This is a genomic window from Arthrobacter sp. MAHUQ-56, from assembly GCF_019710585.1.
Classification (GTDB): domain Bacteria; phylum Actinomycetota; class Actinomycetes; order Actinomycetales; family Micrococcaceae; genus Arthrobacter.
On record NZ_JAIFZQ010000002.1, the window covers coordinates 1 to 55,136 of the forward strand.

The 55,136-nt window shown below is 67.0% G+C and carries 55 protein-coding genes (1 of these 55 running past the window's edge); 24 read left to right on the plus strand and 31 right to left on the minus strand.

From position 1 onward, the window contains the following. Together K4G53_RS00060 and nboR are read left to right on the plus strand one after the other, a co-directional pair. Positions 1 to 1,823: pyruvate dehydrogenase (acetyl-transferring), homodimeric type (locus K4G53_RS00060; RefSeq protein WP_221383454.1), on the plus strand; the 1,823-nt coding region annotated here is incomplete at its 5' end. A 21-nt stretch (positions 1,824 to 1,844) separates the two neighbouring features. Beyond that, on the plus strand, positions 1,845 to 2,486 hold the full coding sequence (nboR, locus tag K4G53_RS00065) for a nicotine blue oxidoreductase (protein ID WP_221383455.1): 642 nt from the start codon (positions 1,845 to 1,847) through the stop codon (positions 2,484 to 2,486). 33 nt (positions 2,487 to 2,519) lie between these two features. Here nboR and K4G53_RS21495 read toward each other — a convergent pair whose 3' ends face one another. The 10 genes from K4G53_RS21495 to K4G53_RS00110 all read right to left on the minus strand — a co-directional run bounded on the left by K4G53_RS21495 (position 2,520) and on the right by K4G53_RS00110 (position 13,669). Continuing rightward, on the minus strand, positions 2,520 to 3,446 hold the full coding sequence (locus K4G53_RS21495; protein ID WP_374226127.1) for a DUF222 domain-containing protein: 927 nt from the start codon (positions 3,444 to 3,446) through the stop codon (positions 2,520 to 2,522). After that, on the minus strand, positions 3,364 to 4,014 hold the full coding sequence (locus K4G53_RS21500) for a hypothetical protein (RefSeq protein ID WP_374226128.1): 651 nt from the start codon (positions 4,012 to 4,014) through the stop codon (positions 3,364 to 3,366). The genes K4G53_RS21495 and K4G53_RS21500 overlap by 83 nt, the downstream gene beginning before the upstream one ends. 50 nt (positions 4,015 to 4,064) lie before the next feature. Then, the gene (locus K4G53_RS00075) at positions 4,065 to 4,715 is read right to left on the minus strand and encodes a uracil-DNA glycosylase (RefSeq protein WP_221383456.1); all 651 of its coding nucleotides are present in this window, start codon (positions 4,713 to 4,715) and stop codon (positions 4,065 to 4,067) included. Then, entirely contained in the window at positions 4,712 to 5,452 is a 741-nt protein-coding gene (locus K4G53_RS00080) for a HEAT repeat domain-containing protein (protein WP_221383457.1), read from the minus strand. Before K4G53_RS00080 ends, K4G53_RS00075 begins: the two co-directional genes overlap by 4 nt. A gap of 41 nt (positions 5,453 to 5,493) precedes the next feature. Further along, positions 5,494 to 6,474 (minus strand): aldo/keto reductase, encoded by a 981-nt coding sequence (locus K4G53_RS00085; RefSeq protein WP_221383458.1) that lies wholly within the window; start codon positions 6,472 to 6,474, stop codon positions 5,494 to 5,496. Positions 6,475 to 6,579: 105 nt separating this feature from the next. Continuing rightward, the gene (locus tag K4G53_RS00090; RefSeq protein ID WP_221383459.1) at positions 6,580 to 9,408 is read right to left on the minus strand and encodes a molybdopterin-dependent oxidoreductase; all 2,829 of its coding nucleotides are present in this window, start codon (positions 9,406 to 9,408) and stop codon (positions 6,580 to 6,582) included. 2 nt (positions 9,409 to 9,410) lie between these two features. Then, a complete protein-coding gene (locus K4G53_RS00095) occupies positions 9,411 to 10,346 on the minus strand; it encodes a xanthine dehydrogenase family protein subunit M (RefSeq protein WP_221383460.1) in 936 nt (311 codons plus the stop codon). After that, positions 10,337 to 11,563, minus strand: a complete 1,227-nt coding sequence (locus K4G53_RS00100; protein ID WP_221383461.1) for an XdhC family protein — start codon at positions 11,561 to 11,563, stop codon at positions 10,337 to 10,339. The genes K4G53_RS00095 and K4G53_RS00100 overlap by 10 nt, the downstream gene beginning before the upstream one ends. A 76-nt stretch (positions 11,564 to 11,639) precedes the next feature. After that, positions 11,640 to 13,160, minus strand: coding sequence for an NCS2 family permease (locus tag K4G53_RS00105; RefSeq protein ID WP_221383462.1), 1,521 nt, complete (start codon positions 13,158 to 13,160; stop codon positions 11,640 to 11,642). A 14-nt stretch (positions 13,161 to 13,174) separates the two neighbouring features. Next, positions 13,175 to 13,669, minus strand: coding sequence for a nucleoside deaminase (locus tag K4G53_RS00110; protein ID WP_221383463.1), 495 nt, complete (start codon positions 13,667 to 13,669; stop codon positions 13,175 to 13,177). Between the two features lie 412 nt (positions 13,670 to 14,081). Between K4G53_RS00110 and K4G53_RS00115 the strand changes: the two genes are divergently transcribed. Both K4G53_RS00115 and ligD read left to right on the plus strand, forming a co-directional pair. Then, entirely contained in the window at positions 14,082 to 15,461 is a 1,380-nt protein-coding gene (locus K4G53_RS00115) for an 8-oxoguanine deaminase (protein WP_221383464.1), read from the plus strand. A 31-nt stretch (positions 15,462 to 15,492) separates the two neighbouring features. Continuing rightward, positions 15,493 to 16,734 carry a non-homologous end-joining DNA ligase gene (gene ligD, locus K4G53_RS00120; RefSeq protein ID WP_221383465.1) on the plus strand — a complete coding sequence of 414 codons (1,242 nt, stop codon included), beginning with the start codon at positions 15,493 to 15,495 and terminating at the stop codon, positions 16,732 to 16,734. A 14-nt stretch (positions 16,735 to 16,748) separates the two neighbouring features. On the opposite strand, the gene K4G53_RS00125 is transcribed toward ligD, so the two are convergent. Then, positions 16,749 to 16,964, minus strand: a complete 216-nt coding sequence (locus K4G53_RS00125; RefSeq protein ID WP_374226129.1) for a hypothetical protein — start codon at positions 16,962 to 16,964, stop codon at positions 16,749 to 16,751. Positions 16,965 to 17,286: 322 nt separating this feature from the next. On the opposite strand from K4G53_RS00125, the gene pucL reads away from it, so the two are divergent. Both pucL and K4G53_RS00135 read left to right on the plus strand, forming a co-directional pair. Continuing rightward, entirely contained in the window at positions 17,287 to 18,201 is a 915-nt protein-coding gene (gene pucL / locus K4G53_RS00130; protein WP_221383466.1) for a factor-independent urate hydroxylase, read from the plus strand. Positions 18,202 to 18,335: 134 nt separating this feature from the next. Continuing rightward, positions 18,336 to 19,841 carry a nucleobase:cation symporter-2 family protein gene (locus K4G53_RS00135; protein WP_221383467.1) on the plus strand — a complete coding sequence of 502 codons (1,506 nt, stop codon included), beginning with the start codon at positions 18,336 to 18,338 and terminating at the stop codon, positions 19,839 to 19,841. 92 nt (positions 19,842 to 19,933) lie between these two features. Here the strand turns inward: K4G53_RS00135 and K4G53_RS00140 are convergent, their stop codons facing one another. Further along, positions 19,934 to 20,689, minus strand: a complete 756-nt coding sequence (locus K4G53_RS00140) for an IclR family transcriptional regulator (protein WP_221383468.1) — start codon at positions 20,687 to 20,689, stop codon at positions 19,934 to 19,936. A 220-nt stretch (positions 20,690 to 20,909) separates the two neighbouring features. On the opposite strand from K4G53_RS00140, the gene K4G53_RS00145 reads away from it, so the two are divergent. From K4G53_RS00145 to K4G53_RS00160, 4 genes are read left to right on the plus strand one after another with little or no spacing between them, the layout of a single operon-like run. Further along, positions 20,910 to 22,361, plus strand: a complete 1,452-nt coding sequence (locus K4G53_RS00145; protein ID WP_221383469.1) for an NAD-dependent malic enzyme — start codon at positions 20,910 to 20,912, stop codon at positions 22,359 to 22,361. Positions 22,362 to 22,396: 35 nt separating this feature from the next. Further along, entirely contained in the window at positions 22,397 to 23,995 is a 1,599-nt protein-coding gene (gene aceB / locus K4G53_RS00150; protein ID WP_221383470.1) for a malate synthase A, read from the plus strand. A 1-nt stretch (position 23,996) separates the two neighbouring features. After that, positions 23,997 to 25,271, plus strand: a complete 1,275-nt coding sequence (locus K4G53_RS00155) for an aldolase (RefSeq protein WP_221383471.1) — start codon at positions 23,997 to 23,999, stop codon at positions 25,269 to 25,271. A 15-nt stretch (positions 25,272 to 25,286) separates the two neighbouring features. Beyond that, entirely contained in the window at positions 25,287 to 26,099 is an 813-nt protein-coding gene (locus K4G53_RS00160; RefSeq protein ID WP_221383472.1) for a bifunctional allantoicase/(S)-ureidoglycine aminohydrolase, read from the plus strand. Positions 26,100 to 26,179: 80 nt separating this feature from the next. Here the strand turns inward: K4G53_RS00160 and K4G53_RS00165 are convergent, their stop codons facing one another. Continuing rightward, a complete protein-coding gene (locus K4G53_RS00165; RefSeq protein WP_221383473.1) occupies positions 26,180 to 27,361 on the minus strand; it encodes a zinc-dependent alcohol dehydrogenase in 1,182 nt (393 codons plus the stop codon). Between the two features lie 158 nt (positions 27,362 to 27,519). Between K4G53_RS00165 and K4G53_RS00170 the strand changes: the two genes are divergently transcribed. Further along, positions 27,520 to 27,768, plus strand: coding sequence for a hypothetical protein (locus K4G53_RS00170; RefSeq protein ID WP_221383474.1), 249 nt, complete (start codon positions 27,520 to 27,522; stop codon positions 27,766 to 27,768). Between the two features lie 31 nt (positions 27,769 to 27,799). On the opposite strand, the gene K4G53_RS00175 is transcribed toward K4G53_RS00170, so the two are convergent. The 3 genes from K4G53_RS00175 to K4G53_RS00185 all read right to left on the minus strand — a co-directional run bounded on the left by K4G53_RS00175 (position 27,800) and on the right by K4G53_RS00185 (position 30,744). Beyond that, complete coding sequence (locus K4G53_RS00175) at positions 27,800 to 28,510, minus strand: HAD family hydrolase (RefSeq protein WP_221383475.1); 711 nt, start codon at positions 28,508 to 28,510, stop codon at positions 27,800 to 27,802. Then, complete coding sequence (locus K4G53_RS00180) at positions 28,510 to 28,821, minus strand: hypothetical protein (protein ID WP_221383476.1); 312 nt, start codon at positions 28,819 to 28,821, stop codon at positions 28,510 to 28,512. Before K4G53_RS00180 ends, K4G53_RS00175 begins: the two co-directional genes overlap by 1 nt. Positions 28,822 to 28,935: 114 nt before the next feature. Next, positions 28,936 to 30,744: a glycoside hydrolase family 15 protein gene (locus K4G53_RS00185; RefSeq protein ID WP_221383477.1), complete on the minus strand. Its 1,809-nt coding sequence runs from the start codon at positions 30,742 to 30,744 to the stop codon at positions 28,936 to 28,938. 63 nt (positions 30,745 to 30,807) lie between these two features. Between K4G53_RS00185 and K4G53_RS00190 the strand changes: the two genes are divergently transcribed. Both K4G53_RS00190 and K4G53_RS00195 read left to right on the plus strand, forming a co-directional pair. Then, entirely contained in the window at positions 30,808 to 31,539 is a 732-nt protein-coding gene (locus K4G53_RS00190) for a DUF72 domain-containing protein (RefSeq protein WP_221383478.1), read from the plus strand. Beyond that, positions 31,539 to 32,639, plus strand: a complete 1,101-nt coding sequence (locus tag K4G53_RS00195; RefSeq protein ID WP_374226130.1) for an App1 family protein — start codon at positions 31,539 to 31,541, stop codon at positions 32,637 to 32,639. Before K4G53_RS00190 ends, K4G53_RS00195 begins: the two co-directional genes overlap by 1 nt. 38 nt (positions 32,640 to 32,677) lie before the next feature. Here K4G53_RS00195 and K4G53_RS00200 read toward each other — a convergent pair whose 3' ends face one another. The 4 genes from K4G53_RS00200 to K4G53_RS00215 form a co-directional block, all read right to left on the minus strand. Continuing rightward, positions 32,678 to 34,222 carry a glycoside hydrolase family 1 protein gene (locus K4G53_RS00200; protein WP_221383479.1) on the minus strand — a complete coding sequence of 515 codons (1,545 nt, stop codon included), beginning with the start codon at positions 34,220 to 34,222 and terminating at the stop codon, positions 32,678 to 32,680. Between the two features lie 97 nt (positions 34,223 to 34,319). Next, a complete protein-coding gene (locus K4G53_RS00205; RefSeq protein WP_221383480.1) occupies positions 34,320 to 34,697 on the minus strand; it encodes a hypothetical protein in 378 nt (125 codons plus the stop codon). A gap of 23 nt (positions 34,698 to 34,720) precedes the next feature. Beyond that, on the minus strand, positions 34,721 to 35,074 hold the full coding sequence (locus K4G53_RS00210; RefSeq protein WP_221383481.1) for a J domain-containing protein: 354 nt from the start codon (positions 35,072 to 35,074) through the stop codon (positions 34,721 to 34,723). 73 nt (positions 35,075 to 35,147) lie between these two features. After that, entirely contained in the window at positions 35,148 to 35,573 is a 426-nt protein-coding gene (locus K4G53_RS00215) for an Hsp20/alpha crystallin family protein (protein ID WP_221383731.1), read from the minus strand. Between the two features lie 142 nt (positions 35,574 to 35,715). Here K4G53_RS00215 and K4G53_RS00220 point away from each other — a divergent pair, with 142 nt between their 5' ends. Continuing rightward, positions 35,716 to 36,033 carry a MerR family transcriptional regulator gene (locus K4G53_RS00220; protein ID WP_221383482.1) on the plus strand — a complete coding sequence of 106 codons (318 nt, stop codon included), beginning with the start codon at positions 35,716 to 35,718 and terminating at the stop codon, positions 36,031 to 36,033. A gap of 20 nt (positions 36,034 to 36,053) precedes the next feature. Here K4G53_RS00220 and K4G53_RS00225 read toward each other — a convergent pair whose 3' ends face one another. From K4G53_RS00225 to K4G53_RS00240, 4 genes are all read right to left on the minus strand, one after another. Next, on the minus strand, positions 36,054 to 36,851 hold the full coding sequence (locus K4G53_RS00225) for a phosphatase PAP2 family protein (RefSeq protein ID WP_221383483.1): 798 nt from the start codon (positions 36,849 to 36,851) through the stop codon (positions 36,054 to 36,056). Positions 36,852 to 36,951: 100 nt separating this feature from the next. Beyond that, on the minus strand, positions 36,952 to 38,757 hold the full coding sequence (locus tag K4G53_RS00230) for a S8 family serine peptidase (protein WP_221383484.1): 1,806 nt from the start codon (positions 38,755 to 38,757) through the stop codon (positions 36,952 to 36,954). Positions 38,758 to 38,919: 162 nt separating this feature from the next. Continuing rightward, a complete protein-coding gene (locus tag K4G53_RS00235; RefSeq protein ID WP_221383485.1) occupies positions 38,920 to 39,792 on the minus strand; it encodes an NAD(P)-dependent oxidoreductase in 873 nt (290 codons plus the stop codon). A 49-nt stretch (positions 39,793 to 39,841) separates the two neighbouring features. Continuing rightward, positions 39,842 to 40,435 (minus strand): adenylate kinase, encoded by a 594-nt coding sequence (locus K4G53_RS00240; protein WP_221383486.1) that lies wholly within the window; start codon positions 40,433 to 40,435, stop codon positions 39,842 to 39,844. A 290-nt stretch (positions 40,436 to 40,725) separates the two neighbouring features. Here K4G53_RS00240 and K4G53_RS00245 point away from each other — a divergent pair, with 290 nt between their 5' ends. After that, positions 40,726 to 41,469, plus strand: a complete 744-nt coding sequence (locus K4G53_RS00245; RefSeq protein WP_221383487.1) for a GAF and ANTAR domain-containing protein — start codon at positions 40,726 to 40,728, stop codon at positions 41,467 to 41,469. A 70-nt stretch (positions 41,470 to 41,539) separates the two neighbouring features. Beyond that, positions 41,540 to 41,947 carry a response regulator transcription factor gene (locus K4G53_RS00250; protein WP_221383488.1) on the plus strand — a complete coding sequence of 136 codons (408 nt, stop codon included), beginning with the start codon at positions 41,540 to 41,542 and terminating at the stop codon, positions 41,945 to 41,947. A gap of 121 nt (positions 41,948 to 42,068) precedes the next feature. Here K4G53_RS00250 and K4G53_RS00255 read toward each other — a convergent pair whose 3' ends face one another. Continuing rightward, positions 42,069 to 42,905: an alpha/beta fold hydrolase gene (locus tag K4G53_RS00255; protein ID WP_221383489.1), complete on the minus strand. Its 837-nt coding sequence runs from the start codon at positions 42,903 to 42,905 to the stop codon at positions 42,069 to 42,071. Positions 42,906 to 43,049: 144 nt separating this feature from the next. Between K4G53_RS00255 and K4G53_RS00260 the strand changes: the two genes are divergently transcribed. Together K4G53_RS00260 and K4G53_RS00265 are read left to right on the plus strand one after the other, a co-directional pair. After that, entirely contained in the window at positions 43,050 to 43,427 is a 378-nt protein-coding gene (locus K4G53_RS00260) for a metalloregulator ArsR/SmtB family transcription factor (RefSeq protein ID WP_221383490.1), read from the plus strand. Next, positions 43,424 to 44,482 (plus strand): cation diffusion facilitator family transporter, encoded by a 1,059-nt coding sequence (locus K4G53_RS00265; protein WP_221383491.1) that lies wholly within the window; start codon positions 43,424 to 43,426, stop codon positions 44,480 to 44,482. Before K4G53_RS00260 ends, K4G53_RS00265 begins: the two co-directional genes overlap by 4 nt. A 7-nt stretch (positions 44,483 to 44,489) precedes the next feature. Here the strand turns inward: K4G53_RS00265 and K4G53_RS00270 are convergent, their stop codons facing one another. From K4G53_RS00270 to K4G53_RS00280, 3 genes are all read right to left on the minus strand, one after another. Beyond that, positions 44,490 to 45,653: an acyl-CoA desaturase gene (locus K4G53_RS00270; RefSeq protein ID WP_221383492.1), complete on the minus strand. Its 1,164-nt coding sequence runs from the start codon at positions 45,651 to 45,653 to the stop codon at positions 44,490 to 44,492. Between the two features lie 13 nt (positions 45,654 to 45,666). Then, positions 45,667 to 46,764 carry a ferredoxin reductase gene (locus tag K4G53_RS00275; protein WP_221383493.1) on the minus strand — a complete coding sequence of 366 codons (1,098 nt, stop codon included), beginning with the start codon at positions 46,762 to 46,764 and terminating at the stop codon, positions 45,667 to 45,669. A 162-nt stretch (positions 46,765 to 46,926) separates the two neighbouring features. After that, on the minus strand, positions 46,927 to 47,976 hold the full coding sequence (locus K4G53_RS00280; RefSeq protein WP_221383494.1) for an LLM class flavin-dependent oxidoreductase: 1,050 nt from the start codon (positions 47,974 to 47,976) through the stop codon (positions 46,927 to 46,929). A 136-nt stretch (positions 47,977 to 48,112) separates the two neighbouring features. On the opposite strand from K4G53_RS00280, the gene K4G53_RS00285 reads away from it, so the two are divergent. Beyond that, the gene (locus K4G53_RS00285; RefSeq protein WP_221383495.1) at positions 48,113 to 48,517 is read left to right on the plus strand and encodes a DUF202 domain-containing protein; all 405 of its coding nucleotides are present in this window, start codon (positions 48,113 to 48,115) and stop codon (positions 48,515 to 48,517) included. 6 nt (positions 48,518 to 48,523) lie between these two features. After that, positions 48,524 to 48,856 carry a DUF202 domain-containing protein gene (locus K4G53_RS00290; RefSeq protein ID WP_221383496.1) on the plus strand — a complete coding sequence of 111 codons (333 nt, stop codon included), beginning with the start codon at positions 48,524 to 48,526 and terminating at the stop codon, positions 48,854 to 48,856. A 6-nt stretch (positions 48,857 to 48,862) separates the two neighbouring features. On the opposite strand, the gene K4G53_RS00295 is transcribed toward K4G53_RS00290, so the two are convergent. Then, positions 48,863 to 49,261 (minus strand): hypothetical protein, encoded by a 399-nt coding sequence (locus K4G53_RS00295; RefSeq protein WP_221383497.1) that lies wholly within the window; start codon positions 49,259 to 49,261, stop codon positions 48,863 to 48,865. An 85-nt stretch (positions 49,262 to 49,346) separates the two neighbouring features. Here K4G53_RS00295 and K4G53_RS00300 point away from each other — a divergent pair, with 85 nt between their 5' ends. The 3 genes from K4G53_RS00300 (at position 49,347) to K4G53_RS00310 (ending at position 52,108) form a co-directional block, all read left to right on the plus strand. Then, positions 49,347 to 49,583, plus strand: coding sequence for a DUF2630 family protein (locus tag K4G53_RS00300; RefSeq protein WP_221383498.1), 237 nt, complete (start codon positions 49,347 to 49,349; stop codon positions 49,581 to 49,583). A gap of 81 nt (positions 49,584 to 49,664) precedes the next feature. After that, a complete protein-coding gene (locus K4G53_RS00305; RefSeq protein WP_221383499.1) occupies positions 49,665 to 50,459 on the plus strand; it encodes a carbon-nitrogen hydrolase family protein in 795 nt (264 codons plus the stop codon). Between the two features lie 320 nt (positions 50,460 to 50,779). Then, positions 50,780 to 52,108, plus strand: coding sequence for an ammonium transporter (locus K4G53_RS00310; RefSeq protein ID WP_221383500.1), 1,329 nt, complete (start codon positions 50,780 to 50,782; stop codon positions 52,106 to 52,108). A gap of 24 nt (positions 52,109 to 52,132) precedes the next feature. Here K4G53_RS00310 and K4G53_RS00315 read toward each other — a convergent pair whose 3' ends face one another. Then, positions 52,133 to 52,759, minus strand: a complete 627-nt coding sequence (locus tag K4G53_RS00315) for a PadR family transcriptional regulator (RefSeq protein ID WP_221383501.1) — start codon at positions 52,757 to 52,759, stop codon at positions 52,133 to 52,135. A 177-nt stretch (positions 52,760 to 52,936) separates the two neighbouring features. Here K4G53_RS00315 and K4G53_RS00320 point away from each other — a divergent pair, with 177 nt between their 5' ends. Then, positions 52,937 to 55,114 carry a transglycosylase domain-containing protein gene (locus K4G53_RS00320; RefSeq protein ID WP_221383502.1) on the plus strand — a complete coding sequence of 726 codons (2,178 nt, stop codon included), beginning with the start codon at positions 52,937 to 52,939 and terminating at the stop codon, positions 55,112 to 55,114. Between the two features lie 6 nt (positions 55,115 to 55,120). Here the strand turns inward: K4G53_RS00320 and K4G53_RS00325 are convergent, their stop codons facing one another. Further along, positions 55,121 to 55,136: the 3' portion of a DUF1992 domain-containing protein gene (locus tag K4G53_RS00325; RefSeq protein ID WP_221383503.1), read on the minus strand. It continues 578 nt past the right edge of the window; the window shows 16 of its 594 coding nt (coding positions 579–594); its start codon lies beyond the right edge, outside the window; its stop codon occupies positions 55,121 to 55,123.

Genomic DNA, 55,136 nt, shown 5'->3' on the forward strand with positions numbered 1-55,136 from the left:
TCACCCGCGACACCGACGGCTCGCTCGTGAAAATCATGAACGAAACCCCCGACGGGGACTACCAGACCTACAAGGCCGAATCCGGCGGGTTCGTCCGCGAACACTTCTTCGGCAAGACCCCGCAGACCAAGGACCTCGTCGTGGACCTGACCGATGACCAGATCTGGAACCTCAAGCGCGGCGGCCACGACTACCGCAAGGTCTACGCCGCCTACAAGGCAGCCACCGAATTCAAAGGCAAGCCCACCGTCATCCTCGCCAAAACCGTCAAAGGCTACGGCCTCGGACCAAGGTTTGAAGGCAGGAATGCCACGCACCAGATGAAGAAACTGACGGTCGAGGACCTCAAGGACTTTAGGGATTACCTCCGCATTCCCATTTCGGATGAACAGCTCGACGCCGATCCCTACCGCCCGCCCTACTATCACCCGGGTGCCGAGGCACCCGAGATCGCCTACCTCATGGAGCGCCGGCGGGCGCTGGGCGGTTCCGTTCCGGAACGCCGTTCCAGCCATCAGGCTGTAGAACTGCCGGACGCGAAGTCCTATGAGGTGGCCAGGCGGGGCTCCGGAAAGCAGCAGGCCGCCACGACGATGTCCTTCGTGCGCCTGCTCAAAGATCTGCTCCGCGACAAGAAGTTCGGGAGCCGGATTGTGCCGATCGTGCCGGATGAATCACGCACGTTCGGTATGGATGCGTTCTTCCCGACGGCGAAGATCTACAACCCCACGGGCCAGAACTACCTGTCCGTGGACCGCGACCTCGTCCTGGCCTACAAGGAATCCCCCGCCGGCCAACTGATCCACCCCGGCATCAACGAAGCCGGCGCCGTCGCAGCGTTCACCGCCGCAGGCACCGCCTACGCCACCCACGGCGTGCCCCTGGTCCCGGTCTACGTCTTCTACTCCATGTTCGGCTTCCAGCGGACCGGCGACGCCTTCTGGGCCGCCGCCGACCAGATGACCCGCGGCTTCATCATCGGCGCCACCGCAGGACGGACCACCCTCACCGGCGAAGGCCTCCAACACGCCGACGGACACTCACCCCTGCTGGCCTCCACCAACCCGGCCGTCATCACCTACGACCCCGCCTACGGCTACGAAATCGGACACATCGTCCGCTCCGGCCTCGAACGCATGTACGGAGATGAGTCCGAAGGACACAACGGCGACAAGAACGTCATGTACTACCTCACTGTGTACAACGAACCCATCGTCCAGCCCGCAGAACCCGAGAACCTCGACATCGAAGGCGTCATCAAGGGCATCTACCTGCTCAACCCAGCGAAGGCCGCAGGACTGAATGAAAGCAGCCCCCGCACCCAGATCCTCGCCTCCGGTGTCTCCGTGCCCTGGGCCCTCGACGCCCAACGGATCCTCGCCGACGACTGGAACGTCTCCGCAGACGTCTGGTCCGTCACCTCCTGGAACGAACTGCGCCGCGACGGCCTCGCCGCCGAAGAGGAAGCCTTCCTCAACCCCGGCCAGCCCGCCCGCGTCCCCTTCGTCACCCAGCAACTCGAAGGCGCCACCGGCCCCGTCGTCGCCGTCTCCGACTACATGAAAGCCGTTCCCGACCAAATCCGGCAATTCGTCCCCAACGAATACGCCACCCTCGGCGCCGACGGCTTCGGCTTCTCCGACACCCGCGCAGCAGCCCGCCGCTTCTTCAAAAACGACACCCACTCCATCGTCGTCAAAGCGCTGCAAATGCTCGCGGCGAGGGGCGAAGTCGAGGAGGGCGCGCCCTCGTACGCCATGGACCGCTACAAGCTCCTGGACGTCAACGCCGGCACCACGGGCGGGGCAGGCGGAGACGCCTAAGTCACCGGATAGGGTGCAGCTATGGGTGACAGCAACGGGACCGGCTCGGCAGGGACCAGGACCACCGGGGTGGTCCTGGCTGCCGGCGCCGGAACCCGGCTGGGCCTCGGCCCCAAAGCACTGCTGCCTTTCCACGGCCGGCCGCTGGTGGAGGCCATCGCCCGCGCAGTGCTTGACGGCGGTTGCCGGGAAGTGGTGGTGGTTCTTGGCGCAGGAGCGTCGGACGTTGATGCGGCTGCCAACCTGGACCGCTTCCGCGTGGTGACCAATGCAGGCTGGGAGTCGGGGATGGGAAGTTCCTTCCTGCTCGGCAACCAGGCCGCTGATCCTGCAGACCACGTCCTGATCGCCCTCGTGGACCAGCCCGGCCTCACCGCGGAAACCGTGGCGCGGCTGCTGGCCCGGCACCGCCCGGGACGCATCACTGCCGCCGCGTACCGCCACAGTGATTCCGGCGACGGTGGCGGGGCGGCACTCCGCCGCGGACACCCACTGCTCATCGACGCCTCCCTGCGCGAAGCCGTGTCTGCAACGGTAACGGGCGATGCCGGGGCTCGCGGCTTCCTGCGCAGCCATCCAGACCTGGTGGATGAGGTGGACTGCACCGACCAGTCCAGTGGTGAGGATGTGGATACGCCGGACCAGCTGCGCCTTCTCCACTAGCACCTGCAGGTCGTCACCAGCATCTGAAGCCGGTCAGGCGGGGGCGCGCAGGAACCGCGCGAGGGCCTCTTCCCAAGGCGACCCGCCGTGGTGAACGATGTCGATGCCGCCGGCTGGCAGTCCCCCGGGCCATCGTGGTAGTTCCCAGTCCTGGTGTTCGCTTGTGTAGTGCCGGCCGGCGGGTGAGGTCCAGCCGGGTGGTTCGTTTTCGGTGGCCGGGGTGGGTGCCCAGCCGGTAATGTGCCGGAGCCGGTGGTGCTTGCGGCAGGGCTGTCCCAGGTTCGAGATCCCGGTAGTGCCGCCGTTGGCCCAGGCAAGGAGATGGTCGGCGTCGTTGTCCAGGGAGTTGTTACTGCAGCCGGGGAAAGGGCATTTGCCGTCCCGCATCCTCAACCAGGCCCGCATCGCGCCCGTGACCCTGTAACTCGTCCGCCCGATCTCCAGCGGCGCCCCGTCCCGCGGATCCACCAACACCCGATAAAACGACCCCGCCCCGTTCGCCACCAGGTCCCGGGCCATCGACGCCGGAATGGGCCCATACCCGTCCAACAAAGCCGGCTCGTCCGTCGAGCCCATCAGCGAGAACACCGGCACCGTGACCAGCACCTGCGCCCGGATCCGCGACGACAGGCCAGCATCTCCACTGCCGTCCGCGCCGGCAACGCCGGCGGGGCAGCTGTTGCCAAGGACCGCCTCAGCGAAGGTGTCAGCGCGCAGCTGGGACATGCTGCGGGATTCATCCGGGCCCTGCATGGCACGCGAGATAGCGGTGAGCCGGTTCCACCCCGCCAACGCCTGAGCAGCCGGCAGGCACGCCGACAACCACGCCATCCCGTCCTGGTCCGGCCGGAACTCCACCCGCCGGTCCGCCACAGACTTAGTGTGGCGTTTTTCGATGCTCTCGGCATGGTGGCGTTCCCGCCAGGTGCGGGCCTTGGCCCTGAACCGGTGCGCGGGCATCTTCCCGGCCGGGCAGCCCCGTGCCGGGTCCGGGGCTGGGCATCTTCCCGGCCGGGCAGCCCCGTGCCGGGTCCGGGGCGCCCGGGTCCAGGAAGTGCCCTTCCAGTGCGGCGGCACCGGCGGCATCAAGGCTGGCCGTCTCGTCGACCATCGCCAGGGCATGCTGCCACGACAGGTCCCCGGCTTCCAGTGCCGACAGCGTCCGGGGCAGCGTGGTGGCAAGGGCGTGGGACGCGGCCAGGAACGACGACGCCGCCCGCGGCCCCAGGGACAGCACACACCCGATCTCGGCCGCGACAGCCATCTCCTGCGCCTGCACCGAAGCATCCGGCCCGGCAACAGCGTGGGCACTGTCCGCGTACGTCACAGCGGCCTTCGCCTTCAACGCCGCGAAACCAGCCTCGGCCTCCCGGGCCCCGGCAAGAACATCCAGGCAACCATCCGCCAAACCGGCCATCGGATCAGCCGCCGAAAACGGCTCGGGACCCCATCCCTCGACCTCAGCATTGAGCACAGCAAGGGCAGCACGGATATCCGCATATGCCTTGGCCACCGCTGCTTTCCCCATAAACACATCATGGCAAAGGGGTACGACATTCCCTCTGTGAAGGCTTCAGGTCAAGCCTGCATCCCGCTGTCCAGCAGTTCCTGCAGCCCCTGCTTGAAGCCTTCGCGGCCGCCGTGGGCCGGGTGCCGGATCTTTGGAACATCCAGGCCGACGCGCTTCAGGCTGTGCTGCGCTACGTTGCCCACCGCCACAAGGGTCTCTATGCCGAACAACTCCGAGAGTTCCTGCCAGAACGGTGTCCCCAGCTTCGTCTCGGAAGGCCTGGGTGTCCGGTTGGTCTGTGGCAGCCCGGGCCGGTGCGAATGCCAGGGGAATGCGCTCCACAGCAACGGAAGGAAGTCGAGCTCAGCCAGGACCTGCCACAGCACAGTTGCCGTGGGTTCGGCTGGAACCCCTGCAGCTTCGGGCGGCAACACGTACCCCTTGCCGGGGCCGAACAACCCAAAGCTGTTGGCGGGGCCTCCAAGGATGGTCCGGTTAGTGAAGGGAACCCCCGTGATCCGCATGCCCCGAAATCCAGGGGCCTCCCCCACCAGCAGCACTTTTGGCCGCCGGTCCAGCATCTCCTGCAGGTAGAGTTCCAGGTTTCGCCGGCGCAACCCATTCGCCGGAACCGCATGGTCGAAGAAATTAGTGGAATCCGGCCCCGTTTCCACGGCGGCGAGCCGGTCCACGAAGGCGCTGACAGCAGGGTCCCTCACGCGCCGGACTGTTCCAGGATGGCAGTCAAACGTTCCGCCGTCGTCGGATCGGCCTTCGCCAGGCGCGCTTTTCGAAGGTTCTCGCGCACGATCCAGCGCACGTCCCGGTCCTGGCTCCGTGCCCACTTTTCGAGGTATGCGAAGCCCGCGGGCGGCGCAGCGGCGACGGCAACGCTCCAGCAGTACCCAAGCCCCTGGCGCAGCACGCGGAAGTGCTCAGACCGCCGGGCTGCAGGATCCGTTGCTTCCACCGCAGCGGTAATCCTGTCGAGGGCCTGGACTGCCCTGGCGGCATCCTCCGGAGCGCGGAGCAGCCGGGGCTCACAGATGCCGGCCGCAATGGCCCGTTGCACCAGCGGCCCGCCGTCCTCCCATTGTTCCGTCAACGCCCACAACGCCGCCATGTCCGCATCCCCGAGTTGCTGCAGGGCCATCGCTGCCCCCTCGCGCACCCGCCAGCGGCCGTCTTCGGCCAGCGTCCGCAGGGTTGCGGCTGCACCAGAATCGCCCTCCACAAGCAGGCGGCCGAGACCAACGGCGCCACACATGGCAAGGTACTCGTCAGGACTTCCAGCGCACAGCCGGATCAGGGCGGGGTCCGCCACATCGGAAAACGCCTGCGCCAGTTCGATGTTCCCGCGGGGTCCGGGAAGCCCGGATTCAGCGTTGAGGTAGGCCGTCCATTGTCCGGGCGGCAGCGATTCCAGCACCGCCCGGTAATCCGACCGTTTACTCACCGGAACCTCCTCGCGTGAAAGCTGCGGACCCCCGGCGAACGCTACCAGCGCGGGTGGATGGTTTCGCGGAAGTAGTGGTCGTAGATCCACCTAACGCCGTCGTCGAATTCCTTGCCGATGCTGACCGTGGCCGCGGCGGCGTTGGCCCGTGCCTGCTCCACGTTGCGGGCGCCCGGGATAACGGTGGTGACGCCGTCCTGTGCTGCAATCCAGGCAATGGCTGCCTGCGCCGTTGTGGCGCCCGAAGGCACCAGTTGCTCGAACTCCGCCACGGCCTTCAGGCCCAGCTCGTAATCCACGCCGGAGAAGGTCTCGCCGACGTCGAAGGCCTCGCCCTGGCGGTTGTAGTTGCGGTGGTCGTTCTCCGCGAAGGTGGTGTCCTTGGAGTACTTGCCGGACAGCAGGCCGGACGCGAGCGGCACCCGGGCGATGATGCCCACCCCGGCGGCCTTGGCAGCTGGAAGGACCTCGTCCAGCGGCTTGAGCCGGAAGGCGTTCAGGATGATCTGGACCGATGCGGTGCCCTCGTGTCGGATCGCCTCCAGCGCCTCGTCAGTCCGCTCCACGCTGACGCCATAGTTCCGGATCGCGCCTTCAGCCACGAGGGTGTCCAGGGCGTCGTACACCTCGTTGCTGCTGTACACCGGGGTGGGCGGGCAGTGCAGCTGGACGAGGTCAAGGGTGTCCGTGCCCAGGTTCTTGCGTGAGCGGTCCACCCACTGGCGGAAGTTGGCCAAGGTGTAGTTTTCCGGCTTCTGGTCCACGCGGCGGCCCATCTTGGTGGCCACCGTGACGCCGAGGCCAGGGTTGTCCGCTAGGAACTTTCCGATGGCCTGCTGACTCTTGCCGTCGCCGTAGACATCGGCGGTGTCGAAGAGGGTGACGCCGGCCTCCACGGATGCCGCGAGGATGGCCTGCGCCTGTGCCGGGTCCACGTTGCCCCAGTCCGCGCCGAGCTGCCAGGTCCCCAGCCCCACAATGGAGACGCTACGTCCGGTCTTACCTAAAATCCGGTGTTCCATCCCCTGACTATATGCAACGATGCAACGCGGGGTCAGATCCGGCCCGCAGGACGCACCCAATCCGACCCCGCCTTGCCCCGGGAAATATTGCTCCGGACAAGCGTCCTAGGAAAGAACGTGCTCAAGCTTGGGCACCAACCCCGCTTCCTTAAGCCCCACATAGATCCGGTCCCGCGCGATGGGCAGGGACGCGAACCGAACCCCGGTGGCGTTCCGGATGGCGTTGGCGAGCGCCGGCGCCACGGGGTTGAACGGACTCTCACTCATCGACTTGGCGCCCAGCGGCCCCATCTTGTCGTTCGTGTCCGCGAAGTAGACCTCGCTGCGCGGCACGTCCGCGAACGTAGGAATGTGGTACTGGCGCAGGATGTCCGTGGTGACCTTCCCGGCGTCGTCCACCACCACTTCCTCGTACAGCGCGGCACCGATGGCCTGGGCGATGCCGCCCTCAATCTGGCCCCGGCACTGGCGCGGGTTGACCACCACGCCGGCGTCCGCCGCCTGCACGCTCTGCAGGATCTTCAGTTCGCCGGTGCCGCGGTTCACCGCCACCCGGAAGCCGTGGACGTTGAACGCCACGGAGCGCGGCGTGCCGCCCCATCGCCCTTCGGCGGCGAGTTCGACGCCGGCTTCCGCGGCTTGCTGCGCGAGTTCCGCCAGTGACACGGGCGTCCCGTCGATCACCACGGCGTCGCCGTCCAGCACGCAGGCGGAGGCCTGGGTCTGCCGGATGCCGGCGGCGAAGGCCCGGATCCGGACGGCAAGCTCCTCCGCTGCCGCCAGCGTGGCCTTTCCGGCCACCACCGTCCCGGCCGACCCGAACGCGCCGGTATCGTGCTCCACCAGGTCCGTGTCCGACTGCCGCACCACAACTTTCGACGCCTCCGTGGACAATGCGGTGGCAGCGAGCTGGGCATGCACGGTGGTGGTGCCGTTGCCGAACTCGGCGGTCCCGACGTCGGCCTGGTACGTTCCGTCCGGCAGGAGCCGGACGTGGGAATGGGCAAAGTGCCCCCGCGGCGGCACGGTGTCGATCATGGACAGTGCGGCACCGTCGCCCACCATCCAGTCCGGGCCGAGGTCGTCGAGGCCTGCGTCCCGGTACCTTTCCTTGCCTCGGTCCAGGGCGTCCCGCACCAGGTCAAGGCACTGGTCCAGGCCGTAGCTGCCGTAGTGGACGTCCTCCTCCGGGTCGGGCTGGGTGGACAGCATCCGGTCCCCCTCGCGGACCATGTTCCGCCGGCGGAACTCCAGCGGATCCATGCCGATCCCGGCCGCCAGCTCATCCATGGCGGACTCGATCGCGAAGATCATCTGGCTGAGCCCGTAGCCGCGGAATGCCCCGGCGGGCACCGTGTTGGTGTACACCGAATGTGCGTCCACCTTCTTGTTGGCGCAGTTGTAGACCGCCAGCGATTCGCCGCAGCCGTGGAACATCACGCCGGGGCCGTGGTTGCCGTAGGCGCCGGTGTTGGTGACCACGTCCAGTTCCAGGGCCGTCAGCGTCCCGTCCTTGGCGGCTCCTGCCTTCAGCTTGATGGTGAACGGGTGCCGGGTGGTGGTGGCAGTGAACTGCTCGGTCCGGGTGAGTTCCAGCTGGACCGGCCGCTTCAGCTTCAAGGCCGCGAGCGCCACAAGGTCCTCGGTCAGGACTTCCTGCTTCCCGCCGAATCCGCCACCCACGCGCCCGGCCACCAAATGCACCTGGTCCTCGTCCAGGCCATACAGCCGGCACAGCGTGCGGCGCACCAGGAATGGCACCTGGCTGGAGGTCCGGACCTGGAGGCGCCCCTCGGCGTCCACCGAGGCGATGGCAGCGTGGGTTTCCAGGGCGACATGCTGGACGCGCTGGGTGCGGTAAGTCTGTTCGTGGATGAAGTCCGCCGCAGCGAACCCCTCGGCCACGCTCCCCAGTTCGGAATGAAGCTCGGCCACCACGTTCCGGTCCGGCCGGGAGATGCGCGAACCTGTGGCGTCCTTGTCCCCGTGGACCAGCGGCGCACCGGGCAGCAGTGCGTCCTGCGGCGAGAAGACGGCGGGAAGTTCCTGGTATTCCACCCGGAGTGCCCGTACACCGGCTTCCGCCGCGGCCACGGTTTCGGCCACGACGGCGGCCACCCGCTGGCCGCGGAACCGCACTATGTCATCCAGCACGCGGGTATCGTCCGGGTCATCGGTGAAGAGTTCATGCTGGGCCGTGGAGAACAGCTGTTCCGGGGCGTCCCGGGAGGTGAAGACAGCCACCACACCCGGGATTTTCAGGGCCGCCTCGGTATCAATGGACAGCACCCGGGCGTGGGCGTGCGGCGAGCGCAGGATCTTCAGGTGCAGCAGGCCCTGGAGCTGGTCCGCGGGAACGTCCAGCGTGTACCGGGCAGCACCGGTGACCACCGCCCGGCTGGCCGGGGCCGGGACGTCGTCGCCCAGCTGTCCCGGTTCGGGATCCGGCTGCCCGGGCCCGGCAATGCCGGAACCCTGCCCGGCCGGATCCGGGTGGCCGGCGTCCCCGCACACCGCATCGGCGATGGCCCGGTAGCCGGTGCACCGGCAGAGGTTGCCCTTGAGGTTCCGGGGCAGGTTCTCCTTCTGTTCGTCGTCGAAGGTTGCCGCCGTCATCACCATGCCCGCGGTGCAGAACCCGCACTGGAAACCCTGGCGCTGCATGAACTGTTCCTGGACAGGGTGCAACTCCGTGCCGCCCGCAGCAGACGCCAGCCCCTCGATGGTGGTGACGGCATGCCCCTCGGCCCGGACAGCCGGGTAGATGCAGCTGTGGACGGGCGTCCCGTCCACGTGCACGGTGCAGGCACCGCAGTCACCGCCGTCGCAGCCCTTCTTCACGCCGGTGTTGCCCTGCTCGCGCAGGAAGGTGCGCAGGCACTGCCCGGGGCGGGGCTCGGCGTCGGAAACCGTTCCGTTGATCTCGATGGCCATGCTCAGGCCCCTTCCTGCTGTGCGCTAATTTGCCGGGCATCGGTGCCGCGGTGCGCCGGCGGCCAGAAATCGCCGGAAACCCGCAGCCCGGTCTCCCCTGCGGGAGCGGTGAGTTCTGCGCGGATTTCCTCGGCCAGCCGGTAGGTCATGTCGCGACGCCAGGCCGGCAGCCCGTGGATGTCGTCGTGGTAAAGGTCGGTGGGGATCGCGGCGCCGATGGACTCGGCGAGCCGGTCGGCATCGGGCAGGCCGTCGAACCGGAGCTGCACGGGCCGCTTGGTGGCCGCGGTGACGGTCAGGACAAGGGAGGTGCCGCCGTCGAGCCGTCCAATCAGCAGCACCCCGGACCGGCCCAGGTTGCTCAGTGACAAGCGCCGGAACGCCACCCGGGAGGACAGGGCCGACGCCGGGAGGTGGATGCTGCGGAGCAGCTCGCCGGGTGCCAGGCAGTTCTGCGCGTCGCCGGTGACGAATTCGGCCACCGGAACGGTGCGGCTGGTGCCTCCGGGGGCGAGGATGGTGGCGGTGCCGTCCAGTCCGGCGCAGAGCGAAATCATGGGACCGGCCGGCAGCGACGTGCAGACGTTCCCGCCCACCGTGGACATGTTCCACACCTTGAACGAAGCCACGAAGGAATCGCAGCACGGACGGACCAGGTCCAGCGCAGGCCAGGTGCGGCCGGACACCTCGGGCGAACCGGGCAGGCTGTACAGCTGGGCGATGGTGCAGGTTGCGGCAAGTTCGATCCCGTCATCGGTGACGGTGACCGGCTCCCAGCCGGCTTCGCCCAGGTCAAGGAGCCGTTTGAGGGGCTCCGGACCGAAGGCGTAGCTGCCGTAGGAGAACAGGACCGTGCCGCCGGCCAGCCAGGCGTCGCCGTCGCGCCATTGTGCGGGGTCGGTGGTGCGGACCACCGCCTCGATGGTGTTCATGTCCATGCGATCTCCTGCTTGATGAAGTCTGTGGGCGCCGGCGGCGCGGTTTGGTGGATAGGGCCGGAGGTGTCCCGGAGCGGCGTGCAGCCTGCGGACCGGGAGCGGGCGGCGATAAGTTCGGCGGTGATGGACACCGCCACTTCGGCCGGGGTAACGGCATTGATGTCCAGGCCTATGGGTGAATGCAGCTGGGCGATCCGCTCTGGCCGGACCCCCGCGCTGAGGAGCCCCTCCATGCGCTGGAGGTGGCTGCGGCGCGATCCCATGGCGCCGATATACGCCAGGTCGAGCGCCAGTGCTGCTTCCAGGAGCGGGAGGTCGAACTTGGGATCGTGGGTAAGGACGGCCGCCACGGTGCGGCTGTCCAGGCGGCCCGCGGCAGCTTCCGCCGCGAGGTAGCGGTGCGGCCACTGGGTGACCACAGCGTCGGCGGCAGCGAACCGTGGCTGGTGGGCGAAGGCAGGCCGGGCATCCACGAGGGTCACGTGGTAGCCCAGCAGCTTGGCAGCCGGGACCAGGGCGGCGCCGAAATCGTTGGCACCGAAGACCAGCATCCGTGGCGGTGCAAGGCGGGACTCCACGAGGATCAGTGGTTCTCCGGCCTCGGGCCGGCCGGCCTGGCCCAGCCGGCCGGGGAGGCAGTTGCCGTCCCCGGTCGGCCGAACCAAGCCCGCTCCGCCGCTGCGTACCAGGGACTCCACCTGCAGCGCGGGCTCCCCGTGCAGCACTGGTGCGAGCCCGGGGAATGTTCCCACGCGGGCAGCGGCGGGGTTGGAAAGCACGACGGCGCCGCCTCCTTGCCCGTCCAGCAGCCGTACCAGCGCCACGGGTTGGCCCGGTCCACGTCCGGCGAGTTGCAGCAGGGCGGCCCGCAGGGGGTGCACTGCCCCGCCGGGACACTTGCCGGGCACCGGCTGGACATGAATGTCCAGTGCGCCGCCGCATGTGAGCCCGGCAGCGAAGGCGTCCGCCGAACTGAAGCCGAAGGTTGCCAGCCGGGAGCCGCCGTCGTCCATTGCTTCTTCCGCCAGCGCAACCACCGCGCCCTCCACGCAGCCGCCCGAAAGGCTGCCCAGCACAGCCCCCGAGCCGCTGACCAGCATGGACGTGCCCACCGGGCGGGGCACCGAACCGGAAGCAGAGACGATGGTGGCCACGGCAAACCGCTGCCCCAGCAGCCCGTGCAGCCAGCTCTCAGGCAGGGGGATCAGGTCAAGCATGGCGGCGCTCCTTCATCCGCGCGGCGGTGGTGTCCATTGTCGGTCCTTCCAGGTGGTTGGGGAAGCAGGCGGGCGCTTACCCGCCGAGCAGGGCGTTGATGGGTCCGCGGGCGAAGTACACCAGGAACCCGGCGCTCACCACCCACATCAGCGGATGGATCTTCTTCGCCTTGCCTGACGCCGCGCCGATCACGGCCCAGCTCACGAAGCCCACGCCGATGCCGTTGGCGATCGAGTAGCTCAGAGGCATGGTCACGATGGTTAGGAATGCCGGGAGGGCCACGGTGAACTTGGTGAACTTAATCTCCCGGATCTGGGCCATCATCATCGCGCCCACCACCACCAGCGCGGCGGCTGCGACCTCCAGGGGCACCACGCTGGTGAGCGGGGTGAGGAACATCGAACCCAGGAACAGCAGGCCGGTGACCACCGAGGCCAGGCCGGTGCGCGCGCCTTCCCCGATGCCGGCAGCGGAATCGATGTACACGGTGTTGGAGGAGCCTGAGGTTGCCCCGCCTGCCACGGCGCCGAAGCCTTCCACGATGAAGGCGGACTTCAGCCGCGGGAACGTGCCGTCCTTGTGCGCAACGCCGGCGCTCTTGGCCAGGCCGGTCATGGTACCCATGGCGTCGAAGAAGTTGGTGAACACCAGCGTGAAGACCAGCATGGTGGCAGCGAGTCCGCCGATCCGGGCGAACGAGCCGAAGAGATCGAACTGGCCCACCAGGCCCAGGTCCGGGGCGGATACCAGTTGGCCGGAGAGCACCGGGGTGTTCAGGTGCCAGCCGCCGGGGTTGGTGGCGCTGGCCGGGCCAATCTTCATGATGGCTTCCACGATGGCGGCCAGCACGGTGGTGCCGACGATGCCGATGAGCAGGCCGCCCTGGACCTTGCGGGCCACGAGGATGCCCATGCTGAGGAGCCCGACGACGAAGACGAGGGTGGGCACGGAGGTGATGGAGCCGCCGTCGCCCAGCTGGACGGGAGGCCCGCCCGCGGTGGGCCGGACGAAGCCGGAGTCCACGAACCCGATGAAGGCGATGAACAGGCCGATGCCGACCGTGATGGCGGCCTTCAGTTCCTTGGGAACGGCGCGGAAGATCGCGGTGCGGGCGCCGGTGACGCCGAACAGCACGATCAGGATGCCGTTGATCACCACCAGGCCCATGGCCTCCGGCCAGGTGACCTCGTGGATCACCGAGACGGCCAGGAAGGAGTTGATGCCGAGCCCGGCGGCCAGCCCGAACGGCAGGTTGGCGATGAGGCCGAACAGGATGGTCATGACGCCGGCGGTAAGGCCGGTGACGGCGCCCACCTGTGCTGCGGAGAGCCAACCCCCGGCGACGTCGGTGGGAGCGTTGTCCGCGCTGAAGCCGCCCAGGATCAGGGGGTTCAGGATGACGATGTACGCCATGGTGAAGAAGGTGACCAGGCCGCCGCGGAATTCGCGGGCCAGGGTTGAGCCCCGCCGGGTGATGTGGAAGAAGCGGTCAAGGAAGGAGTTCGACGCCGGCAGCTTGGGAGTGCGCGGGGCCTGCCGGGTGGCGGGGGTACTTGGAGCCGAATGCTCCTCGTGGGAATGGTCCAGGATGGTCATCTTTGCCGCCGGGCCTAGTAGTCGATCCTGGATTCGAGCGTGTTCCAGGTGTTGAACGGCTCCAGCGGCGCGGGGGCCTGGGGATCGCCCAGTTCCAGCTTGGAGACCGGCATCAGGGAGTCCCTGTCCTGGTTTTCGAAGTATTCGTAGAAGACGGCGTCGTCGAAGCCGACCGAGGCGGCGTCGTGACGGTCCGCCGCGTAGACCACCCGGTCCACGCGGGCCCAGAGTGCGGAGGCCAGGCACATGGGGCATGGCTCGCAGCTCGTGTAGAGGGTTGCGCCGCTGAGGTCGAACGTGCCCAGTTCGCGGCAGGCGGTGCGGATGGCGGTGACTTCTGCGTGGGCGGTGGGATCGTTGTCCGCGGTGACGCGGTTGACGCCGTCGAAGGTTGTGCCGTCCGCGGTGACGATCATGGCGCCGAAGGGCCCGCCGCTGTTGAGGACGTTGGCCGTTGCCAGCCGGATGGATCTGGCCAAAAACTGTTCGGCCGTGACGGTGGTACTCATGATGCGACTTCCTTTTGCCGGGAAGCCTGTTGCCGTGCAGGACCAGTAGAACCAGGTGCGAACGGTTACCAGGCTTCAGCATGTGCTGTGAAGGTTAAGTTGCGCCTGGTAGATAGCTTCCCGGGTTCGGGTGCCCGCCTTTGGCAGAATTGAGATTAGCACCGCTTTGTGGGCCACGCCATAGTTTTCTGGAAATTTTATTTCGCCATGTGAAATCAATGTTTCGGGTCCTTCACCGCCCTCCCCCGGGCCGCTGGTCACATTCCGCCGGCGTTGACCCGCCGCCCACGGGCTGGCTACTGTCATCGGACCCGCGGCCCGCGGTTCTTCGGGCACGGCGGCGACCTGGATCAGCAGACAGGGCCTCACTGAGCTGGATTAACTGCCCCTTTGCTCAGAACAGGACATCCACATGCACCAGCCCATCCCCGCATCCCGGCTCTGGATCCGGAACCCCCTGGCCGCGTTCACCGCCAACTCCCTTGACGCGTCCGGCGGGGTGGTGGTCAGCGGCGGCGCGATCACTGAAGTCCTCGCAGCCGGGCAGCGGCCGTCCGCACCCTGCGAGGAGACGTTCGACGCCGGCAGCCACGTGCTGCTGCCGGGCCTGATCAACACCCACCACCACTTCTACCAGACCCTCACCCGTGCCTGGGGACCTGTGGCCAACGCCCCGCTGTTCCCCTGGCTGCAGAACCTGTACCCGGTATGGGCACGGCTCACGCCAAAGGACCTCGAACTCGCCACCACCGTTGCACTGGCCGAACTGCTGCTTTCGGGCTGCACCACAGCCGCCGACCACCACTACCTCTTTCCGGCGGGCCTTGAGGATGCGATCGACATCGAAGTGGCAGCGGTGCGCCGGCTGGGCATGCGGGCAACGCTCACCCGCGGGTCCATGACGCTGGGAACGGACGACGGCGGCCTGCCGCCGCAGTCCACGGTGCAGGACCCGGAGGTGGTGCTGGCGGACAGCGAACGGTTGGTCGGCCAGTACCACGAGCGCGGTGACGACGCCGCGATCCAGATCGCCCTGGCGCCGTGCTCGCCATTCTCGGTGACGAAGGAGATCATGGCCGAGAGTGCCGCCCTCGCCGAGCGGCTCGACGTCCGGCTGCATACTCACCTGGCCGAGACGCTGGACGAGGAGGACTTCTGCCGGGAGATGTTCGGGCTGCGGACCGTGGACTATTTGGACAGTGTCGGCTGGCTGACGGACCGCACCTGGCTGGGGCACGGCATCCACTTCAGCGACGCCGAGATCAGCCAACTCGGGGCGGCGGGGACCGCCGTCGCACACTGCCCAACCTCCAACATGCGCCTCGCGTCGGGCACTGCCCGCGTCCTGGAACTGGAGGACGCGGGAGTCCCGGTGGGGCTGGGGGTGGACGGCTCGGCGTCGAACGATGCCTCCAACATGATCCTCGAAGCGCGGCAGGCGCTCTACCTCCAGCGGCTGCGCTACGGCGCGGACGTTCCGGTGGAGCGGGCGCTCGCGTGGGCAACCCGCGGGTCCGCCGCGGTGCTGGGCCGGCCGGGACTGGGACAGCTGGCGCCGGGCATGCAGGCGGACCTGGCCCTGTTCAAGCTCGACGACCTGCGGTTCTCCGGCAGCCACGACCCCATTGCGGCGCTGCTTCTGTGCGCGGCCGACCGGGCAGACCGGGTAATGGTGGGCGGACGCTGGCGGGTGGTGGACGGCCGGATACCGGGACTCGACGTCGCAGGCCTGATCGCGGAGCATTCGGCGGCGGCACGGCGCCTGGTCAACGAAGGCCTGGTCAACGGCTGACAGGCATCCACCCCGCTGCTAGCGTGGCGCCATGACTCCATCAAAGACGCCGGCCGAGATCCTGGACATCGATGGTGAGGAAGTCCGGATCTCGAGCCCGGACAAAGTGGTGTTCCCCGAACCAGGGCTGACCAAGCTGGACCTGGTGCGCTACTATCTTGCCGTCGCGGACGGTGCGCTGCGCGGGGCCGGCGGCAGGCCCATGGTGCTCAAGCGGTTCCCGAAGGGTATCGACGCCGAGCCGTTCTTCCAGAAGCGCGTCCCGGAGAACCATCCGCCGTTCATCGACACCACCACCCTGCACTACGCCTCCGGAACATCGGCCGAGGAAGCTGTCATCCGGGACGCCGCGGGCCTTGCCTGGGTGGTGAACCTGGGGTGCCTGGACCTCAATCCGCACCCGGTCCGCGCCGAGGACCTGGAACATCCGGACGAACTCCGCGTGGACCTGGATCCGATGCCGGGCGTGGACTGGTCGCAGATCGTGGACGTCGCGTACGTGGCGCAGGAGGTGCTCCATGATGTGGGGCTGGTGGGCTGGCCCAAGACCAGCGGGTCGCGCGGGCTCCACATCCTGGTGCGCATCGCACCCCGGTGGTCCTACCGCGACGTGCGGCTCGCCGCGGAAGCGCTCGCGCGGGAGGTGGAGAACCGCGCCCCCGGCCTCGCCACGGCGCGGTGGTGGAAGGAGGAGCGCGGCGAGAGCGTATTCGTGGACTTCAACCAGAACGCCAAGGACCGGACCGTGGCTTCCGCCTACTCGATCCGGCCGCTGCCTGACGCCCGGGTCTCAACGCCGCTGGCCTGGGGCGAAGTACGCACCATCCGGCCGGAACAGTTCACCGTTCCTACCGTGCTCAAGCGGTTCGCGGAGTCGGGCGATGCCCACGCGGGCATTGATGGCGCCGTGGGTTCGCTGGACGGGCTGCTGGCGCTGGCCAAGGAACTGGGCCCGGCGGAAAAAGCGCCGCGCGCCGGAAACGGATCCGGCCGCAGGCAGTCGGTGATGCCACTGATTGAAGTGGCGCGCACCCGGACCAAGCCGGAAGCCCTCGCGGCCCTGGAGGAGTGGAAGTCCCGGCACGCCGCCGTCACCCCATCCCTGAGTCCCGCCGACGTCATGGTGGACGGGATGCGCGGGTCCAGTTCGCTCTGGTACCGGGTGCGGGTCAACCTGCAGCACGTTCCGGAGACTGAGCGCCCGGCCCAGGAGGAGCTGATTGCGGACTACGACCCGTGGGCCGGCAAGGAATGGGCCGCCGCCGGGGACTGACTGGAGGGCTGGCGTCAGCGGCGGCCGAAGCCGGGAAGCGCGTGCATCCAGCGTGAGAAGCGGCTGGGTTCATGGACCCGGTCCTCCGGTACGTAGAAATCCGGATCCGTGCCGCCGCCGAGGGGGAGATAGAACTCCTGGGCTGAAGGTGCGGCGGGTGGCTGCGGTGCGACGGGTGTCCTGTCCTGCTGGTACATCTGATCCTCCTCGTTGTCTAAGCGCTGTTTCATATTGTGGAAACTAAATTTTGCTATACGAAAAGCGTACGGGCGAGATGGCGACACCGTCAATAGGTACCGCCAACGCCGGGCAGCAGGGCAGTCACAAAATGAATTTTGGACTTGTGATGTACACCACCGGCTTCCAGGGGTACGCTTTTAGGCAACTCGTGGCGCAGGTCACGTAACCTGGGAGCAGCAGGCAGGGTCGTAATGAGCTGGCATCAATGGATGCCGGCTCTTTTTTGTTGGGTCGGCTCCACCGGAAACGCGCTTGAAATGCGCGCTTAATTTCAGTGATGGAACCTTGGTTCCACTTACCGGAGATTGGGAAATGACCATGAGCAGCAAGATCATCCTCGGCGAAAACCAGTACGGCAAGGCCGAAGTCCGCGTCGTCAAGATCACCAGGGACACGAACCGCCACGAGATCGAGGACCTGAACGTCACCTCGCAACTGCGGGGCGACTTCGCCGCGGCCCACCTGGAGGGCGACAACGCCCACGTGGTGGCCACGGACACCCAGAAAAACACCATCTACGCCTTCGCCCGCGACGGCATCGGCTCGCCGGAAGCATTCCTGCTGCGGCTCGGCGAGCACTTCACCTCCAGCTTCGACTGGGTCACCGGCGGCCGCTGGGAGGCCGAGTCCTACGCCTGGAACCGCATCCAGGCCCACGGCAGCGAACACGACCACTCGTTCGTCCGGAACGGCCAGGAAGTCCGCACCGCCGTCCTGGTCCGCGACGGCGCCACCAGCCACCTGGTCTCCGGCCTGAAGGACCTGACCGTCCTGAAGTCCACCCAGTCCGGCTTCGTCGGCTACCCCAGGGACCGCTACACCACACTCCCCGAGACCACCGACCGCATCCTTGCCACGGACGTTTCAGCGCGCTGGCGCTTCAAGACCGGCACCGACTTCAGCACCCTGGACTTCAACAAGAGCTACGACGACGTCAAGGGACTCCTGCTCGAAGGCTTCACCGAGAAGTACTCGCACGCCCTGCAGCAGACCCTGTTCGACATGGGCACCAAGGTCCTTGAGGCCCACAGCGAGATCGATGAGATCAAGTTCTCCATGCCGAACAAGCACCACTTCCTGGTGGACCTCTCCCCGTTCGGCCTGGACAACCCGAACGAGGTCTTCTTCGCGGCAGACCGCCCGTACGGCCTGATCGAGGCCACTGTCCAGCGCGAAGACGCTACGGCGGCCCCGGCCGCCTGGTCGGGTATCGCCGGCTTCTGCTAAAGCACGACACCAGGTTTCGACGGGCCCAACCACCACTGGCGGCTGGGCCCGTCGGGGTCACCCCACAGCTTCACCTGTTAGCCAGACAACGTTAGCCAGACGATGACGTCTGCCATGAACCCAGAAAGTCTGCCATGAACATCAGAAGGAAACCGGCCACCGCGGCCGCCGCAAAAGGCACCCAGCCAGCCCGCCCGGAGGACCAGCGGCTCCCGATTGGAAGCACGTTCGCCTACGGCTTCCAGCACGTCCTCACCATGTACGGCGGCATCATCGCCCCGCCCCTGATCATCGGCGCCGCCGCGGGAATGAACTCCCAGGACATCGGCCTCCTCATCGCGGCGTGCCTTTTCGTCGGCGGCCTCGCAACCATCCTGCAAACCGTCGGCGTCCCCTTCTTCGGATCGCAATTGCCGCTGGTCCAGGGCGTCTCCTTCGCCGGTGTTTCCACGATGGTGGCCATCGTCCACGGCGGCGGCGGGATCCAGGCCGTCTTCGGATCGGTTATCGCAGCGTCCCTGATCGGCCTGCTGATCACCCCCCTGTTCTCGAAAATCATCAGGTTCTTCCCGCCGGTAGTGACCGGAACGGTGATCACCACCATCGGCCTGACGCTGATGCCGGTCGCCGCCAACTGGGCCATGGGCGGCAACAGCAAGGCGCCCAACTACGGCAGCGTGGCCAACATCGGTTTGGCCGCGGCCACCATGGGCATCGTCCTGCTCCTGAGCAAGGTGGGCAGCGCCGCCATCTCGCGGCTGTCCATCCTGCTCGCCATGGTCCTCGGCACGCTCATCGCAGTCGTCTTCGGCATGGCCGACTTTTCCAAGGTGGGCCAGGGCGAAATCGTCGCCTTCCCCACCCCCTTCGCCTTCGGGCCGCCCACGTTTGAAGTCGCGGCCATCATCTCCATGCTGATCGTCATCCTGGTGACCCTCACCGAAACGTCCGCGGACATCATCGCCGTGGGCGAGATCGTGGGCACCAAGGTGGACTCCAAGCGGATCGGCAACGGCCTGCGTGCTGACATGCTCTCCAGTGCCGTCTCCCCGCTCTTCAATTCCTTCACCCAGAGCGCCTTCGCACAGAACGTCGGCCTGGTGGCCATTACGGGCGTCAAGAGCCGGTTCGTAGTCAGTGCCGGCGGCGTGATCCTGGTGGTCCTGGGCCTGCTGCCCGTCCTGGGCCGGGTGGTCGCGGCGGTGCCGACGCCCGTCCTGGGCGGTGCCGGCGTCGTGCTCTTCGGCACTGTCGCGGCCAGCGGCATCCGGACGCTGTCCAAGGTGGACTACAAGAACAACATGAACCTGATCGTGGTGGCAGCCTCCATCGGCTTCGGGATGATCCCCATCGCCGCCCCGGCGTTCTACGACCAGTTCCCCTCCTGGTTCGGCACCATCTTCCACTCGGGCATCAGCTCCGCCGCCGTCATGGCCATCCTGCTGAACCTGCTGTTCAACCACCTCCGCGCCGGCAATTCGGACAACCAGTCGGTGTTCGTCGCGGGCACCGAGCGGCTGGTCCGCGCCGAGGACCTCCGCTGCCTGGCAGAGGGCGACCGTTTTGAAAACGGTAAGCTCATCGACTGCGACGGCAAGGAAGTGCCCATCCAGTCAGCCGAGAAGGCGTCAGAGCACTGACACTTCCGCAATGGGCGCATGACGGCGGCCCCTCCCGAAAGGAAGGGGCCGCCGTCGCGCGTGGTTATGGCAGTCCGGGCCGCCCGGGTGCCTTAGGTGCGGTTCAGCTCGCGCGAGATGGCTTCGGCAGCTTCCCGAAGGATCGGAACGGCCTTGTCGGCAAAGTCCTCATCCACCCGCGAGACGGGGCCGGAGACCGAAATCGCCGTCGGCGTGGGGGCGTTGGGCACAGCCATGGCGAAGCAGCGGACGCCCAGCTCCTGCTCCTCCTCGTCGATGGAGTAGCCCCGCTCCCGGATGAGCTTCAGGTCGGCGAGGAGCTCTTCGACGTCGCCAATGCTCTTGGGCGTGGGGGTGGGCATACCCGCGCGGGCAACGATGCCGCGGACCGTGTCGTCGTCGAGCTGGGCGAGGATGGCCTTGCCGACGCCGGTGGCGTGGGTATGGGCGCGCCGGCCCACCTCGGTGAACATGCGCATCGAGTGCAGCGAAGGCACCTGGGCCACGTAGATCACCATGTCCGAGTCCAGCACGGCCATGTTGGAGGTCTCCCCCAGCCGGTCCACCAGGGTCTTCAGCTGCGGGCGGGCCAGTGCGCCGAGCTGCTTGTTGGCGCCTTCCCCCAGCCGGATGAGCCGCGGCCCCAGGGCGTAGCGCCGGTTGGGCAGCTGCCGGATGTAGCCCAGCGACACCAGGGTGCGCAGCAGGCGGTGGATGGTGGGCAGCGGGAGGTCCGTGGACGAGGAGAGCTCGCTGAGCGTGACGTCGCCGCCGGCATCGGTGATGAGCTCCAGCAGCTCGAAGACGCGTTCCACCGACTGAACCCCGCCAGAGGCTTTTTCTGCCATTCCGTTGTCTCCTATGGCTCGGAATCCGACAACTCTTATCCGCATCGTGAAAAGAGTTGCTTAGAACACCCAACATACAGCACGGCGCGCGCCGCGGCGACGGATGGCCGCCGGTCACATTCGAAGGGCTTGTATTTCCATAAAGTAGATAATAATATCCATAATACGAAAAGATTCGGATACGGCAGAAGCCGGTCAAGGCCCAACAGGAGGACATTCAATGGCGAACCCCAGCCCCGGAAATTCGATCACCCTGCGCGTGGAAGCACCGTCAAGCTTCACCGCCACCAGCGAGCTTGCCGCAGCCGTGGGAGCAGCAGGCGCTGCCATCACCGCGCTGGACGTCACAGAGTCCCACCACGAAACCCTCGTCGTGGACGTCACCTGCAACACCACTGACGACGCCCACGCTGAGCGCGTCAAGGACGCCCTTAACGCCCTCGACGGCGTCACGGTCCAGCACGTCTCGGACCGCACCTTCCTGATGCACCTGGGCGGAAAGCTCGAAGTCGTCCCCAAGGTGCCGCTCCGCAACCGGGACGATCTGTCCCGCGCCTACACCCCCGGCGTCGCGCGCGTCTGCCTGGCCATTGCCGAGGATCCCGCAGCCGCCCGCAACCTGACCGTCAAGCGCAACACCGTCGCTGTGGTCACCGACGGTTCCGCAGTGCTGGGCCTGGGCAACATCGGCCCCGCCGCCGCCCTGCCGGTCATGGAGGGCAAAGCCGCCCTCTTCAAGCAGTTCGCCAACGTGGACGCATGGCCCGTCTGCCTGGACACCCAGGACACCGAGGAAATCATCCGCACCGTCAAGCTGCTTGCACCCGTCTTCGGGGGCGTGAACCTAGAGGACATCGCCGCTCCGCGCTGCTTCGAGATCGAGGCCCGCCTGCGCGAGGAACTGGACATTCCGGTCTTCCACGACGACCAGCACGGCACCGCCATCGTGACCCTGGCCGCCCTGGTCAACGCCCTGCGCGTGGTGGGCAAGAAGATCGCCGACGTCAAGATCGTGGTGTCCGGGGTCGGCGCCGCCGGTTCCGCCATTATCCAGCTGCTCAAGGCCCAGGGCGCCCGGCACATCGTGGCCGCGGGCCGCTCCGGCGCCATCCACAAGGGCGAAACCTACAGTGATTCCCACCGCACCTGGATCGCTGACAACACCAACGAGGAAGGCTTCTCCGGCAGCCTGCACGAGGCCCTGGTGGGCGCCGACGTCTTCATCGGCGTCTCCGCACCGAACATCCTCGGGGAAGAGCACGTTGCCTCCATGGCCAAGGACGCCATTGTGTTCGCCATGGCCAACCCCACCCCCGAGGTGGACCCGGCAGTTGCCTCCCGGCACGCCGCCGTCGTGGCCACCGGCCGCAGCGACTTCCCCAACCAGATCAACAACGTCCTGGCCTTCCCCGGGCTCTTCCGCGGACTCCTGGACGCCGGGGCAAGCGACATCACGCCGGACATGCTGGTGGCCGCCGCAGAGGCGATCGCCAACCGGGTGAATGATAATGAGCTCAATGCGAGCTACATCATCCCGAGCATTTTCGACCCGCACGTGACCGCGGACGTCGCGGCTGCCGTCGCGGCTGCGGCCCACGCCTCAAACGTTGCAACGGCTGCCGAACCGGCCGACTCTGCCAAGGAATCAGTGCCGGCACTCGCCTCCGCCTGACCCGCCCGACTTCCAGCCAAAGGAAAGGACCAGAAATGGCCATCACCGTCACAGATCCCCGGCCCATCGCCCGCGCGGAGGAGATCCTCACCCCGAAGGCACTGGCCTTCCTGGAGGAACTCCACACCCGCTTCGCAGGCACCCGCAACGAGCTCCTGGCGGCCCGCTCCGCCAAGCGGCAGCGCGTGGCAGAGACCGGCAAGCTGGACTTCCTGCCGGAGACCAAGGACGTGCGCGACGGCGACTGGAAAGTTGCGCCCGCCCCGGCAGCCTTGCAGGACCGCCGGGTGGAGATGACCGGGCCTGCGTCACCGGCAAAGATGGCCATCAATGCCCTGAACTCCGGCGCCAAGGTGTGGCTGGCGGACCTCGAGGACGCCAGCACACCCACCTGGGCCAATGTCATCGACGCCATCCTGAACCTGCGGGATGCCGCCCAGGGCACCCTCAGCTACACCTCGGATGAGGGCAAGGAGTACCGCCTGCGCACCGACGCGCCGCTCGCCGTCGTGGTGGCCCGCCCCCGCGGCTGGCACATGCAGGAAAAGCACCTCCTCGTCAACGGCGAGCCCGCCGTTGGTGCGCTGGTGGACTTTGGCCTGCACTTCTTCCACATCGCCAAGCAGCTGGTGCTGAACGGCCAGGGCCCGTACTACTACCTGCCCAAGATGGAGAGCCACCTTGAAGCCCGGCTGTGGAACGACGTCTTCGTCTTCGCCCAGGACTACCTCGGCCTGAACCAGGGCACCATCCGGGCCACGGTCCTGATCGAAACCATCCCCGCCGCCTTCGAGATGGATGAGATCCTCTACGAGCTGCGTGACCACGCCTCCGGCCTGAACGCCGGCCGCTGGGACTACCTTTTCAGCATCATCAAGTACTTCCGCGACGCCGGCGAGGAATTCGTCCTGCCGGACCGGGCCTCCGTGGTGATGACCGCCCCGTTCATGCGCGCCTACACCGAGCTGCTGGTCAAGACCTGCCACAAGCGCGGCGCCTTCGCCATGGGCGGCATGGCAGCAGTCATCCCCAACCGCCGCCACCCCGAGGTCACCGCAGCCGCCTTCGAGAAGGTGCGTGCGGACAAGACCCGCGAGGCAAACGACGGCTTCGACGGCTCCTGGGTTGCCCACCCGGACCTGGTCCCCACCTGCCGGGAAGTCTTCGACTCCGTGCTCGGTGACAAGCCGAACCAGGTGGACAAGCAACGCCCGGAAGTATCGGTCACCGCGGAACAGCTGCTTGACGTCCAGTCCGCCGACGGCCAGGTCACCGAGGCGGGCCTCCGACTGAACCTGTATGTCGCCGTCGCCTACACCGCCGTGTGGCTGTCCGGAAACGGCGCCGTGGCCATCCACAACCTGATGGAGGACGCCGCCACGGCGGAGATCTCCCGCTCGCAGGTATGGCAGCAGATCCGCAACAAGTCGATCCTGGCCGACACCGGAAACACGGTGACCAGGGAACTGGTGGAAAAGATCCTGGCCGAAGAGACCGAACGCCTCCGCACCGAATTCGGTGACGAGGCCTTCCGCCGCTACTACCAGCCGGCCAGCGAACTGATCGCGGACATCTGTCTCTCGGACGACTACACGGACTTCCTCACCACTCCGGCCTACGAACTGGTGGACTGAGATGACAGCACCCAAGCCCTCGCTCTCGGCGGGGGACCTCGCGTCCATTGATGGGCAACTGGCCGCCACGGACCGGCTCCTGGAGCGGAACTACCCGGGCGACGACGGCTCCCGCCAGCCCGTGCACACCGTGTACGTGCCCGCGGACCGTTTCACGCCGTCGTTCGCCGCCGACTGGGGCGCCCAGGCGGCGGCGACCGCGGAAGCGCACGGCGGATTCGAAAAGCTGGGCCTGCTCCTGGGCCAGGAAGCGGGCCTCGCCGGGGCCGTCGCCGCCCGCGTGGCCGCCAAGCTGGCCACGGAACCGATCGAGGACCTGCGCCTGGACTTCGAGGACGGCTTCGGGGACAGGGGCGACGACGCCGAGGACGCCGCCGCGGTTGCTGCGGCGTCCACAGTGGCAGCGGCAGTCGCGGCGGGCTCGGCTCCCCCGTTCATCGGCATCCGCTTCAAATGCTTCGAAGCGGCCACCCGCGCGCGTGGCCTGCGGACACTGGACCTGTTCGTCTCGGGCCTCGCCGCAGCCGGCGAGCTGCCCGACGGACTGGTCCTGACCCTGCCCAAGGTGACCACCGTGGCCCAGGTGAAGGCCATGGACTACGCGGTGTCCCGGCTGGAGGAGGTCCATTCGCTCCCCGCGGGCCGGCTCCGCTTCGAAGTCCAGGTGGAAACGCCGCAGCTGATCCTGGGTCCGGAAGGAACGTCGCCGGTGGCCCAGCTGCCGCACGCCGTGCCCGGGCGCATCAGCGGCCTGCACTACGGCACGTACGACTACTCCGCGTCCCTGCAGATCTCCGCCGAGTACCAGTCCATGGAGCACCCGGTGGCCGACTTCGCCAAGGAAGTCATGCAGCTGGCCGTGGCCGGGACCGGGATCCGGCTCTCCGACGGCTCCACCAACATCATCCCTGTGGGTGACAACGTGGAGAACGCCTGGCAGCTGCACGGCCGCCTGGTCCGGCGGTCATTGGAGCGCGGCTATTACCAGGGCTGGGACCTGCACCACGCCCAGCTGCCCAGCCGCTTTGCCGCCACCTACGCCTTCTACCGCGAAGGCCTGCCGGCCGCCGCCGCCCGCCTGCGCAACTACGTGGAGCGCACCGAAGGCGGCGTCATGGACGAACCCGCCACCGCCCGAGCGCTGGCCGCCTTCGTTCTTCGCGGGGTCCAGTGCGGCGCCGTCGGTGCCGAGGAAGTCCAGGCGCTTGCCGGCGTCGGAATTCCCCAGCTCACGGGGCTGGCGCACCCCCGGCTCGCCACCACTTCCAACTCCTAAGCAAAGGATCCTTTGATGGGCAAGTACTACTCCCCCAGCGGCGGACTGCCGCCGCAGACCCACCTCACCACCGAGCGGGCCATCGTCACCGAGGCGTACACGGTGATCCCGAAGGGCGTGATGACGGACATCGTCACGTCCAACCTGCCCGGCTTCACCAACACCCGCTCCTGGATCATTGCCCGCCCCATCTCGGGCTTCGCCACCACGTTCTCCCAGCTGATCGTTGAGATCGGCCCGGGCGGCGGCGCCCCCAAGGCCGAATTCGAGGCCGGCGTGGAAGGCGTCGTCTTCGTCACCAGGGGCAAGGTCAACCTCACCCTCGACGGCGAACTGCACCAGCTCGAGGAAGGCGGCTACGCCTACTTGGCTGCCGGTGCTGAGTGGGGCCTGGAGAACGTCTCTGACGACGTTGTGTCCTTCCACTGGATCCGGAAGGCCTACGAGCGCCTTGAGGGGTACGAAGCCAAGTCCTTCGTCACGAACGAAAAGGACGTTGAACCCACGTCCATGCCGGACACCAACGACGTCTGGAAGACCACCCGCTTCACGGACTCCAACGACCTTGCGCACGACATGCAGGTGAACATCGTGACGTTCCAGCCCGGCGGCGTCATCCCGTTCCCGGAGACCCACGTGATGGAACACGGCCTCTACGTCCTGGAGGGCAAGGCCATGTACCTGCTCAACAACGACTGGGTTGAGGTGGAGGCCGGCGACTTCATGTGGCTGCGCGCCTTCTGCCCGCAGGCCTGCTACGCCGGCGGGCCGGGCGAGTTCCGCTACCTGTTGTACAAGGACATGAACCGCCAGGTGAAGCTGACCTAGGCTTTCCGCAGGCCCAGCGTGACACAACAGCAGGCGCCGTTATGGACCTCCATAACGGCGCCTGCTGCTGGTTTAGCGGCTCAGGCCGCCGGGTTGAGGACCACCTTGATGCAGCCGTCTTCCTTCTTCTGGAACTTCTCGTAGAGTGCCGGCGCACCGTCGAGGTTGGAGCGGTGGGTGACCAGGTCCATCACACCCAGCGGATCGGCGTCGTCCTCCACCAGCGGCAGCAGCTGGTCTGTCCAGCGCCGCACGTTGCACTGGCCCATCCGCACCTGGAGTTGCTTGTCGAACATGGTGAGCATCGGCATGGGGCTGGCCTGTCCCCCGTACACGCCGCTCAGCGAGAGCGTGCCGCCCCGGCGCACAGCGTCGATGGAGGCGTGCAGCGCGGCCAGGCGGTCCACCCCGCCGGTCTCCATCGCCTTCTGCGCCAGCTTGTCCGGCAGGAGCCCCAGCGCCTGGTGGGCGAAACCGGCCACGGGCGAGCCGTGGGCTTCCATTCCGACGGCGTCAACCACCGCGTCCGGGCCTCGCCCGCCGGTCATCTCCCGGAGTTCGTCGCCGATGGTTTTGCTGTAGTCCAGCGTTTCCACACCGTGCCGGGCAGCCATGGCGCGGCGTTCGGGGACGGGGTCGACGCCGATCACGCGGAAGCCCTGGTGCACGCCGATCCGGCCGGCGAACTGGCCCACGGGTCCCAAACCGAACACGGTCAGGGTTCCGCCCGCCGGAACGTTCGCGTATTCCACGGCCTGCCAGGCGGTGGGAAGGATGTCCGAGAGGAACAGGTACCGCTCGTCCGGAAGCTCGCTGCCCACCTTGACCGGGCCGTAGTCGGCGTGCGGCACGCGCAGGTACTCAGCTTGGCCGCCAGGGACGGAGCCGTAGAGTTCGGAGTAGCCAAAGAGCGCCGCGCCCGAGCCTTTCTCCCGCACCTGGGTGGTTTCACACTGGGACTGCAGGCCTTGCTTGCACATGAAGCAGGAGCCGCAGGAGATGTTGAACGGGACCACCACGCGGTCGCCCTTGCGGAGGTTGGAGACGCCACTGCCCACCTCCTCCACAATGCCCATCGGCTCGTGGCCGATCACGTCGCCTTTGTGCATGTAGGGGCCCAGGACTTCGTACAGGTGCAGGTCCGAGCCGCAGATGGCGGTGGACGTGATCCGGATGATCGCATCCGTCGGTTCCTGGATGACCGGATCGGGCACTTCTTCCACACTTACCGACCGTTTTCCTTGCCACGTCAGTGCTTTCACAGTCTCCCTTTCGTTGCAGAGTGTCCTTCGACGCTATCTGCTTTTCGCAGGAAAAGTAAGCATGCTGATCAAATACTTGTGGTCCGTGGCCGCTGCTTCTAGCGTTGGAAGGGCCACGTACCCAGGCATGACCGGATTGCGAACGAAAGAGGAACGCCATGTCGCTGTACCAGCCGGAACCAGTCGAGATCTCCACGCGCATGCGGCCGGGCGAGTGGACCGAAGCCAGCCTGGCGGAACTGGTGAACACCTACCGCACCCGGATCAGCGAGATGGGCGCGCCGGCCGCCGATATCGTTACCGACGTCGAGCGGAACGACGACGGGTCCGTCAAGGTGGCCGTGTCCTGGGCCAAGCCCGCGGTGGCAGGGGGGGAGGGCCCGGTGCCGGGCGGCCAGCCGCTCTAAGGCCAGCCGCTCCGAGGCAAGCCGGCGGTCCTCAGGGGTTCGGCTGCAGGGCCAGGAGCCGGCCGATCACGCTGGAGCCAAGGTTGTCCAGCAGGTCGCGGGGGCCGCTGTAGACCTCGGCGGCCCCGGCATCCCGGAGTTCTGCCGCGTTGATTCCCCCGCAGGTCAGCCCAATCGAAGGGATGCCCAGCGCCGCGGCTGCCTTCATGTCCCAGACCGCGTCCCCCACGTAGACAGCGTCCCCGGCGTCCATGCCGACGGCGTCCAGCGCCGCCTGGAGGATGTCGGGGGCCGGCTTGCTTTCCGCCGCGTCGTTGGCGCTGGTGGCAGCGTCGATGAAGGCATCGGCATCCAGCACCTGGCGCATCACCTGGAGGTCCTTCTCTCGGGCCGATGAGGCGAGCGCCACCGCCAGGCCGCCGGCGTGGCATTGGCCCAGGAGGTCCTTCACGCCGTCGAACGGCCGAAGGGAAGGCCAGTGCGAGGCATACAGCGCGCCATGGCTGGCCATAATGTCTTCATCCTCGGAACGGTCCCGGCCGTCAGGAAGCAGGTTGTCCACGAGCCTGACTCCGCCCATCCCCACGAAGTGGTGGATGTTGGCCATGGGCACATCGTAGCCGTACTGCCGGAACGCACCCCACCACGAGAGGGTGTGGATGTAGGACGAATCGATCAGCGTCCCGTCGACGTCAAAGAGAACCCCCCGGCGGCGGCCGCCAGGGGGTGGTGCGGCGGCCATCAGCCCACTACCGCCCCACGTGCCGTGGGCAATTTCTTGTGTGCCGCAGGCACCTTCTTGCGCCTCGCCGCTTCCTCCTTGGGTACGCTGACAGGCCGCACGCGGTCACGGATGACAGAGCCCGCACCGTCGTGGCTCTTGTCCCGGATCAGGCCGGTGCCGGCAATTTCGCGCGCCATGGCGACGCCGGCGACAGCCGCCCTCTTGGTTGGAAAGGTCACTGAGATGGCCATCAGGTTACCGGCCCCGTCCAGCATCCTGAGGCGGTAACCACCGTCGGGGGCGTCCACGAGCTCAAAATGTCCGGCCATTGCTATCACTCCTCGGTCAATCACGGCGCGATGCTTGGGAACACACCGTGAGGTGTTGGTAAGTATACTTATCTATTCCGCGAAGGAGAAGTTCCAGCCCCGGCCCGCGCCGCCTCAGCGCGAATCCACCCTGTCCGGCGGAATGGGGGTATCACTGCGCCGAACCGTATCCTGATGCAGCTCAAGAGCGCTAGTCACAAGGGCGAAGTGACTGAAGGCCTGGGGTGTGTTGCCCAGCTGGCGCCGGGCCTTCACTGCCCATTCCTCACTGAGCAGCCCCACGTCGTTCCGCAGTTCCAGCAGGCGCTCGAAGAGCTCCCTGGACTCTTCCCGCCGGCCCGCACCCAGGAGCGCCTCCACCAGCCAGAACGAGCAGGCCAGGAAGACACCCTCATCACCCGGCAGGCCGTCGTCGCTCTTCTCCGGCCGGTACCGCAGCACGAAACCGTCCTGCGTCAGCTCCTGCTGGATGGCCTCGATGGTCCCGACCACCCGGGGGTCGTCGGGCGGCAGGAACCCCACCCGGGGGATCAGCAGCAGGCTGGCGTCCAGCTCGGGACGGCCGTAGGACTGAAGGAACGTGTTGCGTTCCGCATCAAAACCGTTGGCCATGATGTCTTCACGGATCGTGTCCCGCAGCGCCTCCCACCGCTCCACGGGACCAGGCAGGCCGGATTCACGCACCCCCTTCACCATGCGGTCGGCCGCCACCCAGGCCATGACTTTCGAATGGGTGAAGTGCCTGCGCGGGCCCCGCATTTCCCAGAGCCCGTTGTCCGGCTGGTCCCAGATGGTTTCGAGGTGTTCCATCAGGGCCACCTGCACGTCCCAGGCCTCGTCGGTGTGTTTGAGCAGCGAGTTGCGCGTCAGGGCGAGGCAGTCGAGCACCTCGCCCCAGACATCCAGCTGGAACTGTTCCGCCGCCGCGTTCCCGATGCGCACGGGGGTCGAATTCTCGTAGCCTTTCAGCCAGCTCAGCTCCATCTCGGGCAGCCGCCGCTCACCGTGGATCCCGTACATGATCTGCAGGTCGGCAGGGTCACCGGCCACGGCCCGCAGCAGCCAGTCCCGCCAGGCGGCAGCCTCCGCCGTGTAGCCTGCCGCCAGCAGGGCCTGCAGCGTCATGGTGGCATCCCGCAGCCAGCAGTAGCGGTAGTCCCAGTTGCGCTGTCCTCCGGGCTGCTCCGGCAAAGAGGTGGTGACGGCTGCGACGATTCCGCCGGTGGGGCCGTAGGTCAGCGCCTTCAGCGTGACAAGGGAACGCAGCACCGCTTCCTGGTACTGCCCCTGGAACGTGCATTGGGAAGCCCACCCGCGCCAGAACGCAAACGTGCTCTCCAGGACCTTTTCGGCCTCCACGGTGACAGGACGCCCCACGTGGCTGGGCGCCCAGGTGAGGACGAACGGCACCTTCTCCCCTGCCTTGACGGTGAAGTCGCTGAACGTGTGCATGTTCTCGCCGTGCAGGGGCGCAGGGGTAACGAAGTAGACCGCGTCCGGTCCGGCGATCGCGTGCAGGCCATACTTGTCCCGGCGGACCCAGGGGACGATGTGCCCGTAATCGAACCGCAGGGTCAGCTCGCCGTGCATCCTGACGGTGCCACTGATCCCCTCCACGATCCGGACGATGTCGGCTACGGAGTCACGCGGCGGCATGAAGTCGGTGACCCGGACCGTCCCCTCGGGCGTTTCCCATTCCGTGTCAAGGATCAGGCTGCCGTCACGGTAGCCGCGCCGGGTGCAGGTGCCGCCGCCTTCGGGCGCAAGCAGCCAGCGGCCCGCATCTGGAGTGTCCAGCAGCGCATTGAAGCAGGCCGGCGAATCGAACCGTGGCAGGCAGAGCCAGTCGATCGAGCCTTCCTTGCTGACCAGGGCTCCGGTTTGAAGGTCGCCCACCACCGCGTAGTCCTCAATTCGCGCCATGTCATTACCCTGCCACACACAGGTGCCGCGGGAGGGGGAAATTGCGGGTGTAGCCTGAGGCAAATGGCAATCCACATCGGCACCTCCGGCTGGAGCTACGACCATTGGGAAAACGTCCTGTACCCGCCGGGGCTGCCCGTCCGGGACAGGCTGCAGTGCTATGTCTCCCGGTTCGACACCGTGGAACTGAATGCCAGCTTCTACCGGTGGCCGCGCGACACAACCTTCGCCGGCTGGAACAGGCGCCTGCCGCCCGGGTTCAGCATGTCCGTCAAGGCTCCGCGGGGGCTGACCCACGCCCGGAAGCTGTACTCCCCGGAGGTGTGGGTGGAGCGCATTGCCCGGTGCTGGCATGAGCTCGGCGACAAAAGGGCCGTGCTGCTGGTCCAGTTGCCGCCGCAGTTGGCCCGGGATGACGCGAGGCTGGACTACTTCCTGGCGGCGGTTCCGTCCTGGATCAGGGTGGCCGTGGAATTCCGGCACCCCACGTGGGAAAGCCCCGAGGTGTTTGCGCTGCTGGAACGCCACCAGGCCGCCTACTGCATCATGAGCGGCGCCAACCTTCCCTGCACGCTGCGCACAACAGCCCCTTTCGCCTATGTCCGGCTGCACGGGCCGGACCAGCAGCACCTGTACGGCGGGTCGTATTCGGACGCGGACCTGCACTGGTGGGCGGACCGGATCAGGGAGTGGGCGGGCGCGGGCCTTGACGTCTACGCGTACTTCAACAACGACGGCGGCGGCAACGCCGTGCGCAACGCGGAGACTTTGAAGCGCCTCCTTGGAGACGGCTGATGCCACGGAACACCGCCTGCAGCGGGCTCCGCCGCACCCTGTGGCAGAGTGGTGCCATGGATAATGCGCTCTCGGGAAACCAGGTCTTCCGGCTGGCCCACAGGCTCTCCGACGCCGTCAACGACGTGCGGATCCAGCTGGCCCAACGCTGGAACTTCGTTCCCCAGACCATCGCCTACCAGGGCTACGGCTCCACCACCCGGGTGCGGGTGCTGGGACGGGTACTGCTGACGCGGAAGCCTGCGCCGGGCAGCAAGGCCGAACACGAAGCAAGGAACGGCAACCAGAACATCCGCGGCTGGCGGGCCTTTACCAGCGTGCCGCTGCAGTACAGCGACGTCGAAATCACCATCGACGGCACCGTCACCCACGTCACGGCGGACCGCGGCGGCCTGATCGACACGGAAGTGGATGTCCAGCTGTCGCCCGGCTGGCACACAGCAGTCTTGCGGGCGGAGGGAACGGAGCCCGCCGAGGCCCTGATCCAGGTGATCGCCCCGGACGTGAAGTTCGGGATCGTCTCGGACATCGATGACACCGTCATGGTGACCGCCCTCCCGCGGCCCTTCCTTGCCCTCTGGAACACCTTCGTGCTCAGCGAGCGGGCGCGGATGGCCACGCCCGGGATGGCAGTGCTGCTGGACCGGCTGACCATTGAGCACCCCGAAACCCCGGTCATCTACCTGTCCACCGGGCCCTGGAACGCCGCACCCACCCTGGCGCGGTTCCTCAACCGCAACATGTACCCCAAGGGCGCGCTGCTGCTGACGGACTGGGGGCTGACCCAGGACCGCTGGTTCCGCAGCGGCCAGGAACACAAGCACCGCAACCTGGAGCGGCTCTCGCAGGAGTTCCCGGACATGCGGTGGCTCCTGATTGGCGACAACGGCCAGCACGATGAAGCGATCTACTCAGCCTTTGCCGCGCAGAACCCGGACAAGGTGGCGGCCATCGCCATCCGGCAGCTGTCCATCAGTGAGTCGGTGTTCGCCGGCGGCCACTCCGAGGACGGCGACCACACCACGTCCCGGGTGCCGTGGATCTACTCGCCGGACGGCGCCGGCATCGCCAAACAGCTGGCGATGCTCGACCTGCTCTGACCCTGGCCCACAACGGCCCGCCCTGCACCACGCCTGACCTAGGCGCTGGCACCCAGGGCAGCGCCGTCGTCGGGCGCTTCACTTGCAAGGACCTCCGGAACCGCCGCCTGTGCAATCGCGGCGTCCGCCGCTGCCGCGAGGTTCCGTTCCTCAATGAGCTCCTGGAACCAGAAATAGGAGGCCTTGGGCGTCCGCTCCAGCGTCTCGAAGTCAACGTGCAGGAGGCCGAACGGCTGGTTGTAGCCGGCGGACCACTCGAAGTTGTCCAGGAACGACCACACATAGTATCCCCGCAGGTCCACGGACGCGGCCTCACCGCCCGGAGCCGTGGCGCGCAGGGCGGTTTCGAGGTGGTCTGAGATGTACTTAAGCCGGCGCTCGTCCGGGATGAACCTGGTGTTGGTGGACTTGTCCCGCACAATGATGTCCTCGAAGCTCGCTCCGCCTTCGGTGATGATCACGGGCGGAAGGTTGGGGTAGCGTTCGGCCATCTCCTTGAGCGCGACCGCCATGTACTCCGGCTTGACGGGCCAGCCGTAGGCGGTGATGTCCGCCTCCGGCCAGGTCTCCACATGGAACGGGGTTGCACCGCTGCCCGTGGCGGTGAGGTCGCTGCCCATGGCCTCCGCCATGCTCGACGGCACCGCGCCGCCGCCCGGTCCCGCCGCCACCTTGGTGGGCATGTAGTAGTTGAGCCCGTAGAAGTCCAGCGGCTGGGAGATGATTTCCATGTCCTCCTCAGGGTGCTCGAAGGAGCTGAAGAACTTGGCGGCACGGATGAGGTCCGGGTACTTGCCCGTGAGGACCGGGTCCGCGTAGAGCCGGTTCTGTCCCAGGTCCATCAGCCCGGCACTGATCTTGTCCAGGGGATTGATCGAATTCGGCACCATGGGCGAGTAGACGTTCGTCATGCCAATCTCGCCGGGCACGCGCGCCGCGCGGAGGGCCTGCACGGCGAGTCCGTGGCCCAGCAACTGGTGGTGGACCGTGGGAAAAGCCCCCAGGGCCAACTCCTTGCCCGGTGAGTGCAGCCCGAATGAGTAACCGTTGGCGCTCACGGTGGCCGGCTCGTTGATGGTCACCCAGCGGGCCACCCTGTCCCCGAACGCCTCCGCCGCCAAGGCGGCGTACTCCCCCAGGCGGTAGGCGGTGTCCCGGTTCATCCAGCCGCCGGCTTCATCCAGTTCCAGGGGCGTGTCCCAGTGGTAGATCGTGGCCATGGGCGAGATGCCGTTGTCCAGGAGCTCGTCCAGGAGCCGGTCATAGAAGGCCAGGCCGGCCCGGTTGGCCGGACCGGTTCCGCCCGGCTGGATGCGCGGCCAGGAGAAGGAGAACCTGTAGGAGTCCACGCCCAACTGCTTCAGGAGTGCGACATCCTGCGGCATGCGGTGGTAGTGGTCCGTGGCCACTACCGGGCTGTGCCCGTCCACGATGGCCCCGGGCCTGGCGGCGAAGACGTCCCAGCCCGCCGGCCCGCGGCCATCCTCGTCCAGTGCGCCCTCGATCTGGAATGCTGCGGTGGCGACGCCAAGCGTGAACCCCTGGGGGATGAGTGCTGCGAGGTCCTTGGCGGAGATGTGCATGGAGGTTCAGCCTTTGTGACGGTAATTGGAGTACGTCCCACAATGGCACAGCGGAGGGCAGCTTACGAGGAGAATCTCCGCGGCGCCCCTCCGGCGCCTACTGGGAGCCGAACAGGAACTCCTTCGCATGTGCCACGGCCTTGCGGAAGGCGTCGTTGCGCAGGGTCACCAGGTGCTCAGTGTCGCCGTCGGACGGTTCAAGGTAGCCGGTGTACCCAGGCCGCAGCATCCAAATGTCACCCGCGGGCGGAAGGTAGAACACCCCGAAGGAGCGCTGCTGCGTGTCCTCCGCCGTCCAGACCGGCACCACGGCCAGTGCGGCGCCTGTTGCCGGGTTGATCCATTGGGCACGCGGCAGCGGCTCTTCATGTGCCTCGGGGTCCAGGAAGGGGGCGGTGCCCTTGCCCCAGCGCTGTTCAAAGCGCTCATGGAAGGCCGGGATCAGGGGCGAGTCGTAGCGGCGCCAGTCGCTCATGCGGTTGTCCTCCTCGGGGTGTGTCAGGCCCAGGGGCCGCTTTCCCAGCGGACCGGCGTCACGCGGATCGCTGGTCCGGACGGTTCGCTGCGGCCGGGTCCGTGCCGGACGGGAATGATGATGGGTGCCGATGAATTCAGTTTCCTGTCGTAGGCGGCGCGGCGCTCCGGGTCACGCAGCACGCTGAACGCCTGCATGATCCTGAGGAGTTCGGCCTCCTGCGCGGGTTCCTGGCCGGTTCCGTTTGCCTGGCCCAGGCTGCTGTCCATGTCCGGATGATGGCTTCTCATGAGGGCCCGGTAGGCGCGCGCGATCTCCTGCTGCGTGGCATCGGCACCCACGCCCAGAATGCTGTAGTAGTCTCCCTTGTCGCTCATCCCGGCCCTCCCGTGGTGCCGGGCGGAGCGGCTTGCTGCCCCGCCCGGCGCAGGCTTCCTGCAGCCGCCCCGGCTAGGTTCCGATTTCCTGCCGCTGGCCCTGCTGCGTCTGGATCTCGATCTTGCGCGGCTTGGCCTGCTCGGCGACGGGAATCCGCAAGGTCAAGACCCCCTGGTCGTAGCTTGCCTTGATCTTCTCCGTGTCCAGGGTGTCGCCGAGGATCAGCTGCCGGCTGAAGACGCCGCGCGGACGCTCCGCGGCCACCAGCTCCACATTGGGCTGGGTTGGATCCTGGCGTTCGGCACGCACGGTGAGGACATTGCGTTCAACGTTCAGGTCCAGGGAATCCATCTTCACTCCGGGGAGGTCGAACGCCACGACGAATTCGCCGTCCTCCTGCCACGCGTCCATGGGCATGGCGGCCGGGCGGGCCGCAGTCCCGAAGACCTGCTGCGTGAGCCGGTCCAGCTCACGGAACGGGTCCGTACGCATCAACATCATTTCCTACTCCTTAAACTTCCAGGTGCCGGATCTGCTCCTACCCACCAGCCAGAATCTATGGTGGTGGATATAGATTTTTTATAGCACCCGTGGGAAACTGAAGCAAGAGACAGCAGGCACGAATTTCGGAGGAGACGATATGGCCGAATCTGCCGCCGGCCGGGGGCCCAGGCCTCCCGGCTCACGCGCCCTGTATGCCATCTCAGTAGCGGCCGAACTCACGGGAACCGGACAGCAGAACATCCGGCTGTACGAGACCAAGGGGCTGCTGACGCCCTCGCGCACCGCGGGGGGCACGCGGCAGTACAGCGACGATGACATTGCCGTGCTGCTGCGGATCGGGGAACTCCTGGAGCAGGGACTCAACCTTGCCGGCGTCGCCAAAGTATTGGAACTGGAGGCTGCGAACCTGAAGCTGCACCGCGCCCTCAAACGCGCACGGTCACAGCCTGAGTAGCCCCGCGGACAGGGACCAGCTCAGTCCCGCGGAGACTCCGCTTTGGACAGCTCTCCCGTGATCGCTTCCCCCGGGATCCTGGCCGTGCGCCAGGTGTCGAGGGCAATCACGCCACCGAGGATGAGCAGCGACAGGGAGAAGGAAGCCAGCGCATCGCTGAGCCAGTGGTAGCCCAGGTAAAGGCGGCTCACGGCAGCCAGCACGATGCCGACTCCGGCGCCGATGAAGCCCAGTACTGCGGCGCGGTTGTTCCTGCGCCGCGAGAAGATCAGGAACGTCCCCACCAACAGGAAATCGCAGGCACCCAGGACGTGGCCGGACGGAAATGAAAAGGTCTGGTCCACGCCGAAGAGCATCTGGTCCACCGGTGGCCGGGAACGCCGGACGATCTGGAGGATGATCTGCGAGATGACCACGCCGCTGAGCATGGCCGAGGCGAGCAGGATGGGACGCCATGCATGCTTGGCGGCAATGCTCCATGCCACGATGACCACCAGCACAATGATGGGCAGGACCACGGGGCCGAAGACCACCGCCAGGAAAATCATGGCGGCCGTGACGGCGTCGGAACGCTCGGCGAGCAGCCAGTCGCGCACGGGGATGTCGGCCGACGAGAGGCCGTCCGCCTGAACCACGCTGATCAGCGTGCTGATGAACAGCGCCACCCCCACCACGGCCAGGATGACTGACGCCCGGTACAGCCGGCGCCGGTCGGCCGGATCCACGTAGCGCTCCTCCACCACGAACTTGTCGTGGAAGGTGCGCCACCAGCCGCTGTTCTTCTCCGGGCTTCCGGAGCCTGCCGATTCATGTGCCAAAGTGCTGCCCGTCCCTGCGCCGTATTGATTGCCTAGGGTGAACATTATCCCGGCCAGGAGGCCGGCCGCTCCACCCCAGCGAAGTCAGCGCTGCAGAACGCTAGAAGGAACCTGTGGTGAACTGCCAGCTCCAGTTTGCCAGCGGGTTTCCGGCCACGTCCCGGATGGCTGTGGTGCCGCCGGCCAGGGTCACGGTGTAGCGGGTCTTGGCAGCGAGCGGTTCCTTGGGATCCAGGATCCATTGGTTGGTGGTGCCGTTGCGGTACACCGTGGCTGCCACCGCTGCGCCGGTGGAGCTGTTCCGCAGCGTGAAGGTAGAGGCAGCAACGCCTTGGACCGCCTCGCTGAACGTGGCGCTGATGTTGTTGGACCGCCGTACCAGGAGGGCATTGCTGCCGGGTGTGTAGCTGCTGACCGTTGGTGCCGGACCTGTGGTGAAGCTCCAGCTGGTGGTCGCCAGCGGCGTGCCCGCGGTGTCCCGGATGGCCGAGCTGCCGCCCACGAGCGTGGCGGTGTACGTTGCGTCCGGAGCCAGGTTAGCCGCAGGGTCGAGCGTGGCCGTGCGGGTGGTGGCGTTGTAGCTGACAGTGGCGGCGAGGGTGCTGCCGGCCGCGTTCCTGAGCAGGAACGTCGACGCCGAGACGCCCTGGACGGAGGCGCTGAAGGTGGCCGTTACGTTGGTTCCGGACGCTATCGACGTGGAATTGGCCGCGGGTGCAGCCGAAGTCATGGCCGGGGCGGGAGCCGGCGCGGGGGCGGCAGCCGTTGCGGAGGCGCCCGTGTAGAGCAGCCGGTTGGGCGTCCCGCTGGTGGCGCCGGCGACCACCCCTGCCGTGGCGTTGGACACCAGCGTCGCGGCCACCTGGGCGGGGGTCAGGGCAGGATCCTGGGAGAGCAGGAGCGCGGCGGCGCCGGCTGTGTGCGGGCTGGCCATGGAGGTTCCGGACATCGATGCCGTGGCGGTGGGCGAGGTGTAGTAGTCCGAGGTGATCCCGACGCCGGGAGCGTACAGGTCCACGCAGGAGCCGTAGTTGGAGAACGAGGCCTGCTTGTCCGCCGAGTCGCTCGCCGCCACCGTGACGGCCCCCGGAACGCGGGCGGGCGAAGCCGTGCAGGCATCCACGGCGGAGTTTCCGGCGGCAACCACGGCCGTGACGCCGTCGTTCAGGACGCCCTGGACCGCGCTGTCCACGGCCGTGCTGGCGCCCCCGCCCAGGCTCATGTTGGCAACGGCCGGTGTGCCTGCCACGTGGCTCGCGGCGATCCAGTCCAGGCCGGCCACCACGTCGGAGTTGTAGCCGGAACCGCCGCAGTCCAGCACGCGGACGGGCACCAGGGTGGCGCTCTTGGCCACACCGTAAGCGGAGCCGGCCACCGTGCCGGCCACGTGGGTGCCGTGGCCGTTGCAGTCGCTGGTCCCGTTACCGTCCGCCACGGCGGTCCAGCCGGCTGCTACCCTGCCGCCGAAATCGGTGTGCGAGGCGAGGATGCCGGTGTCCACCACATAAGCGGTCACGCCCGCGCCGGCCGCGGTCCACGAGTAGGAACCGGAGAGTGGAAGCGTCCTTTGGTCAGCCCGGTCCAGGCCCCAGGGCGCCGGTTGCTGGGTTCCGGAAACGCTGACGGGGGCGTCCGCCTCCACGGACAGCACCTTGCCCGACATGGCCAGCGCGGCCGCCTGGGCGGGAGTGGCGGTGACGACGGCGGCGCGGAGGGCGTGAGCGAAGGTCCGGCCGACGCCAAGGCCCTGGGCGCGCAGTCCCGCCGCCTCTGCCGGGACGTCGGCAGCGGCCGGGAACTGGACGATGTAGCGGCCGGAGGTGGCAGCGGCGGCGGCTGCGGCGGCCGGCACGGCCGCGGCGGAAAGCGCGACGGCGGAAAGCACTGCGGTGAGGGCGGGGAGCACAAAGAATCGGGTGCGAATTTTGGGGTCCTTGTGGTGGCGGGGTTCCGGCAGGGGACAGCCGCCCCCTGTACCAAAAGGATAGGAGCCGGAAGCGCAGCACTCCCGGCTCCTTGCAGGATCCTGCGCCAACCCTTGGCGGGTCCTGCGCGGCGGCGTTTTCCCTTAGTTTCCTGCCGCGCCGGAACCGGCCGCCACGTGGTTCCGCCAGCTGTGCTCGGGCTCGAACCCGAGCAGCCGCCGCGCCTTGTCGATGGAGAGCATCGTTTCATGCTCGCCCAGTTCCTTCGTGACCTTGACATCCGGGAAGACCTCAGCGGCAAGGCTGGCACTGGACCGGCTCATGACGGTGTCCGAGTTGGCCACGATGAACGCCTCGAACCCCGGTGTGGCGTTCTCCAGAGCCCGGGCCACGGCCTGCGCGCCGTCCCTGCCGTCGATGTACCCCCACAGGTTCCATTTCCGCAGCATGGGGTCGGCGTCGAAGGACGGGAACCGGGCATAGTCCGCCTCGTCCATGACGTTGGAGAACCGCAGCCCCGTGATGCTCAGTTCCGGGTCCCAGCGGGTCAGTTCCACGGCCATCTGTTCCTCCAGGTGCTTCACCAGGGAGTAGGTGCTCTCGGGCCTGGCCGGGTATTCCTCATCCACCGGGATGTAGGGCGGGTCGACGTCGAACGGCAGCCCCAGCACCGTCTCGCTGGAGGCGTACACCACTTTCTTGATGCCGGCGCGCCGGGCCGCCTGGAACACGTTGTAGGTGGACAGCATGTTGTTCTCGAACGTGGCTGCGTCCGGCAGGATGCCGGGGGCGGGGATGGCGCCCAGGTGCACCACGGCGTCGAACCCGTCATGCCGGTCGTCCACGCCCAGCAGGGCGTCCACCACCTGGCCGTAGTTGCGCAGGTCCACCAGCAGCAGCTCAGGGCTCCGCGCCCCTGCCCGGTCCAGGGTGAGGACCTGGTGCCCGTCGTCATTGAGCCGGCGCACCACATGGCGTCCGAGTTTTCCGCTTCCGCCGGTTACGGCAATTCTCATCAGTGATTCCTTCTGTTGCAGTAGAGGAGCTGTGCGTGCGGTACTTCGGTCAGGCCGGGGGACGCGGGGAGGCCAGGAACTTTTCGACGGCGGCGATGGCCAGTCCCGTGATCTCCCCCGGATCGCCGCTGCCGTTGACGGAGACCAGGATGCCCCGGCCCGCGTACACCGAGACTACTTCATGGGTCTGGCGGTGGTAGAGGTCCAGCCTGCGCCGAAAAATTTCGATCGTGTCGTCCGTGCGTCCCTGCTCCCGGGCGCGCCGGAGCATCCGTTGCTCCAGTTCGGCATCCCCAGCCTGCAGCTCGATGACGGCATCCAGCATGCGGCCCTGCGAAGCGAGCATGTTGTCCAGTTCCGTCACCTGCAGCGCTGTCCGGGGGTAGCCGTCCAGCAGGAACCCGTTTTTGACGTCGGCCGCCAGGAGGCGGTCCTTCACCAGGGCGTTGGTGAGGCGGTCCGGCACGAAGTCGCCGCCGTCAAGGTACCCGGCCGCCTGGTTTCCCAGCTCCGTCTCCTGGCTGACGTTGCTCCGGAAGATCTCGCCGGTGGACACGGCGGGGATCCCGAAATGGCGGGCAAGGTGTTCTGCCTGGGTTCCCTTGCCGGAGCCCGGCGGTCCGATGATGAGCAACCTGGTCATGTTCTTCGTCCCTCCGCGGCATGGCGCCAGTATTCCGGCCCGTCGGCGGCAGCGCCGGCGCCTGCTTCATTGTGCCGGTTCCCCGCCGGGGGCGCCAGCATCCGCTCGCCGGGAGGCAGGCAATATGACGTTCTGGCACGTGCACGGATGTATATACTTCTGGGTATCGGTTTAGCAGCAGGCCGTTGGAAAGTTCGTCGATCCAGCGACCATCACAGGTTCCCGCCAAGGGCGGGGCCCTTTGTGTGTAGCTGGCTCGTTTTGACCTGAGCGAATGGCACCAGAAGACCGTGGCCAGCGAGTCAACAGCAAAAACCGATACATCCATTACAGAGCACCTGCACGAACTGGTCCTCAACAGCTCCGACGTTGAGGACTTCCTGAATGAGTTGGCGCAGGTGTCTGCGCGCAACCTTTCCGAGCCTGGTGACGAGATGCTGTGCGCCATCACCCTGCTCCGGCAGCGCAAGGCGGCAACGGTTGCCAGCAGCAGCAAGGATGCCGAATCCATTGGCCGGCTCGAGCACAAGTACACCCAAACGCCCAGCATGACTGCCTCCGCCGCCCAGGAGACCGTCCACGCCCCGGACCTCGCCGAGGATGGCCGCTGGCCGGAATACACGGCAGCCGTGGTGGCCCAGGGCGTCCGTTCCGTGGCAGCCGTTCCGTTCCGGCTCGAAGGGGAGACCAAGGCAGCGTTGCTGCTGTACTCCCGCCGGGCCCACCGCTTTGAAGGCCGCATCCTGGACTTCGCCAAGGACTTCGTCAGCCAGACGTCGCTGGCACTGCGGCTTGCCGTCCGGTTCGCCCATTACAGCGAGACGGCTGCCAACCTCCGTGCCACCCTCGAGTCCCGGACTGCCATCGACATGGCAGTAGGCATCATCATGGCGCAGAACCGCTGCAGCCAGCAGGACGCCTTCGACATCCTGAGGACGGCGTCCAGCACGCGGAATTCCAAGCTGCATGACGTGGCCACCGCAGTGGTCAATTCCCTGGGACAGGGGCCCGTCCGTACACATTACGACGGCTAGTCACCATTCCGGCGAACGGGGATGGGCGGCGATAGACTGTTGCCAAATTTTTTCGGCCTGGGGGGCTTGGATGGAACAGCAGCGTGTTTGCCTTGTCGTCGAGGACGATGACGACATCCGCGATCTCATTTCAACGGTCCTGGCCGGAGCGGGCTTCGAGGTCAGGGCCGCGGCCACGGGCGGCGAGGGCGTCGTGGCGGCCGCCGATCCCGCCGTCATGCTTATCACCCTGGACCTCGGCCTGCCTGACATGGACGGGCACGTGGCGGCCCGTGCCATCCGCGCGCTGAGCGCCGCGCCGCTGCTCTTCCTGACGGCCCGCTCCGGGGAGGACGACGTGCTGGCCGGCATGGCATCAGGGGCTGCAGCCTACCTGACCAAGCCATTCCGCCCGAGTGAACTTCGGGACGCTGCCGAACAGCTGTGCCCGGCGCGCATTTCACAGGAGCCCCATGTCCCAGGCAATCCGCTGCACTGAATTGGCTGCCTGAAAATGAGGCCTGGTGGCTGCCTCTGGTAGCCACCAGGCAGTAAACAGCACAGCAAACGGCGACGGCGGGATCCCCGGCCGCCGCCGTTTACGCTGGCGCTGGCGGGGGCTACTTGGCGAGGAAGCCGAGCAGCGCCTGGTTGACCTCCGCGGCGTGGGTCCACAGAAGGCCGTGCGGGGCGCCCTCGATCTCCACGTACTCGGCGCTGGGCAGGGCCTTGGCGAACAGCCGTCCCGTGGCGTCGATGGGAAGGATGTTGTCCGCAGTGCCGTGCAGGATCAGGGCGGGCACATCGATCTTGGGGATGTCCTGGCGGAAGTCGGTGAGCCAGGTGGGCTGCGCGGCCACCGACGCCGTGGCCCCGGCGCTGGCGGCCAGGTTCCAGCTGGCGTCGACGGCTTCCTGGCTCAGGCGCGGGGTACCCAGGAAGGTGTCGGAGTTGTAGAAATTCTTGAAGAAATCGGTGAAGAAGGCGTACCTGTCAGCAGTCACCGCTTCCTTCAGCCCGTCGAACACGTCCTGCGGAACGCCGTCGGGGTTGTCATCGGTCTTGAGCAGGAACGGCTCCAGGGAACCGATGAAGGCAGCGCGGGAGATCCGGGCCGAACCGTAGTTGGACAGGTATCGTGCCACTTCGCCGGTGCCCATGGAGAAGCCCACCAGGACGGCATCGCTGAGGTCCAGGGTGGTGAGCAGGGTGTTGAGGTCCCCGGCAAAGGTGTCGTAGTCGTAGCCGTCGGTGGGCTTGCTGGACTTGCCGAAGCCGCGGCGGTCGTACGTGATGACGCGGTAGCCGGCGTCCAGGAGGGCTGAGGTCTGCTTCTCCCAGGATGATCCGTCCAGCGGGTAGCCGTGGATCAGCACCACGGGCTGCCCCGCGCCATGGTCCTCGTAGTAGAGCTCGATGTCGGTGCTGTTTTCAGTACCTACGGTGATGAAAGCCATCGCAGCGTATTCCTTTCGAGACTGATCAGGGCGGGCGGCAGAGGGCGCCTGCCCGCACTGTTCCTACTCTAGGGGTCCTGCTCCAGGGGCCCGGCCAAGGGCCTGCATTTCCCGGCATGGATTCCCTTATGTCATTATTTGCGTATGAATGCAGATAGTGATGCTTGCTCACTGGCCACCGACAGCCAGTATGTGGAGTTGGCAGTGGAAGTCTTCTCCATGCTTGCCGATGCCACGAGGGTCCGGATCATCCTGGCCCTGCGGGGCGGCGAGATGGCCGTAGGCGCGCTGGCCGAGGCAGTGGGCAAGTCCCCTGCTGCGGTTTCCCAGCATCTGGCAAAGATGCGGCTGGCCAGGATGGTCTCCACCCGGCAGGAAGGGACGCGTGTCCTTTACCGGCTGGAGAACGAACATGCACGGCAACTCGTGGCTGATGCCATCTTCCAGGCAGAACACGCCCTGGGCGGCGAACCGGCCCACCACCGCCTTCCCGGCAAGGGCACAGAGAGGACCTCCCGATGAGCGGCGCACACCATGAGTCAACGCACACGCACAGCCATCCGCATGACCATGATCACGGGCAGGGCCATGACCACGATCATGGGAATGGGCATGACCATGGCCACGGCCATCACCACCACGGCGGCTTCAAGGGCTGGCTGTCCGAGCTCTTCGTTCCCCATACGCACGACGCCGCGGACTCCATCGACGACGCCATGGAGGCCAGTACCGAAGGCATCCGGGCGCTGAAGATCAGCATGTTCCTCCTGCTGGCCACCACCATGCTGCAGTTCCTGGTGGTCCTGTTCAGCAGCTCCGTGGCACTGCTCGCGGACACGATCCACAACTTCTCGGACGCCCTGACGGCGGTGCCGCTCTGGGTTGCCTTCGTCCTGGGGCGCAAGGGGGCAAGCCGTCGCTACACCTATGGCTACGGCCGGGCCGAGGACCTCGCCGGGCTGTTCATCGTGGCCGTGGTGGCCCTCTCAGCGGTCGTCGCCGGCTGGCAGTCGGTGGACCGGCTGATTAGCCCGCAGCCGCTGCAGAACCTTGGATGGGTCATGGCCGCGGGCATCATCGGGTTTGCCGGCAACGAGGCTGTTGCGGTCTACCGCATCCGGGTGGGACGCAGGATCGGTTCCGCGGCACTGGTTGCGGACGGCGTGCACGCCCGGACGGACGGCTTCACCTCGCTTGCCGTGGTGATGGGAGCCGCGGGCGTCATGCTCGGTTTCCCGCTGGCGGATCCCATCGTGGGCATCATCATCTCGGCGGCGATCATGGTGCTGCTGTGGGGAACGGTGCGCAGCATAGGCCGTCGCCTGATGGACGGCATTGAACCGGAACTGCTGTCACGGGCGCAGGCTGCGCTGGAGCAGACCCCCGGCGTGCTGGCCGTCCGCGACCTGCAGCTGCGGTGGTCCGGCCACCGGCTGCAGGGCGCGGCACGCATCGAACTGGCCGACATCGAGCTGTCCCAGGCGGAAGACATCATGCGCAGCGCGGACCACCGGCTTCGCCATGCGCTGCCCAAGCTGGACGGGATGGTCCTCTCGCCCAGCCTGCAGCGGCACTGACTTCCCCTTAGGGCAGTGCCAGCTTGAAGACCTTCGCCCAGGATGAGCCAACCTGCTTCAGCAGGGGCCCGGTGGTGTACTTCAGGCCGTAGCGCTGGCAGATCTCGCGGACCCGGGGCGCCACTTCGGCGTACCGGTTGGAGGGCAGGTCCGGGAAGAGGTGGTGCTCGATCTGGTGGGAGAGGTTGCCGGTCATGAGGTGCATGAACTTGGAGCCTGAGATGTTGGCCGAGCCGATCATCTGGCGCACGTACCAGTCGCCGCGGGTTTCGCCGTCCACCATCTCCTCCGTGAAGGTGTCGGTGCCTTCGGGGAAGTGTCCGCAGAAGATGACCGCGTGGGCCCAGACGTTGCGGATGGCATTGGCTGCGATGGTGCCGAACAGCGCCTGCTTGGCGGAACCTGTCAGCATGGCCAGGGCAGGGGTGGCCGCGTAATCCTTGGTGAACTGCGTGACCACCTTCTTGCCCAGGGCTTTGAGGTCCTTGAGCAGGGCTTCCTTGGACTTGGTGCCTTCCTTGTACTCGGTCAGCTCGAGGTCATAGATGGCGATGCCCCACTCGAAGACCGGCGCCAGGATGGCATTGAACAGTGGGTTGGCAAGGTTGATCGGCTTCCACGGCTGCTGCTCGTCCATGCGCAGGAGGTTGTATCCGACGTCGTTGTCCTTGCCCACCACGTTGGTCCAGCGGTGGTGCAGGTCGTTGTGCGTGTGCTGCCAGGACCGTGAAGGGGTGACGAAGTCCCATTCCCAGGTGGTGGAGTGGATATCCGGGTCCCGCATCCAGTCCCACTGGCCGTGCAGGATGTTGTGGCCCAGTTCCATGTTTTCCAGGATCTTGGCCAGGCTCAGCAGGGTGGTGCCGGTGACCCAGGCGGCCTTGTTCTTGCTGACCAGCAGGGCCGCCCGGCCCGAGAGTTCCAGGCCCCGCTGGATCTTGATCATGCGGCGGATGTAGGCCGCGTCCTCTGCACCGCGCTTGCCCAGGATCTCGTCCCTGATGGCGTCGAGCTCACGGCCCAGCTCCGCCACCTGTTCGTCGGTGAGGTGGGCTGCTGCCGGCGGGCGGACGGTGGGGCTGCCGGATTCGGCCAGTTTGCCGGGACGCGTGCGTGAGGAGCCGGCGTTGGCACCCGCGGCGGTGGTTTTTGTGGGTGAGATGACAGACATACGGTACTGCTCCTCAGAGTTCGAGGTTGACGGGTCCGGCGGCTGCCGAGACACACGTTTGGATCAGTTGGCCGGGCTCGCCGTGGATTTCCCCGGTGCGGAGGTCGCGGACCTGCCCGGCCAGGAGTGGGGTGAGGCAGCTGTGGCAGATGCCCATCCGGCAGCCGCTGGGCATCAGCACCCCGGCGTCCTCCCCGATGTCCAGGATGGGGGTGTCGCCGTCGGCCTCCACCTCCCGGTCCGAGGCTTCGAAGGTGACCAGGCCGCCGTCGTGCCCCACACCGGCGTTGAAGGTGGTGTTGAAGCGTTCGATCATCAGGTTGCCTGGATCACCGGCCACGGCAACATCGGTCCCCGGCGCGCGCGTGGTCAGGGCTGCCCGCTTCCACAGCGCCTCGGCATCGTCCAGGAAGCTGTCCGGACCGCAGGCGTAGGCCGCCCGTTCCTTCCAGTCGGGGCAGATCTCGTCCAGTTCCTTGGTGCTGGAGAAGTCCATCCGGCCCTGCTCGCCGGTGTACCAGTGCGCCAGGCGGAAGTTGGGGAACTGGTCCGCCAGTTCCGCCAGCTCCTCGCGGAAGAGGCTGTCGCCGGGAGTGCGGGCCGAGTGGACCAGAACGACGTCGGCATCCGGGCGCCGCGGCACCAGGGTGCGGATCATGGACATCACCGGGGTGATGCCACTGCCGGCGGTGACCATGAGAAGGGGGCGGGGATGCTCCGGGAGCACGAAATCACCCTGCGGCGGGGCCAGGAACAGGACATCACCGGGCTTGGTGGTGCGGACCAGGGTGCCGGAAACCGCACCGACGTCCGTGACGGTGATGGCGGGGTCCTTGCCGGCCGGGGCGCTGAGCGAGTAGGAGCGCCAATGGCGGACGCCGTCGAGTTCGACGCCGATACGCGCCCACTGTCCCGCAAGGTGCGCCTTCCAGCCGCGGCCGGGGCGGAAGAAGATCGTGGCTGACTGGGCCGTCTCCTGCACCACGCGGGTGACGACGCCACGGAGCTGCCGCGCGGAGTAGACAGGGTTGAAGAGGGCAAGGACGTCCTCTGGAGCCAGAGGCGTGGTAAGCACGGAGGCCGCCTGGGCCAGCTGTCGTAGCCGGATCATGATTTAAAGCCTAGGGCGGCGCGAGCCATATTTCTCTCTCTCCGTCATATGACCGGTACGCAGTCACACTGGTTGGGGGCGCTAAGCCCCCAAGCCGCACCTTAAGAGTAACGGCCCGGCCCTCCAGAGAGTTCCCTGGGTACTTTCGCGCCTAGTTGTTCCTTACCCTTCACCCGTACCCACCGATCGCCGGTTCCAACCCAGCGCGGGCGCAACGAACCGCGCCACGTTGCCCAGGAGCTTGGCATTGAAATCCACACCGAGCTGGTTGGGAACGGTCAGCAGCAGGGTGTCGGCGGCCTGGACCGCGGTGTCCCCCTTGAGCTGTTCCGCCAACTGGTCGGGCGGGCCCACGTAGCTTTTGCCGAACCTGGCGGTCAGGCCGTCGATGACGCCCACCTGGTCCCGCCCATCGCGGAGCGCGCTCCCCGCAAAGTAGTAGTTGTCCTCTTCATCCACGATGGGAAGGACGCTGCGGCTGACCGAGACGCGGGGTTCGTGCCCGTGTCCCGCGGCCGCCCAGGCGTCCCTGAAAAGTTGGATCTGTTCTGCCTGGAGCTCGTGGAACGGTACGCCGGTGTCCTCGGTGAGCAAGGTGGAACTCATCAGGTTCATGCCGAGTTCGGCGGCCCAGACGGCGGTCTTGCGGGTGCCGGCGCCCCACCAGATGCGCTCGGCCAGCCCCGGGGACTGGGGCTGGACGGGCAGGAGGCCGGACGCGCCGCCGGCGTAGCGCGGGTCCGCCTGGGCCACGCCTGCGCCGGTGATGGCCTTGCGGAAGAGGGCAGTGTGGCGGCGGGCCATGTCCGCGTCCGTCTCCCCCGGCTCCGGGCGGTAGCCGAACGCTGACGCACCTTCCCGCGCGGGCTCGGGTGAACCGCGGCTGATGCCCAGTTGCAGCCTGCCTCCGCTGATCAGGTCCGTGGCCGCAGCTTCCTCCGCCATGTACAGCGGGTTCTCGTAGCGCATGTCGATGACGCCGGTTCCGATTTCGATCCGGCTGGTGCGTGCGGCAATGGCGGACAGGAGGGGAAACGGCGATGCCTGCTGGCGGGCGAAGTGGTGCACGCGGAAGAAGGCACCGTCCACCCCGAGCTCCTCGGCGGCGACAGCCAGTTCGATGCCCTGAAGCAGCGCGTCCGCCGCGGTCCTGGTGCGGGAACCCTGGCCGGGTCCCCAGTGGCCGAATGACAGAAATCCGATGCGCTCCATACCAGCCCCAACCGTGTGGCGGGCTGCAGCATTCCCGGCTGGCATGATGGCTGGCTGGTTACCCCGGAAGCTGCCCTACCAGGCAACGGCTTGGCCAAGGCCCGGCCGGCGCCGTAGCCGCGGCTAGACTGGCCCCGTGACCAACAGCGAGCAGCCCACCCCCGCCACGGCCCCGCCGCCGCGCGGCAAAATCGCACAGCTGCTGCTGCCCGGGGGCGAGGAACCGGATCCGCGGTTCACCCTGGCGAACGAGCGGACATTCCTGGCCTGGATCCGCACGTCCCTCGCACTGCTGGCCGGCGGCATCGCCATCGAGGCATTCACGTCGGGACTGTTCCTGGAGCCGGTCCGGAAAGGCCTGGCCGTCCTCCTGCTGCTGCTCGGCATGATGCTCAGCAGCGGGGCAGCAGTGCGGTGGGTCAGGGTGGAACGCAGCATGCGCAATAAGGCGCCGCTGCCGCTGCCCCTCCTTGTGCCATTGGTGGCCGGGGCAGGCGCCCTGGCAGCCGCCGTCGTAGTCGTTTTCATCCTGCTGCGCTGACCGTCCATGGCGTCCCGCAACCCCAACCCGCACGGTGATCCGGGGCTCCAGCCCGAGCGGACGGCCCTCGCCTGGGGCCGCACCATGCTCGCGCTGGTGACGGCGAGCGCCTTCTTCCTGCGCTGGCTGCCCGTGTACGGGTTTCCCATCCTGATGCTTTTTGCGGTCTCCGCCGGCGCGGCCCTGGCCATCTACCTCACCCAGCGCAGCCGGTACCGGGCCAGGGCCCACGGCCTCGCGGGCGAAAGCATCGAAGCGGACCTTCCTGCGGTGCTTTGGACCGCCTTTGCCGGCGTAGCCCTGGGCGGCCTGGGCATTGCCGTGGTCCTGACCGGCTAGCCGCGCCTAGAACATCGGCAGGACGAAGCCGGCCAGCAGCGCCACGGTGCCGATGGCAGTCAGGCAGCGGCCCAGGACAGACGCCGTCCTGCCGGGCTCCTCCGGCACGGTGGACTGCCACTGGGTGGGACGCTTGGGATGGTAGTAGATGTGCAGGGTGTCGCCGGGAGCCATGTCCCTGATGTCGTAGGGCGACATGGGCGCCTGGTGCACCAGGCCTTTCCGGTCGGACCAGCGGAAGCCAACACCGGTACGGTCGGAATACACGACGGCCTCGGCAACATCCCAGGGGTGCACGAAGCGCCGCAGGAAACCGGTGTAAAAGAGCAGTCCGAGCCCGGCAGGCAGGCACAACCAGGTAAGCACTTCCAGGATGGGACCAGCCATGTCGAGCGCGGTGGGCATGAAGTTGATGGTACCGCGCGGGGGCTGGTGGCTTCAGCACCTACTACGTACGCTGAAGGGGACCGGACCGGAGGAAGGGAAAGCCATGAATGATGAGGATATTTTGACGCGCATCCAGGCCCTGGTGGAGGAAGAGCACTCCCTCCGCGACGGCACCGGTGAGGGTGGAGTGCCTGACCAGGCGCGGCTCCGGCACGTGGAGGAAAGCCTGGACCAGTGCTGGGACCTGCTGCGCCAGCGCCGGGCGAAGAAGGACTCGGGCGAGAACCCGAACGACGCCGAGGCACGGCCCGTCAGCGAAGTTGAAGGCTACCGGCAGTAGCTTTACCGAAGCATCCCAGGCGCCCGGGTCCGGCCATGGCCCGGGCGCCTTCTTCCGCCGCCCAGAGATCGGAGATCTTCCATGCGCATTGCAGTCGCGCAAATCATCAGCAGCGCCGACACCTCAGCGAACCTTGGGCTCGTATGGGATTACGCTGCCCAGGCCAAGAATGCCGGAGCACAGCTGGTGGTCTTTCCCGAGGCCACAATGCGTGCGTTCGGCCATTCCCTGAAAGACATCGCCGAGCCCCTGGACGGCCCCTGGGCCAGCGAGGTGCGCCGGATAGCGAAGGACCTGGATATCGCGATCGTGGCCGGGATGTTCACCCCCGGGAATGACGGCCGCGTCCGCAACACGCTGCTGGTGACGGGCCCGGGGCTGGACACGTCCTACGACAAGGTCCACCTTTTTGACGCCTTCGGCTTCACGGAATCCAGGACGGTGGACGCCGGAACCGCGCCCGTAACGTTCGAGCTCGATGGCACGGTCTTCGGCCTGGCTACCTGCTACGACGTCCGCTTTCCTGCCCTCTTTACCGCCAACGCCAACGCCGGTGCGCAGGTGAATATCGTGTGCGCTTCGTGGGGCGCCGGCGAAGGCAAGGCGGAGCAGTGGGACCTGCTGGTGCGCGCGCGGGCACTGGACAGCACCACCTTCGTGGTCGCCTGCGGCCAGGGCGATCCCGAAACCGTCGGCGCCGGACCCGCCGGGACGGCACCCACCGGGATCGGCCACAGTGCCGTCATCACTCCCTTGGGCTCCGCCGTGGTGGCGCTCGGCGGCAAACCCGAACTCGCCGTCGTCGACATCGATCCGGCGGTAGTTGAGGAAGTGCGGGCCAAGCTGCCGGTCCTGGCGAACGCCCGCCGTTTCTGAGCGCGTGAGCCGCCGTTCATGGCTCCGAAACATGGGGGAAAGGGCGTGCGACGGCGGTTCTCACCATGGGCGCGGCGCCTGCCCTGCGATTCCGGGGGATTTTGCGGGGCGGGAGCTATGGCAGCGGAAGCCGGGTGGGCACCGGTTTACATTCCCGAAACATAGCTGACACGCGAACTTCACGCAGACCCCATTTGTGTAACGTGACCGCAACTTTAAGCGGCATTGGCTGAAACACGGCCCCCGAAAAATAGACCGCGGGGGAAATGCCAGGGGCCAGTCGGGCCCTAAGTCGAGTTCACGTTGCGAAGGGACTACCGGTGGAGATCACTGCCCAACAGGTCTGGCTGATGATTTCAGCCGCGATGGTACTGCTGATGACCCCCGGGCTGGGCCTCTTCTACGGCGGCATGACCCGCGCCAAGGCTGCGCTCAACATGATCATGATGAGCTTCATCTCGGCCGGCATCGTTGGCGTGGTGTGGGTCCTTTACGGCTACTCCATGACCACCGGCGACGGCGTGCTCGGTCTCTTCGGCAACCCCTTCACCAGTTTCGGGTTGCAGAACCTCATGGGCTCCCCCGATCTCCTCAAGGCCGGCTACAGCGCCACGTTCGCCATCATCACGGTGGCACTCATCAGCGGCGCCATCGCCGACCGCGCGAAGTTCAGCGCCTGGGCCCTGTTCGTGCCGGTCTGGATTACCGTCATCTACTGCCCCTTGGCCTACATGATCTGGGGCGGCGGGCTGATGAGCGCAGGAGGTGCCGTCACGGCAATCTTCGGCCAGGTCATCGACTTCGCCGGCGGCGCGGTAGTCGAAATCAGTTCCGGAACCGCAGCCCTGGTCCTGGCCGTCATCGTGGGCCAGCGCCACGGCTTCGCCAAGGACCCCAACCACCGCCCGCACAACCTGCCCTTCATCATGCTGGGCGCAGCAATCCTGTGGTTTGGTTGGTTCGGCTTCAACGGCGGTGCTGCAACGAGCGCGGAGCAGGCCGGCCTGATCTGGATCAACACCCTCGTCGCCCCGGCCGCGGCCATGCTCAGCTGGCTGGTCACCGAGAAGGTCCGCCACGGACACCCCACCTCGCTGGGCGCCGCATCGGGTGTCGTCGCCGGCCTGGTGGCCATCACCCCGTCCTGCGCAAACATCAGCCCGGTGGCCGCCATCGGCCTGGGCCTGGTGGCCGGTGCGGCGTGCGCCGTGTTTGTCGACCTCAAGTACCGCTTTGGCCTGGACGATTCCCTCGACGTCGTCGGTGTCCACCTGGGCGCCGGCCTCATCGGTACGCTTTCGCTCGGCTTCATCGCCCTCCCCGTGAACGGCCAGGGCGGCGGACTCTTCTACGGCGGCGGGGTGCAGCAGCTGATCGCCCAGACGGCCGCCGTCGTTATCACCCTCCTGCTGTCAGGCGTCGGCACCGCGGTCATTGCCCGGGTTATCAACAAGACCGTGGGCTTCCGTGTCAGCCAGGAGGCGGAGACCGCCGGGGTGGACCTGTCCGAGCACGCCGAGACCGCCTACGCCTTCGGCGAGATGGGCGCCGGCTTCAACCCGCTGGGCCACGCGGCACCCCACAAGCCTGCACCGGCCCCCGCCACCGCCGGCCAGGAGCTGCATGCCAAGGAAGACTCCTTCGCGTAGCGCGGCCCCGGCCGGCAGCTGCCCTCAGTCCGCAAGGATCTTGTAGAGGGCGCGGCGCGTCTCATCCATCTTCTCGATGGCAGCGGCGCGCTGTTCCTCGGTGACACCCGCACGGAACTGGTGGATTGCACCCATCAGCTTGGCGATGCTCTGGTGGAAATCCCGGTCCGAGCTGTCCGGCTCGGCATTCCACGCATTCTCCATTTCATCGCCATGCTCGGCCACGTAAGCCTTGCCCGCATCCGTGAGCGCGAACTCCGTCCCGCGGCCTTCACTGAGCGCCTCAATCAGCCCCTCATCCACCAGCTGCTGGAGGGTGGGATATATCGATCCCGGGCTGGGCCGCCACATGCCGCCGGTCTTTTCGGCGATGGTCTTGATCAGTCCGTAACCGTTGGACGGCGACTCAGCCAGGAGCGAGAGGATCGCGGCACGGACGTCGCCCCGGCTCGCACGGCGGCCCCCGCGGCCGAAGCCCGGGCCGAACCCGGGACCAAATCCAGGTCCGAACCCCGGACCAAAGCCGGGGCCGAAACCCGGACCGAAGCCGGGCCCGCGGTGTCCGTGCGGCCCTTTGCGCCCCCTCCCCCGCTGGAAGCGGCCTTTGCCGAATTCCGGGCCGGGCTGTTTTTCGTCAAATATGCCTTTCATGGTGGCATCTTCCCTTCTTCGTAAGAGTCCGCTGCTGTCGTCAGCGATAGTTAACGATATGTCGGTAACTATCGCTCGTCAACGGTTCGGCGTGACCAAATCCTGACCTTTCGGCGTCTGGAAGGCCCCCGGTGGGCGGCGTATCCTGTTCACACCTGCCGAGTACGGGGGCTGGAGATGGCGAAGAAGAGCAAGCCCAGGCGCGGGTTCGGGGCCGTCGTGGGACGGCTCGTGGGGTTCCTCGCAGCGAGCGTGATGTGCGGCGTGCTGGCGGCCAGCCTCGTTGTGCCGGCGGTCGCGGCGGCGGGCCTTGGGGTCAGCACCTCCATCGGCTTTTTCGACAACCTGCCGGCGGAACTGACCGTGCAACCGCCGTCGCAAGCCACCAAAGTCCTCACCTCAGACGGCCAGCCGATCGCCACCTTCTATGCCGAGAACCGGGTGCGGGTACCGCTGGACCAGATGTCACCCTTCATCAAGGACGCCATCGTGGCCATCGAGGACAGCAGGTTCTACGAGCATGCCGGCGTGGATCCCCAGGGCATCCTGCGTGCGGTGGTCTCCAACCTGACCAAGGGCGGGCAACAGGGCGCGTCCACCATTACCCAGCAATATGTCACCAATGTCCTGAACGAAGCCCAGCTCTCGCAGGACAGGCCGGATGAAGTGGTCCTCAGCGGCCAAAAGAACATGGGCGACAAGTTGCGGGAGATGAAGCTCGCCATCACGCTGGAGAAGAAGTACACCAAGGACCAGATCCTTGAGGGCTACTTGAACATCGTGTTCTTCAACAGCAACGCGTACGGGATCGAAGCGGCAGCCCATTACTTCTTCAGCACCACCGCGAAGGATCTCACCCTTCCCCAGGCCGCGCTGCTGGCCGGGCTGGTCAACAGCCCCACCTTCTACAACCCGGAGACCAATCCGGATAAGTCGATCGTGCGCCGCAACCAGGTCCTGTCGGAGATGCTGCGGCTGCACAAGATCACCCAGGCCCAGCACGACGAGGCCGTGGCCGCACCGATCGAACTCAAGATCACGCCTGAGAGGCAGGGTTGTGCGTACGCGGCGATGGCGCCGTACTTCTGCGACTACGTCTCCCACCTCATCCTGAACAACCCCGCCTACGGGCAAAGCGACATTGAGCGGGAGCGGAAGCTGTACCGCGGCGGCCTCACGATCGTCACCACCCTGGACAGCAGGCTCCAGGCAGCAGCGCAGGCCCAGGTGGACGGGACAGCCGGGGCCAACCCGGACCGGTGGGCAGCGTCGCTGGTGACGGTGCAGCCGGGCAGCGGCAGGATCCTGGCCATGGCACAGAACACCGTCTTCCTGCCGGAGCCGGGCAAGTTCGACACAAACCTGAACTTCAACGTGGATGCGAAGGACGCCCAGGGCAACGACCTGAATGGGGCCGGCGGGTTCCAGCCGGGGTCCACCATGAAGCCGTTCACATTCGCGGAGTGGCTGAACGAGGGCAAGACGCTGACGGCGGAGGTGGACGCCTCGCGCCGGGTTTATCCCTTGGGCTTCCCCTGGCGGGACAGCTGCGGCAAGGTGTTGGGGGCGTACAGCACTGCACAGAATAATCCGACCCTGGGCGCCGCCGATGACCTGCAGAACGCCGAGGACGGCTTCTACCGGCCCATGCCGGTCAACTACGGCCTCTACAACTCGATCAACACCGCCACGTTCGCATCAGCGGCGCAGCTGGACTTCTGCGGCATCCAGAAGATGGTGGATGCCGTTGGACTTCACAGCGGCCTCGACGGCGCCCCCATCAACATGCACCAGCTGGGCAACCTCCTGGGCGGCACCGGGGTCTCCCCGCTCAACCTGGCCAATGCCTTTGCCACCTTCGCCACCGACGGCCGTTTCTGTGCCCCGATCGCCATCCTGGAAGTCAGGGATGCCAGCGGCGGAAAGCTGCCGGCACAGGCCCCGGAATGCCGCGACGCCGTCAAACCGGACGTGGCCCGCGGGGTGAACTCGGTACTGCAGGATGTTTTGAAGAAGGGCTCGGGCGTCTGGATCAACCCCAAGGTCCATGACAAGGTGCCGACGGCGGCCAAGACCGGAACGTCCAACAACAACGGGTCCACCTGGGTGGTGGGCTATACGACGGGAATCGTCACGGCGTCCTTCTTCGGCGACGCACTTGAAGGCCAGAAGCGGTCCGGGCAGAACGTGACCATCAACGGTACGTTCTACCCCCGCCTTGATGGCTATATGATCGCCGGCCCGCAGTGGGCCAACTACATGCTTAAGGTCGCTCCGCTCTATCCTGCCGGAGCCTTCCCGCCGCCTCCGGCTTCGATGATCGGGCCGAACCCGTCACCCAGTCCCAAGCCGTAGCGGCCCTTAGCCCGTCCCCTTC

What these genes read in the sequence shown, in the direction of transcription:
- nboR (WP_221383455.1), top strand. Translation starts at nt 1,845, where the DNA reads ATGGGTGACAGCAACGGGACCGGCTCGGCAGGGACCAGGACCACCGGG.
- K4G53_RS21495 (WP_374226127.1), bottom strand. Translation starts at nt 3,446, where the DNA reads ATGCCCGCGCACCGGTTCAGGGCCAAGGCCCGCACCTGGCGGGAACGC.
- K4G53_RS21500 (WP_374226128.1), bottom strand. Translation starts at nt 4,014, where the DNA reads ATGGGGAAAGCAGCGGTGGCCAAGGCATATGCGGATATCCGTGCTGCC.
- K4G53_RS00085 (WP_221383458.1), bottom strand. Translation starts at nt 6,474, where the DNA reads ATGGAACACCGGATTTTAGGTAAGACCGGACGTAGCGTCTCCATTGTG.
- K4G53_RS00090 (WP_221383459.1), bottom strand. Translation starts at nt 9,408, where the DNA reads ATGGCCATCGAGATCAACGGAACGGTTTCCGACGCCGAGCCCCGCCCC.
- K4G53_RS00095 (WP_221383460.1), bottom strand. Translation starts at nt 10,346, where the DNA reads ATGGACATGAACACCATCGAGGCGGTGGTCCGCACCACCGACCCCGCA.
- K4G53_RS00100 (WP_221383461.1), bottom strand. Translation starts at nt 11,563, where the DNA reads ATGCTTGACCTGATCCCCCTGCCTGAGAGCTGGCTGCACGGGCTGCTG.
- K4G53_RS00105 (WP_221383462.1), bottom strand. Translation starts at nt 13,160, where the DNA reads ATGACCATCCTGGACCATTCCCACGAGGAGCATTCGGCTCCAAGTACC.
- K4G53_RS00110 (WP_221383463.1), bottom strand. Translation starts at nt 13,669, where the DNA reads ATGAGTACCACCGTCACGGCCGAACAGTTTTTGGCCAGATCCATCCGG.
- K4G53_RS00115 (WP_221383464.1), top strand. Translation starts at nt 14,082, where the DNA reads ATGCACCAGCCCATCCCCGCATCCCGGCTCTGGATCCGGAACCCCCTG.
- ligD (WP_221383465.1), top strand. Translation starts at nt 15,493, where the DNA reads ATGACTCCATCAAAGACGCCGGCCGAGATCCTGGACATCGATGGTGAG.
- K4G53_RS00125 (WP_374226129.1), bottom strand. Translation starts at nt 16,964, where the DNA reads ATGAAACAGCGCTTAGACAACGAGGAGGATCAGATGTACCAGCAGGAC.
- pucL (WP_221383466.1), top strand. Translation starts at nt 17,287, where the DNA reads ATGACCATGAGCAGCAAGATCATCCTCGGCGAAAACCAGTACGGCAAG.
- K4G53_RS00135 (WP_221383467.1), top strand. Translation starts at nt 18,336, where the DNA reads ATGAACATCAGAAGGAAACCGGCCACCGCGGCCGCCGCAAAAGGCACC.
- K4G53_RS00140 (WP_221383468.1), bottom strand. Translation starts at nt 20,689, where the DNA reads ATGGCAGAAAAAGCCTCTGGCGGGGTTCAGTCGGTGGAACGCGTCTTC.
- K4G53_RS00145 (WP_221383469.1), top strand. Translation starts at nt 20,910, where the DNA reads ATGGCGAACCCCAGCCCCGGAAATTCGATCACCCTGCGCGTGGAAGCA.
- aceB (WP_221383470.1), top strand. Translation starts at nt 22,397, where the DNA reads ATGGCCATCACCGTCACAGATCCCCGGCCCATCGCCCGCGCGGAGGAG.
- K4G53_RS00155 (WP_221383471.1), top strand. Translation starts at nt 23,997, where the DNA reads ATGACAGCACCCAAGCCCTCGCTCTCGGCGGGGGACCTCGCGTCCATT.
- K4G53_RS00160 (WP_221383472.1), top strand. Translation starts at nt 25,287, where the DNA reads ATGGGCAAGTACTACTCCCCCAGCGGCGGACTGCCGCCGCAGACCCAC.
- K4G53_RS00170 (WP_221383474.1), top strand. Translation starts at nt 27,520, where the DNA reads ATGTCGCTGTACCAGCCGGAACCAGTCGAGATCTCCACGCGCATGCGG.
- K4G53_RS00175 (WP_221383475.1), bottom strand. Translation starts at nt 28,510, where the DNA reads ATGGCCGCCGCACCACCCCCTGGCGGCCGCCGCCGGGGGGTTCTCTTT.
- K4G53_RS00180 (WP_221383476.1), bottom strand. Translation starts at nt 28,821, where the DNA reads ATGGCCGGACATTTTGAGCTCGTGGACGCCCCCGACGGTGGTTACCGC.
- K4G53_RS00185 (WP_221383477.1), bottom strand. Translation starts at nt 30,744, where the DNA reads ATGGCGCGAATTGAGGACTACGCGGTGGTGGGCGACCTTCAAACCGGA.
- K4G53_RS00190 (WP_221383478.1), top strand. Translation starts at nt 30,808, where the DNA reads ATGGCAATCCACATCGGCACCTCCGGCTGGAGCTACGACCATTGGGAA.
- K4G53_RS00195 (WP_374226130.1), top strand. Translation starts at nt 31,539, where the DNA reads ATGCCACGGAACACCGCCTGCAGCGGGCTCCGCCGCACCCTGTGGCAG.
- K4G53_RS00200 (WP_221383479.1), bottom strand. Translation starts at nt 34,222, where the DNA reads ATGCACATCTCCGCCAAGGACCTCGCAGCACTCATCCCCCAGGGGTTC.
- K4G53_RS00205 (WP_221383480.1), bottom strand. Translation starts at nt 34,697, where the DNA reads ATGAGCGACTGGCGCCGCTACGACTCGCCCCTGATCCCGGCCTTCCAT.
- K4G53_RS00210 (WP_221383481.1), bottom strand. Translation starts at nt 35,074, where the DNA reads ATGAGCGACAAGGGAGACTACTACAGCATTCTGGGCGTGGGTGCCGAT.
- K4G53_RS00215 (WP_221383731.1), bottom strand. Translation starts at nt 35,573, where the DNA reads ATGTTGATGCGTACGGACCCGTTCCGTGAGCTGGACCGGCTCACGCAG.
- K4G53_RS00220 (WP_221383482.1), top strand. Translation starts at nt 35,716, where the DNA reads ATGGCCGAATCTGCCGCCGGCCGGGGGCCCAGGCCTCCCGGCTCACGC.
- K4G53_RS00235 (WP_221383485.1), bottom strand. Translation starts at nt 39,792, where the DNA reads ATGAGAATTGCCGTAACCGGCGGAAGCGGAAAACTCGGACGCCATGTG.
- K4G53_RS00240 (WP_221383486.1), bottom strand. Translation starts at nt 40,435, where the DNA reads ATGACCAGGTTGCTCATCATCGGACCGCCGGGCTCCGGCAAGGGAACC.
- K4G53_RS00250 (WP_221383488.1), top strand. Translation starts at nt 41,540, where the DNA reads ATGGAACAGCAGCGTGTTTGCCTTGTCGTCGAGGACGATGACGACATC.
- K4G53_RS00255 (WP_221383489.1), bottom strand. Translation starts at nt 42,905, where the DNA reads ATGGCTTTCATCACCGTAGGTACTGAAAACAGCACCGACATCGAGCTC.
- K4G53_RS00260 (WP_221383490.1), top strand. Translation starts at nt 43,050, where the DNA reads ATGAATGCAGATAGTGATGCTTGCTCACTGGCCACCGACAGCCAGTAT.
- K4G53_RS00265 (WP_221383491.1), top strand. Translation starts at nt 43,424, where the DNA reads ATGAGCGGCGCACACCATGAGTCAACGCACACGCACAGCCATCCGCAT.
- K4G53_RS00270 (WP_221383492.1), bottom strand. Translation starts at nt 45,653, where the DNA reads ATGTCTGTCATCTCACCCACAAAAACCACCGCCGCGGGTGCCAACGCC.
- K4G53_RS00275 (WP_221383493.1), bottom strand. Translation starts at nt 46,764, where the DNA reads ATGATCCGGCTACGACAGCTGGCCCAGGCGGCCTCCGTGCTTACCACG.
- K4G53_RS00280 (WP_221383494.1), bottom strand. Translation starts at nt 47,976, where the DNA reads ATGGAGCGCATCGGATTTCTGTCATTCGGCCACTGGGGACCCGGCCAG.
- K4G53_RS00290 (WP_221383496.1), top strand. Translation starts at nt 48,524, where the DNA reads ATGGCGTCCCGCAACCCCAACCCGCACGGTGATCCGGGGCTCCAGCCC.
- K4G53_RS00295 (WP_221383497.1), bottom strand. Translation starts at nt 49,261, where the DNA reads ATGCCCACCGCGCTCGACATGGCTGGTCCCATCCTGGAAGTGCTTACC.
- K4G53_RS00300 (WP_221383498.1), top strand. Translation starts at nt 49,347, where the DNA reads ATGAATGATGAGGATATTTTGACGCGCATCCAGGCCCTGGTGGAGGAA.
- K4G53_RS00305 (WP_221383499.1), top strand. Translation starts at nt 49,665, where the DNA reads ATGCGCATTGCAGTCGCGCAAATCATCAGCAGCGCCGACACCTCAGCG.
- K4G53_RS00315 (WP_221383501.1), bottom strand. Translation starts at nt 52,759, where the DNA reads ATGAAAGGCATATTTGACGAAAAACAGCCCGGCCCGGAATTCGGCAAA.
- K4G53_RS00320 (WP_221383502.1), top strand. Translation starts at nt 52,937, where the DNA reads ATGGCGAAGAAGAGCAAGCCCAGGCGCGGGTTCGGGGCCGTCGTGGGA.